The sequence below is a fragment of the Allobosea sp. genome (assembly GCF_048595345.1).
Lineage (GTDB): Bacteria > Pseudomonadota > Alphaproteobacteria > Rhizobiales > Beijerinckiaceae > Allobosea.
On sequence record NZ_JBMDWH010000068.1, the window covers coordinates 1 to 56,085 of the forward strand.

Sequence of the window (56,085 nt, forward strand, 5' to 3'; positions counted from 1 at the left end):
GCCCTTGATGGTGAAGGGCCGGCGCGTCGGCTCGCCCTGCGGGAAGACCGTGTCGCGGTGGCCGAGCAGCAGCACCGGGCGCTGGTCGTTCGCGGTCGGGTTCGGCAGCCTCGCCTTGACCGCATCGCCGAAGCGGCTGTCCGGCAGGATTTCGACGCTGAGCCCGTTCGCCTCGTGAAATTTGGCGATGACGGCCCCGGCACGGTCGACGCCCGCCTTGTCGTAGGAGCCTGAATCGGTATCGACCAGTTCGCGCAGCAGCGCGACCATGCCCTCCTTCCGGCTCGCGAGCCAGTCGATGACCTTTTGTTCGGCGGCGGTGAGTGGCACGGGCAGGCTCCTTCGGACGGTATCCGGGCAAGCCTAGACCGGTTCCATGAGGGACTGAACCGCCATCGATGCGCCCCGTCATTGCGAGCGAAGCGAAGCAATCCAGGGGACCGGGTGAGCGCTCGCCCGGTCCCCTGGATTGCTTCGTCGCTGCGCTCCTCGCAATGCCGGCAAGGCGAACTGGAAACGAAAAAAGGCCGCGGCTTTCGCCGCGGCCCTGATGTCATCGCGAGTGGAGCAGCCTTACTCCGCGGCTTCCTGCGGCGTCGCCGGGGTCACCGAGATCGCCGGGCGGGCCTTGCCGTCCGCCTTGGCGAGCGCGCGGCGCACGCCGTTGCCGTAATCCGGGTGGACCTTGTCGAAATGCGCCAGCTGGCGCTCCTCGATCTCGTGGGGAATGCCGCCCATCGCCGCGGCGATGTTGGAGAAGAGGCGCTCCTTCTGGCCGGCGTCGAACAGATTGAACAGCGCGCGCGGCTGGCTGTAGTCGTCATTGCCGATGCGGTGGTTGTAGCGGTCCGCATCGCCCGAGATCCGCAGCGGCGGCTCCTTGGCGGCAGGCGCCTCGACGGGCCCGCCGAAGGAGTTCGGCTCGTAATAGGCGTTCGGGTTGCCGGTCTTGATGCCGCCATAGACGTTCATCTGGCCGTCGCGGTGATAGTGATGCACCGGGCATTTCGGCTGGTTGACCGGGATCGTCTCGTAATGCGTGCCGAGGCGATGACGATGGGCGTCGGCATAGGAGAAGATGCGCGCCTGCAGCATCTTGTCGGGCGAGAAGCCGATGCCGGGAACGATGTTCGACGGCGAGAAGGCCGCGTTCTCGACCTCGGTGAAGTAGTTCTCCGGGTTGCGGTTCAGCTCCATCACGCCGATGTCGATCGGCGGATAATCGGCATGCGGCCAGACCTTGGTGCGATCGAAGGGGTTGTAGGGCGTCTTCTCGGCGTCCAGCTCCGGCATGATCTGGACCTGAACCTTCCATTTCGGGAATTCGCCGCGCTCCAGCGCGTTGTAGAGATCCTCCTGCGTCGACTCGCGGGTCTTGCCGATGACCTTCTCGGCCTCCTCGTTTGTCCAGTGCTTGTGGCCCTGCAGGGTCTTGAAGTGGAACTTCACCCAATAGCGCTCGCCATTGTCGTTCCAGAACGAGAAGGTGTGCGAGCCATAGCCGTTGATGTGACGCACATCGGTCGGCAGGCCGCGATCGGACATCAGGATGGTGACCTGGTGGAGACTCTCAGGCGACAGCGACCAGAAGTCCCACATCGCCGTCGGCGAGCGCAGATTGGTCTTGGGGTGCCGCTTCTGGGTGTGGATGAAGTCGGGGAACTTCACCGGGTCGCGCACGAAGAAGACCGGGGTGTTGTTGCCGACGAGGTCCCAATTGCCTTCCGGCGTGTAGAACTTGATCGCGAAGCCGCGCACGTCGCGCTCGGCATCGGCCGCGCCCATTTCGCCGGCCACGGTCGAGAAGCGCAGCAGCAGCGGCGTCTGCGTGCCCGGCTGGAGCACCTTGGCCTTGGTGTATTTCGAGATGTCGCCGGTGATGGTCAGCGTGCCATAGGCGCCCCAGCCCTTGGCGTGGACGGCACGCTCCGGGATGCGCTCGCGGTTCTGATGGGCGAGCTTCTCGATGAGCTGGTAGTCCTGCAGCAGCACCGGGCCGCGCGCGCCGGCGGTGATGGAATTCTGGTTGTCCGGGATCGGCGCGCCGGCCGAGGTCGTCATCGTGGCGCCGGTGTGCGGGGTCTTGAGATCGTCTTTGGACATCGAAGCCTCTCCCTGTCTCGAAAGCATTCCGGAGGGCGCAAGGCGACGCCCTTCGTTTGGAATTGGTCGAACTAACAGCCCTTTGTGACGACAATGTCCAATACCGTTTACGGCCGTCCACGATAAGTTTATCAAATCGCCGATGATCAGCCTGAAACAGCTGCGCTATTTCTCCGCCCTGGCCCGCCAGTGCCATTTCGGCAGGGCCGCGGAAGAATGCCATGTCAGCCAGCCGGCGCTCTCGCTGCAGATCCAGGAGCTGGAGGCCGAGCTCGGCTGCCAGCTGGTGGAACGGCGGCGCGGCGCGGTGGCGCTGACGGAGATGGGCGCCGAAATCGCCGAGCGGGCGCAGCGCATCCTGCTGGAGGCGAACGATCTCGTAGACCATGCGCGCCGCCAGCGCGGCCTTCTCGAGGGCCCGCTGGGGCTGGGCGTCATTCCCTCGATCGCACCCTATCTGCTGCCGGCGGCGCTGCCGCTGATGCAGCAGCGCCATCCCGGGCTCCAGCTGCGCCTGCGCGAAACCCAGACGGCGACGCTGCTTGAGGAGTTGGCGGAAGGGCGGCTCGATGTGGCGCTCCTGTCCCTGCCGATCGAGCGGGCCGGCATCGCGACGCTGCCGCTGTTCGACGATCCGTTCCTGCTCGCCGCGCCGCGCAGGCCGCAGCCGCATCTGGAACCCTTCGATCCCGGCCGCGGCCTTGCCGGCGAAGGCCTGCTGCTGCTGGAGGAGGGCCACTGCCTGCGCGACCAGGCGCTCAGCGTCTGCGGAACGGTGCCCGGCGGCTCGCGCAGGCAATATGGCGCCTCCAGCCTGTCGACGATCATGCAGATGGTGGCCAACGGCTTCGGCAGCACCCTGCTGCCGGCGATGGCGCTGGCGGTGGAGTTGCGGCCCGACATGCCGGTGAGGCTTTTCCGCTTCGCCCCGCCCGCCCCCAGCCGGTCGATCGGCCTCGCCTGGCGGCGCAGTTCGGGACGCAAGGCCGATTTCGAGGCGCTGGGTGCGATCCTGAAGGACATCGGCGAGCCCGGCGACGCCCGCATGGCTGCGACGGAGCCACAGATCGTCTCGCTGCCGGGATGAGCCGTTTCAGGCCAGGCCAGCGAGCCAGACCAGCACATAGGCCAGGGTGCCGACCGCCATCGGCACCAGCGGGTTCACCTTGGAGCGATAGGTGACGAGCGCCGTCGCCGCCGTGATGGCGTAGCCGAACAGGCCCGCATCGGCGGCGAAGGTGGCGACGGCGCCGCTCGCCAGCATCAGCCCGAGCGCGATCGGCACCAGCGCCAGCGTCACGACCTTGACGACGCCATGATCGCTCCAGCGCCGCAGCCCCCGGCCGCAGGCCAGTGCCAACAGCGAGGAGGGGATCAGCATCGCGAAGGTCGCGACCAGCAGCCCGGGAATGCCCGCCACCTGCCAACCGACGATGCTGGCCAGCATGACGTTGGGGCCGGGCGCCGTCTGGGCGATGGCGAAGAGCCGCGCGAAGGTCGGCGCATCCATCCAGGCGAGGAGATCGACGACCTGCCGATGGATCTCCGGCACGACGGCATTGGCGCCGCCGATCGCCAGCAGCGAGATCGTGCCGAAGGTGACGACGAGCTGGGTGAAGACGCCGCGCTCCATCAGCGGCGCCTCGCAGAGAGCGTGGCGACCACCAGCGCGAGCGGCACGAGCACCAGCAGGGCGGGCAGCATCGGCAGGCGCAGCACGCCGATGGCGAGGAAGGACGCGCCCGCCACGCCCCAGGCCCAGAGCGCCAGCCCCGCCTTGCTCATCAGCCGCAGTGCCGTGCCGAGGATAAGGCCCGCCGCGCTGGCGGCGGCGCCGGTCAGCGCGATCTGCGCCAGCGGATGGCTCGAGAAGGCGTCGTACACGTTGGCCAGCGCGACGAGGCAGATCAGCGGCATCGCCATCAGCGCAAAGACACAGGTCAGCGCGCCGGCAGCGCCACGGAAGCGGTCGCCCAGCACCACGGCCGCGTTGACGGTATTGGCGCCCGGCAGCGCCTGGCAGATCCCCATCAGCTCGGCATAGGCACGGTCGTCGAGCCAGCCGCGCTCGGCGACGATGATGTGGCGAGCGACAGGCCCGACGCCGCCGAAGCCCATCAACCCGATCTTGAGGAAGCCGGTGAAGAGGTCGGGCAGGGACGGTGCCGGCCTGGCCTCGCCGCCATCATGCGCCGCCATGCCGGTCAGCGCCGTGATTCCATCGCCATCCTGACGGCGAAGCCCGCGAGAACGGTTCCCATCAGCCAGCGCTGAACCAGCGCCCAGAACGGCCTCGTGCGCAGGAAGACCGCGATGCTGCCGGCGGCGAGCGCGATCAGCGCGTTGACGCTGACGCTGATCGCGATCTGCACGGCGCCGAGCACGAGTGACTGGGAGAGGACATCGCCAGCCGCCGGATCGATGAATTGCGGCAGCAGCGCGAGATAGAGCATGGCGATCTTGGGATTCAGCAGATTGGTGAGGAAGCCCATCAGGAAGAGCTTACGCGGCCCGTCGACCGGCAGGTCCTTGACCTGGAAGGGCGAGCGGCCGCCGGGCTTCACGGCTTGCCATGCGAGCCAGAGAAGGTAGGCCGCGCCACCCAGCCGAAGCGCGTCATAGGCATAGGGCACGGCGAAGAGCAGCGCCGTGATGCCGAACGCGGCACAGAGCATGTAGAAGACGAAACCGAGCGCCACACCGGCCAACGAAATCATGCCCGCGCCCGCCCCCTGGGCGATGGAGCGCGAGATCAGGTAGATCATGTTCGGCCCGGGCGTCAGACCCATACCGAGCGCGATCAGCGCGAAGGGGAGGAGATGCGCGAGATCAGGCATGATCGGAAGTCCCGTGAACGCTGAGATGGTTCGAGCATGGCTTTCGGCCCGGCGCAACGACGCAGGCCGCATGCCTAGCCCCTTGCGCGGTCATGCGGCGCCCGCGGAACTCCAGCACCTTGCTCTCCGTTACCCTGCCGTCTCGGGGGGAGATGATGTCGCTGTTCAGCCGCGTTCTCTACATCGCGATCTCGATCGCGCTGCTCTGCGCGTCGATCGCCTTGATCGGCGTCGCGATCTATCGAGCCGCAAACGGCTTCTGGACGGGTGACGGCGCGCTGGAGACCATGCTCGACGGCATCGGGCTGATCATCATCGCGGTCGCCGTCGCCGATGTCGGCAAGTTCCTCTACGAGGAAGAGGTCGTCTCCGACCGGGAATTGCGCCGCCCGTCCGAGGCGCGCGGCTCGCTGACGAAGTTCATGACCATCATGATCGTCGCGCTGTCGCTGGAATCGCTGGTGCTGATCGCCAAGACCTCGCGCGAGACGATGGGCAACATCGTCTATCCGGCGCTGCTGATGTCCATCGCCGTGCTGGCGCTGGTGGGGCTGGGCCTGTTCCAACGCCTGAGCCAGTCGACGACGGCCAGCATCTCGCCGGAGCTCGGGGATGAAGATCCGGCTGAAGACGACGAGGCGGCGCAGAGCGCCGCGCGCGAGAGCCGCTGAGCGGCGCGACGCTCAGAACTCCTCCCAGCCCGTGCTGCCATTGGCGACCTTGCGGGGCGCGGGAGGCGGGGGCTGCGGCACCAGCCGGGCGGGGCGCGGTGCCGCATTGCGAACCGGTTCGGCCAATCGGGGCGCGGGCGGCGCCAGGCTGCGGACCGGAGCAGCCACAACCGGGCCGCGCCGCAGCCTGAAGGCGGCGACGAGCTGATTCAGTCGCTCGATCTGGGAGCTGAGCGCTGCGGCGGAAGCCGCGCTCTGCTCGGAGAGTGCCGCGTTCTGCTGCGTCATCTCGTCCATATGCGAAACCGCCTGAGCCATTTCGTCGATGCCGCTCGCCTGCTCGCCGGAGGCGGCGGCGATCTCGGCGACGGTCGTCGAAACCCTGCGCGAGGCGGAAACGATCTGCTCCAGTGCCTGTCCGGCCTGCTCGACCAGCTCGACGCCCTCTCGGACTTCCGCGCTGGAGGAGGAGATCAGGGCGGTGATGTCCTTGGCCGCCTCTGACGAGCGCTGGGCGAGGGTGCGCACCTCGGAAGCGACGACGGCGAAGCCCTTGCCGGCCTCGCCGGCCCGGGCTGCCTCGACGGCCGCGTTGAGCGCCAGCAGATTGGTCTGGAAGGCGATGCCGTCGATCACGGCATTGATCTCGGAGATCTTGCGGGCGCCTTGGTCGATGCGCTGCATGGCGTCCACGGCGCGGCGCACGATGTCCCCGCCCTCGTCCGCGGTCTTCAGCGCCTCCTGCGCGAGAGCCGCCGCCTGGCGCGAACCGGTTGCGCTGGATTTCACCGAAGCCGCGAGTTCCTCCGTCGTTGCCGCAGTTTCCTCCAGGCTCGACGCCTGCTGCTCGGTGCGGTCCGACAAATCGATCGCACCCGAGCGGATCTCCTGCGCCGAACCCGCGACCTCGCTGGAGGTGGTCTGAATGGTCTGCAGGGTCTGCGAGAGTCGGTCGATCGTGCCGTTGATCGCCTGCTTCAGATCGGCGAAGCGGCCGCGATAATCGGAGACGACCAGACGGGTCAGGTCCCCCTCGGCGAGGGCGGAGAGCACCTCCCCGGTTTCGCCCAGGCCGCGATCGACCGTGTCCACCAGCGTGCTGACGCTGACGGCGAGCTTGTTGAGTTCCTCGTCCGGGAACTGCGCCGAGACACGCTTGGAGAAATCGCCGGCAACGGCCGCCTCGATCACCTCGCCGAAGGCGAGCTTCAAAAGCTCGTGCGAACGGGCGCGCTCGTGCCGGGCCAGAGTCCGGCGGCTGAAATAATTCGAGAACTTGGCGTAGAGCACAGGGAAGTTGTCGACCAGCGGGTCGCGGAAACTGTCGTCGACATCGCTGAAGAAGACGATCGCCGAGAGCGTCTGGTTGATGTTGATGCCGAACAGCTCGCCGAAAGTCGAGAAGCCGGCGGCCGGGACAGGCCAGAGATCGGTCGCGCGGGCCAGTTGATCGCCATTGGAGAGGCGCCTGAGAATGCAGTCGCTCAGGAAGACGCCCGAAGGGCGCGGCTTGTCGGCGAGATAGGCGTCGATGTTCTGGCGGGTCTGCTGCAGGAAATCGGTTTCCTCGAGGACATAGAGCCGGTCACCCGGCGCGACATCGCAATAGAAGGCGACCTCATCCGCCGGAAGATCGAAGCCGGCGACCGAGCGCACGAAGATCTCGCCCTCGATCTCGATACCGAAGGCGCGCTTGCCGAGCGAGGCCTGGACCTGATCGGCGCCGCAGCCGAAGGCGCTTGCCATCGCCTCGATGAAGGAGGTCACGCGCCCGGTCTGGTGGTCGAAAACAGACTGCACCGTGCGCTGGCTGAGATCGGCGCGGACGACCGTAAAGGAGCGCTCGGTGCGGCGGAAGTTATGGCTGCGGAACAGGCCGTAGCGCTGCCGCGGCGCCATCTTCACGAAGGCGATGACCGCATGGTTCTCCAGCACGCGCTGGCCGTCGAAGATCTGGGTACGGCGGAAGTCGAGCTTGCCGCCGGCAGAGCCGCCCATGAACATGCAAGGGAACTTGCCGGTGCGGTAGACCGCCTCCAGAAAGTAGTTCTCCGATTTGGAGAGGCCATCGAGAAAGGTCAGCGCGAAGGTATCACGCGCATCGATCCGCATGGACGGCGCCACGCGGGAGAGTTCACCCGCCAGCTTCTCGATCCGCGTGTCGAGATCGACGGGCGTTCCGCCCCCACCGCGCAGATCCTCGCTGTGCAGCTTCACGCTGACGATCTGCGCCTCGCCGATCAGCGCCGGCGAGAACACCTGGATCACCACCGTGCGCCAATCGGAAGGCGTGCCGAGATACAGGCCACCATCGGGCTGCGAGCAGAGCTCGCCGGCGGTGCTGACCGCGATCAGGCGGGTCTCGCCGGCGAGGCTCGCCAGTTGCCGCGACACGGCATCGAAATCGGCATTGGGGGAGATGAAGGCGAGCGCCAGCGGAGATGGCTTGCCGCCAAAGCGGAACAGCCCGGCCTCGACCCCCTCCAGGCGATCGCTCGTCATCCTGTTGCGGATTGCATCCCGGGCATTCCCGGCGCCCACACGGCTCAAGGCCTTCGTGAAAACGTTCATGCAGCATCCCAGCCCCGTGCCGATCCGCGACCAGAATGCAAGAGACCGGCTAATAAATCATTATAGCCCGCCGGTTTTGTTTACTGTCTTTGATGGAAACCTCTCACTTCGCTTCGAAAAATAGACGACTTTAGTATCATGAAAGATATCGCCTTTGATCTGGGTCAATTGACCTGGAGCAATACCCTGCACGGCACCCGCGCGGCCCAGCCTCAGATGATATTCGCCTCCGCAAGGGGGCGCCCGGCGACGATGCGCTCGTGGCCGAGATCGGCGAGGTCGAGCGAGCGATAGCGGCCATGCGCGATGAGCTCGGCCAGCCCGCGGCCCACCGCCGGCGATTGCTGCAGCCCATGGCCCGAGAAGCCGTTGGCGAGATAGAGGTTCGGGACGCCGACCGCCGGGCCGACGATGGCGTTGTGGTCGAGCCCGCACATGTCGTAGGGGCCGGCCCAGGCGCGGCCGGGCCTGATCTGCTCGAAAGCGGGGATGCGATGCGCCAGCGGCATCCACACCGCCTCCTCGAAGAAGGGCCAGTCGACATCCTCGACGGTCGGATCCGTCTCGACCCATTCGACATCCTGCTCCGGGGTCAGCGGCGAGCAGGAGCCGATGAAGAGCTGGCCTTCGGCGCTGCGCTGCCCCTCCGGCCGGCACCAGGCGCCGCTGACGTCGATCAGCAGGGGGCAGTTATCGACCTCGCCCTTGCAGGTGAAGGTGAAGATGTAGCGCTTCATCGATTTGACCGGGATGGCGATGCCGGCGGTCGCGGCCAGCCTCGCGCCATGCGTGCCGCTGGCGTTGACCGCCGCGCCGCAGGCGATGCGGCTGCCATCGGCCAGCTCGACCGCGGCGATACGGCCGCCTTCCTCGATATAACGGGCAACCTCGCCCTGCCGGTATTCGACGCCGAGGCTACGCGCCTTCTTGCGAAAGGCTTGCAACAGGGCCCAGCCGTCGAACCAACCCTCCCCGCTGACACCATAAGTACCGCAGGCGAGGTCCTCGGTGTTGAGCCAGGAGAATTTGCTGCGCAGCATGGCCGCATCATAAAGCGCGATATCGGCGCCTTCCCGCTGCTGAACGCTTTGATTGGCCTCGAGGATTTTCGCACCCGCCGCATCGGCGACATAGAGATAGCCGCCTTCGTGCAGGTCGATCGCCGGCTCCTCGCCATCCACGCCCAGATGCTCGCCGATGCTGCGCAGGAAGGCGATGCCGTGCAGCGAAATGCGGATGTTCACCGCGCTGGAAAACTGCTGACGGATCGATGCCGCCGAGAGCGCCGAGGCGGAGTAGCGGTAGGTCGGATCCTTCTCGACGACCACGACCCTGCCCGTGAAGTCCGGGTCGGCCGCGAGATGATAGGCCACGGACGAGCCGATGACCCCTCCCCCGCAAATGACGACGTCGGCAGTTTCGCGGGCGGACGGCATGGCGGCCTCGGCGGGATCGAGCGGCGGTTGGTGACTTGCGCGCATGAATGACGCGCCGGAGCCGGGTTGTCGAGAGGACTCAGCCGCCGGCCCCGCATTCGGCCAGCAGCCAGTCGCGAAAGGCGATGACCGTCGGCAGGCCCGCCTTCTCGGCCGGGTAGACGAGGTAATACCCCTCCTCGCCGGTCACCGGCCGATCGACCGGGATGACCAGCGCCCCCGAACGCAACTCCTCCTCGACGAGAAAGCGCGGCACGATGGCGAGGCCGAGCCCGGCCACCGCCGCCTGCGCCACCATGGCGAACTGCTCGAAACGCGGCCCCATCATCGCTCGCTGCGGGGGCAGGCCCTGCCGCTCCAGCCAGTTCGCCCAGGCGCGGGGCCGGGTCGATTGCTGCAGCAGCGGCAGTTTCAGCATATCGACCGGTTCGTCGATGCCGAAGCGTTCGACCAGGGCCGGCGAGGCCACCGGCACGATCTCCTCCCCCATCAGCCGGTGCAGCCTGGCGCCCGGCCAGACCGGTTCGCCGAAATGGATGGCGGCGTCGAGAGGCTCGCGCCCGAAGTCGAACGGCACCAGCTTGCTGGCGAAGTTGATGGTGATGCCGGGATGCGCCTCGGTGAAGCGCGGCAGGCGCGGGATCAGCCAGCGCGTGCCGAAGGTCGGCAGGCTGGCGAGGTTGAGCACGCCTGCGGCGCCGCGAAAGGCCATGGCGGAGACCGTCGCCAGTGCCAGGCGGGAGAGGCCGTCGCGGATGTCGGCGGCATAGGCGGCGCCGGCCGCGGTGAGGCTGACGCGCTTCTTGGCGCGCTCGAACAAAGCGACGCCGAGGCCTTTCTCCAGCTGCGCCACCTGCCGGCTGACCGCGCCCTGGGTGAGGTTCAGCTCCTCCGCCGCGCGGGTGAAGCTGCCATGCCGCGCCGCCGCCTCGAACGCTGCGAGGGCCGACAGGGACGGGACCGAGTGGCGGCCCGGAATCAGCGCATCGTTCATGAGAAAAGCTCACCAAGTGGTGAGAACATATCGGTTGCCCTGCGCAGGGGGAAGAGGGCATTGTCGCTGCGAAAGCCGGACCGTTCACTGAGCGGCCCGCCACGAGCCCTCATCCTGAGGAGCCGCGACAGCGGCGTCTCGAATGATGGCCCCGGAGGTTACGGAACCCACGGGTCCATCCATCCAGAAGCCAGCTCGCGCTTGCTCCTCAGGATGAGGGCTGCGGATTGCTGCCGATCAGGATGACAATGATGACCACCTCCCTCCCCAAGGACACGCTCGCTCTGTTGGAGCGGCTCGGCGTCACGGAGTCCGCTTATGCGCAGGCCGGCCTGTCGGCCCGCTCTCCGGTGACTGGCGAGACGGTCGCCACGCTGCGCGAGACGACGCCTGCCGAGGCCGAGGCTGCCATCGGCCGGGCGCAGGCCGCTTACCTTGCCTGGCGCAAGGTGCCGGCGCCGCGCCGTGGCGAGTTCGTGCGCCTCCTCGGCGAGGAGCTGCGCGCCGCCAAGGAAGATCTCGGCCTGCTCGTGACGCTCGAAGCCGGCAAGATCGTTTCCGAGGGCCTCGGCGAGGTGCAGGAGATGATCGACATCTGCGATTTCGCGGTCGGTCTTTCGCGCCAGCTCTACGGGCTCACCATCGCGACCGAGCGCCCGAACCACCGGATGATGGAGACATGGCACCCGCTCGGCGTCTGCGGCGTGATCTCGGCCTTCAACTTCCCGGTCGCGGTCTGGTCGTGGAACGCGGCGCTGGCCTTCGTCTGCGGCGACAGCGTCGTCTGGAAGCCCTCCGAGAAGACGCCGCTCACCGCGCTCGCGGTGCAGGCCATCACGCTGAAGGCGATGAAGCGCTTCGGGCCCGAAGCGCCGGTCGGCCTCTCCGAAGTGCTGATCGGCGGGCGCGAGGTCGGCGATATCCTGGTGCAGGATCATCGCGTGCCGGTGGTCTCGGCCACAGGCTCGACCCGCATGGGCAAGGAGGTCGGCCAGAAGCTCGCCGCCCGCTTCGCCCGCGCCATCCTCGAACTCGGCGGCAACAATGCCGCGATCGTCGCGCCCTCGGCCGATCTCGACATCGCGCTGCGCGGGATCGCCTTCGCCGCGATGGGCACCGCCGGCCAGCGCTGCACCACGCTGCGGCGCCTGATCGTGCATGAGAGCGTCTACGACCAGCTCGTGCCAAAGCTGATCAAGGCCTATGCGAGCGTCAAGATCGGCGATCCGCGCGAGGCTGGCGTGCTGATCGGCCCGCTGGTCGACGAGGGCGCCTATCAGGGCATGCAGAAGGCGCTGGGCGAGGCCCGCGCCGAGGGCGGCACCGTTCATGGCGGCGAAAAGGTCGATGTCGGTGCCGGCGGTTTCTATGTGCGCCCGGCGTTGGTCGAGATGCCCCGGCAGTGCGGCCCGGTAGAGCGCGAGACCTTCGCGCCGATCCTCTATGTGATGAAGTACAACTCTTTCGACGAGGCGATCGCGATGCAAAACGCGGTCGGCGCGGGCCTCTCCTCCTCGATCTTCACGCTCAACATGCGCGAGGCCGAGCTGTTCGTCTCCGACGAGGGTTCCGATTGCGGCATCGCCAACGTCAATATCGGCCCCTCAGGCGCCGAGATCGGCGGGGCCTTCGGCGGCGAGAAGGAGACCGGCGGCGGCCGCGAGGCCGGCTCCGACGCCTGGAAGGCCTATATGCGCCGCGCCACCAACACGCTCAATTTCGGCACCACGCTGCCGCTGGCGCAGGGCGTCAGCTTCGATGTGGATGCGTGAAGGATTGCAGTGACAGACCCCGTCATTGCGAGCGGCAGCGAAGCAGTCCAGGAGCGGCAGCGCTCGACGTCCCCCTGGATGGCTTCGTCGCTTCGCTCCTCGCAATGACGGTCGGCAAGAACAAGACGGGAGAGAACCAAGATGGCCGCCGAACACAAGCTCGCCGAGCTCAAATGGGACGACGCCTTCCTGCTCGACGAGCAGCTGAGCGAGGATGAGCGGCTGATCCGCGACACGGCGCGCGACTATGCGCAGGAAAAGCTGAGCCCCCGCATCCACGACGCCTATCTGGACGAGAAGACCGACCGCTCGATCTTCAACGAAATGGGCGAGCTCGGCCTGCTCGGCGTCACCGTGCCGGAAGAATATGGCTGCGCCGGCGCCAATTACGTCTCCTACGGGCTGGTCGCCCGCGAGGTGGAGCGCATCGACTCGGGCTATCGCTCGATGATGAGCGTCCAGTCCTCGCTGGTGATGTATCCCATCTACGCCTATGGCAGCGAGGAGCAGCGCAAGAAGTATCTGCCGAAGCTCGCTTCGGGCGAGTTCGTCGGCTGCTTCGGCCTGACCGAGCCGGATGCCGGCTCCGACCCCGGCGGCATGAAGACCCGCGCCGAAAAGGTCGCGGATGGCTACAAGCTGTCCGGCTCCAAGATGTGGATCTCGAACTCGCCGATCGCCGATGTCTTCGTCGTCTGGGCGAAGTCGGCCGCGCATGACAACCAGATCCGCGGCTTCATCCTCGAAAAGGGCATGAAGGGCCTCTCCGCGCCGAAGATCGGCGGCAAGCTCAGCCTGCGCGCCTCGATCACCGGCGAGATCGTGATGGACGGCGTTATCGTGCCGGAGGAGAACCTCCTGCCGAACGTCTCGGGTCTGAAGGGCCCGTTCGGCTGCCTCAACCGCGCGCGCTACGGCATTTCCTGGGGCGTGATGGGCGCCGCCGAGGACTGCTTCCACCGGGCCCGGCAATACGGGCTCGACCGCAAGCAGTTCAACAAGCCGCTCGCCCAGACGCAGCTCTACCAGAAGAAGCTCGCCGACATGCTGACCGAGATCACGCTCGGCCTGCAGGGCTCCCTGCGCGTCGGCCGGCTGATGGACGAGGGCAGGATGGCCCCGGAGATGATCAGCCTCGTCAAGCGCAACAATTGCGGCAAGGCGCTCGACATCGCCCGCCAGGCCCGCGACATGCATGGCGGCAACGGCATCCAGATCGAGTATCAGGTGATGCGCCATGCGGCGAACCTCGAAACGGTGAACACCTATGAGGGCACGCATGACGTCCACGCGCTGATCCTCGGCCGGGCGATCACCGGCCTGCAGGCGTTTTTCTAATGTGCTAGCCTCTGTCAATTGGAGGACGATATGCCAGGTTCGAAAAATTCGCCGAGGTCCGGAAACTGGGTCAGCCGGTCGTCGGAGTCGGGCCGTTTTATGGACATCAAGCCTTCTGCCGGGCGCAGCGCTTCCGTCCTGCGAGAAATCATGGGGCCGGATGGTAAAGTGCGCAGGCGGATCGATCCTGACATCGTCGAGCAGGCGATTCGAGACTCCGGCCGTAAAAAATGACGAGGGAATATTCGAAAGCCTTCGAGCGCCTCGTCAAAATTGACGATCCGGCCGACGACGATCTTGTCGGACTGCTGGCCTATGCAACCTACAAGCGGGATAAGAGGGACTATGCTCTTTCAGGTGAGAATACGGACGACGACTTAAAGGCTCACTATAAACTTCTGACGCCCGGCCTTATCGAGCAATATCGCGCGAATGCTTTCCGGCGGCTTGAGGTTTACGGTGAGCAGGTCGTCCTTTCCGCCGAGCCAGAGATTCAGGAACGAACTCGCACCGAGACGATCATTGGATCTAAAAATGAAGTTATCGAAGAAATAAAAAATAGTACGAAATGGTGGATTTCGATTGCCCTTAATGTTGTGGCCTGGCTCATCTCATTGGCCATTACGTTCTTAGTCGCTGTCGGTTTCGGCAAAGTTTCTCTCAATATTATTCCTGGCGGCTAACCGTGACTCCCCCCCTCGCCGGCCTGCGCGTCCTCGAGCTCGCGCGCATCCTCGCCGGGCCCTGGATCGGGCAGTTGCTCGCCGATCTCGGTGCCGATGTCGTCAAGGTCGAAGCGCCGGAGGGCGACGACACCCGCAAATGGGGCCCGCCCTTCGTGGAAGGCGCGGATGGCGAGAACCTCTCGGCCGCCTATTTCCACTCCGCCAATCGCGGCAAGCGCTCGATCACGGCCGATTTCCGCACGCCGGAAGGGCAAGCGCTGGTGCGCCGCCTCGCCGCCCATGCCGATATCGTGGTGGAGAACTTCAAGGTCGGGGGGCTCGTCAAATACGGGCTCGATGCCGCCTCGCTGCGCCGCGACTTCCCGCGGCTGATCTATTGCTCCGTCACCGGCTTCGGCCAGACCGGGCCTTATGCGCCGCGCGCCGGCTATGATTTTCTCGTGCAGGGCATGGGCGGCGTGATGTCTCTGACCGGCGAACCCGACGGCGGGCCGATCAAGGCGGCCTATGCCACGGCCGACATCTTCACCGGCATGTATGCGACGGTCGGCATTCTGGCGGCGCTGCGCCGCCGCGACGCCACCGGCGAAGGCGCGACGCTGGACATGGCGTTGCTCGATGCCCAGATCGCCGTGCTCGGCAACCAGGCGATGAACTATCTCGTTTCCGGCGCGCTGCCCCCGCGACTCGGCAATGCCCATCCCAACATCGTGCCCTATGACGTGTTTCCGGTCGCGGATGGCCATATCATCATCGCCACTGGCAATGACGGGCAGTGGCGCAAGCTCTGCGAGGCGCTGGGCGAGCCGGCGCTGGCCGAGCACCCCGACTATGTCGACAACCGCTCGCGGGTGAAGAACCGCGTCGCGCTGACGGTGCATCTCCACCGGCTCTGCCAGCGTCACGCCAAGGCGGACCTGCTCGCGGTGCTGGAAACGCTGCATGTGCCGGCCGGGCCGATCAACGACGTCGCCGAGGTCTTCGCCGACAAGCAGGTCGTCGCGCGCGGCGTGCGGGTCGATCTGCCGAACACGGCAGCCAAAGGCGGCACCATTCCGAGCGTCGCCTCGCCGATCGTGATGGACGGCGTGCGGCAGGTCGCACCCCGGCCGAGCCCGGGGCTGGGCGAGCATGCCGACGAGATTCTGAACGATCCGGCCTGGGGCGGGGGCGACTGAATGGGCGCGTCACCAGAGACGGCGGGCGCCGAGCGTCTCGAAAGCGGTGTCGGGCGAAACGATCGTGAGCTCTTCCACGATCGCCTGGCCGGCGAGCATGCGGTCGAAGGGATCGCGGTGCTCGGCGCGAACAGAGCCGCCGCGCAGCGCATGTTCATGACGCAGCGGCAGAATCTCGAAGCGCTCGATCGCGCAATGCTCAGCGAATCCAGCCACGAGACCTTCGACTTGCGGCAGCTTTCCGATACGCAGCTTCGTTGCCAGCTCCATCGCCGTTACGGAGCTGACAAAGACGCGATCCTCTTCGATAGCCCGAAGAGCGACGGCCGGCAGTCGGCGGGCATCGTAAATCCACCAAATCAGCGTTGCGGTGTCGAGAAGAAGTCCCAATCGTCTCGCCCTTCCCAAAGCCGCAACTCATCCTCAGGCAGCGGGTCGAATATTTCGTTCCCAACCTGGATCAGCCCCTGCAAGCGCCCCGGCCGGCGCGCCGGCTTGGCCTCGGCCTCCGCTTCGATCCGCACGAGCCGGGCGATCGGCTTGTCGCGCCGCGAGATCACAACCTCGCCGCCCTTCTCGACCTCTTCGAGCAGGCGCGAGAGATGGGTCTTGGCTTCGTGCACGGTGACGCGGGTCACGGCCGCCTCCTTTTGCAAGCGCATCTTGCAAGATGACCAACTTAGTCAAGTCACAGGAACCCCGCAATGACGACACCTCGCACCGGCGGGCAGATCCTCGTCGACCAGCTCATTCTCCAAGGCGCGACCGACGCCTTCTGCGTGCCGGGCGAGAGCTATCTGGCCGTGCTCGACGCACTGCACGACGCCAGCCTGAAGGTCACCATCTGCCGGGCCGAGGGCGGCGCCTGCATGATGGCGGAGGCCGCCGGCAAGCTCACCGGCAAGCCCGGCATCTGCTTCGTCACGCGCGGTCCCGGCGCCACCAACGCCTCGCCCGGCATCCATATCGCGGATCAGGATTCGACGCCGCTCATTCTCTTCGTCGGGCAGATCGAGCGCGGCATGCGCGAGCGCGAGGCCTTTCAGGAACTGGATTACCGTGCCGTCTTCGGCAGCATGACGAAATGGGCGACCGAGATCGACGACGCCGCGCGCATCCCGGAGATCATCAGCCGCGCCTTCCATGTCGCGACCTCCGGCCGTCCAGGCCCGGTGGTGATCGCGCTGCCGGAAGACGTGCTGACCGACCTTGCCGCGGTGGAGGACGCCGAACCCTACCAGCAGACCGAGACGCATCCCTCGCTGCTCCAGACCATCGACCTGCAGAAGCGGCTCTGGGCGGCGAAGAAGCCGATCGCGATCCTCGGCGGCTCGCGGTGGAACCCGCAGGCGATCGAGCGATTCCAGCGCTTCGCCGAGCGCTTCGAGCTGCCCGTCGCCGTGTCCTTCCGCCGGCAGATGCTGTTTCCGGCCGACCATCCGAATTTCGCGGGCGATCTCGGCATCGGGCCGAATCCCAAGCTGCTGGCGCGCATTCAGGAGAGCGATCTGGTCCTGCTCGTCGGCGGGCGGCTGTCGGAGATGCCGAGCCAGTCCTACACGCTGTTCGGCATCCCCAATCCCGGGCGGCCGCTGGTGCATGTCCATCCCGACCCGGAAGAACTCGGCCGGGTCTACCGGCCTTCGCTCGCCATCAACGCCTCGCCGACCGCCTTCTGCGCCGCGCTCGAGACCGTGCATCCGCCGCAGGAGATCGCCTGGACAGGTGCCGCCGCGCAGGCGCATGAGGCCTATCTCGCCTGGAGCGAGCAGCCCGCGCCGGTCGCCGGGACGTTCCATCCCGGCGAGATGGTGCGCTGGCTGCGCAACCGCCTGCCGGACGATGCGATCCTCTGCAACGGCGCCGGCAATTACGCGACCTGGGTCCATCGCTTCCACCGCTTCAATCAATTCGCGACGCAGCTCGCCCCGACCTGCGGCTCGATGGGCTATGGCGTGCCGGCCGCGATCGGCGCCAAGCGACTCTTTCCCGAGCGAACGGTCGTCGCCTTTGCCGGCGATGGCTGCTTCCTGATGAACGGGCAGGATTTCGCGACAGCCGTGCAATATGACCTGCCGGTGATCGTGATCGTCGTCGATAACGGCATGTACGGCACGATCCGCATGCATCAGGAGAAGCATTATCCTGGCCGCGTTTCGGCTACGACGCTGAAGAATCCGGATTTCGCCGCTTATGCGAAGGCCTTCGGCGGCCATGGCGAGCGGGTGGAGACGACGGAAGACTTCGCCCCCGCCTTCGAGCGGGCCGTCGCCTCGGGCAAGCCGGCGATCATCCATTGCCTGCTCGATCCCGAAGCGATCACCCCGGCCAAATCCCTGTCGACAATCCGGCAGGAGGCTCTGGCCGCGCAGGACAAGATTTGTTAGCGCTGCCGGCAGAAAAAATCTGCCCATCCGCAGCTCCTGTCGCGAACCTTTCACGACGATGGATCGTTGTGAGAGCGACCGCGCACAGGAGATCGAGACAATGCTTCGCAAGGCTTCGGCAGGCTTGGGTGCCGCCGTTGGGCTCATGCTGCTCGGCGCATCGCCGGTGCAGGCGGCGAACATCTTCGACGATTTCGCGCGTGCGTTCTTCGGCGCTCCTCAGCGCCCGGTGCCGGTGGCTCCGCTGGACAGTTCCGACCCGCTGAACGTCACGGTGAAACCGAAGCGCCAGAGCTTCCCGGAGGTGTCGAGCAAGCCCTCGCCGCCCGTGGTGCAGCTCGATCCGTCCCGCGACCCGAACTGGTATCTGAAGGACCCGACCTTGCGCCGGGGGGACATCGTCGTCACGGCCCGGGGGGTGATGGTGTATCAGGGCCGCGACGCAGACTTCATGACCAAGGCCGATTTCTCGGCGCTGGGCGGCAAGGCCGGCGACAAGGGCTGGCGGGGGCAGTTGCAGGCCGCTGCCGCTGGCGGGCGTACCTTCTTCCAGGACAATGCCCCAGCCAATGCTGCGCCCGCCGGCACGGAAACCGCCTCGGCGAGGCCGAGCCGCACACTGCCGATCGAGACAGCGACCCGCTGAGGCGGGCCGCGGCACCACGGGCTTCGGGCGTCAGCCGAGCTTTGCGGCGACGAGCTTGCGCAGGCTGCGCAGATCCTTGACGAAGCCGCGAATGCCCTCGGCGAGCTTCTCGGTCGCCATAGCATCCTCGTTCATCGCGAAGCGGAAGGCCCTTTCGTCGAGGTCGAGCCTGGCAGGCGCCTCGCCCGGCGAGTCCGGCTTGAGCTTACGCGGCAGATCGCCCGTCGCCCCCGCGAGTTCGTCGAGGAGTCCCGGCCCGATGGTCAGGCGGTCGCAGCCGGCCAGCGCCTCGATCTCGCCGGTGTTGCGGAAGGACGCGCCCATGACGACGGTGTCGATCCCATAGGTCTTGTAATAGGCGTAGATGCTGCGGACCGAGACAACGCCGGGATCGGTCTCGGCGGTGTAGGGTCCGCCGCCGGCCTTGACGTGCCAGTCGAGGATGCGCCCGACGAAGGGCGAGATCAGAAAGGCCTTGGCATCGGCGGCGGCCACGGCCTGAGCGAGGCTGAAGAGCAGGGTGAGGTTGCAGTCGATGCCTTCGGCCTGCAGCACCTTGGCGGCCTGAAGCCCCTCCCAGGTCGAGGCGATCTTGACGAGGATGCGCTCGCGCTCGACGCCGCGCTCCTGATAGGCCGCGATGATGCCGCGCGCCTTCTCGATCGTCGCCTCGCCATCGAAGGAGAGATCGGCATCGACCTCGGTGGAGACGCGGCCGGGAACGATCTTGGTCAGTTCCGTACCAAAGCTGACGGCGAGCCGGTCGCAGACCGCCTGAACCGCCTTCTCGCCGCCGCCCTGCTTGCGGCCCCATTCGATCGCCTCGTCGACGAGATGGGCATAGGCCGGCGTCTCGACGGCCTTGAAGATCAGCGTCGGATTGGTGGTGCAATCGACGGGCTTGAGACGGCGCACCGCTTCGATGTCGCCGGTATCGGCGACCACGGTGGTCATCTCGCGGAGCTGATCGAGTTTGGAAGCCATTTTATCCCTGTCCCGTCCCTTGCCCGAGCAGCGCGCCTCCGAAAGGAGGCGATTCCCGCACTCGGCGTCATTGTGAGCGCATCGGCTGGGTCCGCAAAGTGCGTGCACTTCAGACCAGCGATGCCGTCGCGCGGCTGGCGGGCTCGTCACGCCGGCCCGCGCCTCTCCCAATGTGGCGTTTCCGGACGGGATTTGCGAGCCCGGCCGCTCCGAACCGCCGCATGTGCCCCGGGCATGGCCGCAGCCGGTGACATGATTGCGACAGCTCTTCATCGAACTGTCGTATAGAGAGACTACCGGCACCCATCCCGGCGGATCATCGGTGGAGAGGCTTATCATGCGTGGCACTGTTTTCGGCGTCGCGGCGACGCTCGCTCTGGCGCTGGCGCTGGCGGGAGCCGCGCAGGCACAGCCCGTCGAAGGCAAGCTCGTGCTCTATACGAGCCAGCCCAACACCGACGCGCAGCAGACGGTCGATGCCTTCAAGGCCAAGTATCCGAAGGTGGACATCTCCTTCGTGCGCGATGGCACGCCTCGTATCCTCGCCAAGCTCCGGGCGGAGTTCGAGGCGGGCGCGGCCCAGGCCGACCTGCTGCTGATCGCCGATTCGGTCACCATGGAAGGGCTGAAGAAGGAAGGCCGGCTCGAAGCTTACGACAAGGCGGACGTCTCGGCTTATCCCGCCGGCATCCATGACCCGGGCAAGGCCTGGTTCGCGACCAAGCTGATCACCACCGGCATCGTCTACAACACCAAGGCGCCGCTGAAGCCCACGAGCTGGCTCGACCTGACCAAGGCCGAGGCCAAGAACCTCGTGGCGATGCCGAGCCCGCTGAATTCCGGCGCGGCGCTGATCCACACGATGACGCTGACCGGCAATCTCAAGGATGGCTGGGGCTATTACGAGAAGCTGAAGGAAAACGCCGCGCTTGCGGCCGGCGCCAATGGCGACATCCTGCGCCAGGTGGCCACCGGCGAGAAGCTCTACGGCATGATCGTCGATTTCATGCCGATCCGCGAGAAGGCCAAGGGCGCGCCGGTGGAGTTCGTCTTCCCGAGCGAGGGCGTCTCGGCGGTGAGCGAGCCGGTCGCGATCCTGAAGGGCACGAAGAACGCCGCTGCGGCGCAGGCCTTCATCGACTTCCTGCTGTCCAGGGACGGGCAGGAGGTCGCGTCCAAACAGGGCTATATCCCCGCGCTGGCGAGCACCACCCTGCCCGCCGGCTACCCGCCGCGGGGCGAGATCAAGCTGATGCCCTTCGACGCCGCCAAGGCGCTGGAGGATTCCAACGCCGCCCGCAAGCGCTTCAGCGGCATCTTCGAGTGAGAGCCGTCGGCCCAGCGGGAGCGTGCTTGCCGTGACGCTGGCCTATGGCCGCGCCGGGAAGCGGCGCGCCGGGCAACGGGATGACACGGCGGGCCTGCCCCCGTGGCTCTCGCTTCGGCGCGTGCCGGCGGCGCCTTTTCTGCCGGCCCTGACGATCCTCGCGGCGCTGCTGTTCGGGGCGCTTCCGGTGCTGAGGCTGGTTCTGGCGGCGCTGATGCCGGGCGGGCGCTTCGCGCCCGATCTCGCGCTGGAGGCGCTCTCCAGCCGGGCTGCCGTCAACGCCACGCTGCACACGCTGGACACCGCCCTGTGCTCGGCGCTCGGCGCGCTGGTGATCGGCACGGTGATCGCACTGGCGATCGGCGTCACCGACATGCGCGGCAAGCGGCCCCTGGCCTTCGGCTTCGTGTTCTCGATGATGATCGCGCCGCAGGTGGCGGCGCTGGCATTCCTGAGCCTGCTCGCTCCGCAATCCTCGCTGCTGGGGGCGCTCGGCCTCGCGCCTGCGCCGGGCACGGCCAATCCGCTGCTCGGCCGGGGCGGCATCGTCCTCGTCATGGCGCTGCATCATGCGCCGCTCGTGGCGATGACGCTGTGGAGCGGGCTGCGCAGCATTCCGCAGTCGCTGATCGAGGCGGCTCAGCTTGAAGGCGCGGGGCCGGCTACGATCACCGCCCGGATCGTGCTGCCCGTGCTGCGGCCGCAACTGATCGCCGCCGCGCTGCTCGCCTTCGTCGCGGGCATCGGCAATTTCGGCATTCCGGCACTGCTGGGGATGCCGGTGAACTACCTCACCCTGCCGACGCTGATCTATCGGCGCCTCTCCAGCTTCGGGCCCGAGAGCCTGCCGGAGGTTGCGGCTCTGGCCGTGCTGGTCGGGCTGGTCGCCGCGCTCGGCATCGCGGCCGGGCTCGCCCTGAGCCGGCGCCAAGGCGGGCGAGTCGAGATCGACCGGCCGCTGGAGCCTTACTGGCGGCTGGGGCCGGCGCGCCCGGCCGTTTCTGTGGCGCTCGGGCTGCTGCTGCTGCTGAAGCTCGGCCTGCCGCTGCTGGCGCTGCTTTGCGACGCGCTGACGCCGGCGCTCGGCGTGCCCCTGAGCTGGCAGAGTCTCACCTTCGACAAATTCGCCGAGGTGCTGCTGCGCCAGGGCGTGACGATCCGGGCGCTCCGAAACTCCTTCCTGTTCGCGGCGGCGGCCGGCGTCCTGCTCGCGCTCGGCGCCATCGCCTTCGCCTATGCGCTGGAGCGGCGGCTGGGGCGGCTGCGCCGTGCGGTGGAACTGGTCACCGAGCTGCCCTATGCGCTGCCGGGCGTGGTGCTCGCGATCGCCTGCATCCTGCTGTTCCTGAAGCCGCTGCCGCTGATCGGCGTCAGCCTCTATGGCACGCCCTTCATCATTCTCTTCGCCTATCTCGCCCGCTTCCTGCCCCTGGCGCTGAAGGCGCCTGTCGCGGCCATGGCGCAGATCGAGGCGCATCACGAGGAGGCGGCGCGGCTGGATGGCGCCGGCGGCTGGCAGATGCTGCGCTACATCGTCGCCCCGATCCTGGCGCCGGCGGCGGCGGTCTCGGCCCTCATGGTCTTCCTCGTCGCCTTCAACGAGCTCACCGTCTCGGCGCTGCTCTGGTCTTCCGGAACCGAGACGCTGGGCGTCGTGCTGTTCAGCCTGAAGGAGGCCGGCCTCGCCGGCGAGGCGGCCGCGATCGCGATCAGCGCCAGCGCGGTGATCCTCCTCGCCATGCTGCTGCTGGACCGTCTCGGCCGCCGCCTGCCCGGACATGTGCTGCCCTGGCGGGTCTGAGGCGGCGAGGTCGCCGCTTTTTCTTTTCATTCCAGTGCCGTAGCGTCACGAATCATTAAGTGGCGCTGCGCCATCATGCGCGCATGGATAGCGCCCCCCTCCTCGCCGCGGATATCCGCTCGCCTGCCGCCCCCGCAGGCATCCTCGTGATCGAGGATTCCCGGACATTCGCCACCGCACTACGCCAGTTCCTCGAGGCCGATACCGGCCTTCCGGTCACGACCTGCTCCTGCCTCAAGGATCTCGACGCGCTGATCGCGGCCAACCCGGCCGGCTTCGCGGTCGCCGTGGTTGATCTCAACCTGCCGGACGCTCCGCGCGGCGAGGCGCTGGACTGGACGGTGAGCCACGCCATTCCCTCCATCGTCTTCACCGCCACCTTCGACCTCGCGACCCGCGAGCGCATCATGGAGCGGGAGGTCGTCGACTACGTCCTGAAGGACAACGAGCTGGCGCTGCCCAATCTGGTCGCCACCGTGAAGCGCGCGCTCGACAATCGCAGCCGGCGCATCCTCGTGGTCGACGACATGCGTACCACTCGCAAGGTGCTGGCCCGCATGCTCTCGATCCAGCAATATGTCGTGGTCGAGGCGGGCTCCGGCGTCGAGGCGCTGCAGCTTCTCGCCACCCAGCCCGATATCGAGCTGGTCGTCAGCGACTACCACATGCCGGACATGGACGGCTACGAACTCGCCCGCCGCATCCGCCGCGATCACCCGGAAGTGCGGATCATCGGCGTTTCCTCTTCGACAGACCGGCAGACCTCGGCGGGCTTCCTGAAGGCCGGCGCGCATGATTTCCTCGCGCGGCCCTTCGTGCTGGAAGAGCTGCAGTGCCGCATCGCCTCGAATGTCGAGACGCTCGGGCGCGTGCGCCAGCTGAAGGATCTCGCCGCGCGCGATTACCTCACCGGCCTCTACAACCGCCGCCATTTCTTCGAGCATGGCCGCCAATTGCTGGAGGACGCCCGCAAGGGCCGGCGCCCCTGCTCCATCGCGCTGCTGGACGTCGATCATTTCAAGCGGCTGAACGACAATTACGGCCATGAAGGCGGCGACAAAGCCCTTTCCGGCGTGGCGCAGATCCTGGAGCGCGTCCTCGGCACGAGCGGCAATCTGCTGGCGCGCATGGGCGGCGAGGAATTCGCGATCCTGCTGCCGGGATCGGACAGCACCCGAACCTTCGACATCGCCGAGGCGGTGCGCCTGGCGATCGAGAGCGAGCCGGTGCGGGTCGGAGCAGAAATCCTGCCGATGACGGTGTCGATCGGCGTCGCTCCGATCGATCGCGACGAGACGCTGGAATCGGCGCTCAATCTCGCCGACCGCGCCCTGTACGGCGCCAAGCAGAACGGCCGCAACCAGGTCTGCGCCGACATCGACTGAAGCTGCGGCGGGCCGTTCGCCGCCGGCTGCCCTATTCGGCCGCCGCGCGCAGCTCCGGCCGTCCTTCGCCCATCAGCAGCCCGCGCGCCGACCGCGCCTCGCGCACGATGAAGTCGACGATGGCGCGCACCCGCGCCACATCCTTCAGATCGGCGTGGACGAGCAGCCAGAAGGCGCGCGTGATCTGCACGCGCTCGGGCAGCACCGGCACGAGGCGCGGGTCGCCCTCGGCCATGAAATGGTGGATCACGCCGATACCGGCGCCGGCCACCACCGCATTCATCTGCGCGATGACGCTCGAACTCTGCAGATGCGCGCGCAGGCCCTTGGCCACCTCGTCCAGGTAATCCAGCTCGGGCGAGAAGATCAGGTCGTCGATATAGCCGATGATGCGGTGGGCGAAGAGGTCCTCCGGCTCCTTCACCGGCGGCATCGCGGCGAGATAGGCCGGCGAGGCATAGAGCCCCAGCCGGTAATCGGCGAGCTTGCGCGCGACGACCTTGCCCTCCTTGGGCGGAGCCAGCGTGATCGCGACATCGGCCTCGCGCTTGGACAGCGACAAAAGCCGCGGCATGGCGATCAGCTGGATTTCGAGCCCGGGATAGGCGGACCCGAACTGGGCGAGGCGCGGTGCCAGGAAGGCGGTGCCGAAGCCGTCCGGCGCGCCGATGCGCACCGTGCCCGCCAGCGCCATGTCGGCGCCGCCGATATCGCTCTGGATCGCGAGGGCCTCGGTCTCCATGCTCTCGGCCTTGGCCAACAGGCGCTCGCCATGGGCGGTCAGCGTGTAGCCTTGCGGTCGGCGCTCGAAGAGCTTGGCCTTCAGCGCCTCCTCCAGCGAGGTGATGCGGCGCGACACCGTGGCATGGTCCGCGCCGAGGCGGCGGGCCGCCGCCGTCAAGCGCCCCGAACGCGCCACGGCGAGGAAGAAGCGCAGATCATCCCAATCGAACCGCTCCAACAGCCCCTCCCATATTCGCGTTTTCGCACCATCGGCGTTTACTCAACGCTATAGCCGTGCGGAAACGAGAATGGTAGTGAGGTCGCAACGATCCAACTTCACCATTGGTAGGGAGCGCGCGATGCGTCAGGTCGGGCATTTCATCGGCGGCCAGCATGTGGCCGGCACCTCCGGGCGGACCGCCGACATCTACCAGCCGATGGATGGCAGCGTCATCGGCAAGGTCGCGCTGGCAAGCCCGGCCGAGCTCGACGCCGCCGTGCGCAACGCCGCCGAGGCGCAGCCCAAATGGGCGGCCGTCAATCCGCAGCGGCGCGCCCGCGTGCTGATGAAGTTCCTGGACCTGATCGCCCGCGACAACGACGCGCTGGCCGAGTTGCTCGCCCGCGAGCACGGCAAGACGATCGCCGACGCCAAGGGCGACATCCAGCGCGGCGTCGAGGTGGTCGAGTTCTCGCTCGGCGTGCCGAACCTGATGAAGGGCGAGTTCACGGACGGCGCCGGCCCGGGCATCGACATCTACTCGCTGCGCCAGCCGCTCGGCGTCTGCGCCGGCATCACCCCGTTCAACTTCCCCGCGATGATCCCGCTGTGGAAACTCGGCCCCGCCATCGCCTGCGGCAACGCCTTCATCCTCAAGCCCTCCGAGCGCGATCCGGGCGTGCCGATGCGCCTCGCCGAGCTGTTCATTGAGGCCGGCGGCCCTGCGGGCATCTTCAACGTCGTCAACGGCGACAAGGAGGCGGTCGACGCCATCCTCGACCATCCCGAGATCAAGGCGGTCGGCTTCGTCGGCTCGACGCCGATCGCCGAGTACATCTACGCCCGGGGCTGCGCGGCGGGTAAGCGCGTGCAGTGCTTCGGCGGCGCCAAGAACCACATGGTCATCATGCCGGACGCCGACATGGACCAGGCGGTCGATGCGCTGATCGGCGCCGGCTACGGCTCGGCCGGCGAGCGCTGCATGGCGATCTCGGTGGCGGTGCCGGTCGGCAAGGCGACCGCCGACGAGCTGGTGAAGCGGCTGATCCCGCGCGTGGAGAGCCTGAAGATCGGTCCCTCGACCGATTCCTCCGCCGATTACGGCCCGGTCGTGACCAAGCAGGCCGAGGAGAAGATCCGCTCCTATATCGACCTCGGCTTGGCAGAAGGCGCGACGCTCGCGGTCGACGGGCGAGATTTCAAGATGCAGGGCTATGAGAACGGCTTCTATGTCGGCGGCTGCCTGTTCGACAACGTCACCAAGGATATGCGCATCTACAAGGAGGAGATCTTCGGGCCGGTGCTCTCGGTCGTCCGTGCCGAGAGCTATGAGGAGGCTCTGAAGCTCACCAACGACCACGAATACGGCAACGGCACCGCGATCTTCACCCGGGACGGCGATGCGGCGCGCGATTTCGCCTCCAAGGTGCAGGTCGGCATGGTCGGCATCAATGTCCCGATCCCGGTGCCGCTGGCCTATTACACCTTCGGCGGCTGGAAGCGCTCCTCCTTCGGCGATCTCAACCAGCACGGCCCCGATTCGATCCGCTTCTACACCAAAACCAAAACAGTGACGGCGCGCTGGCCGAGCGGCATCAAGGACGGCGCCAGCTTCGTCATTCCGACGATGGGTTGAGCCTGACATATGTCCTTGCTATCATTCTTGATAGCAAGGAGGTGCTGCGATGGGAAATCTGCTGATCCGGGATGTCGAGGATTCGATCGTGCAGCGGCTGAAGACCAAGGCCGAGATCAACGGCACGTCGCTGCAATACGAGGCGAGTCGCGCCCTGGAGCGAGGTGCTCCGCTGACCGGCGCCGAGCGGAAGGCCATTTTAGATCGCTTCGAGCGCGAGCATGGCTTTGCCAAGGTCACGACGACCGGGGCGGACATGGTCCGGGCTATTCGCGATGGTGATCAAGACGAGGACAGTGCGTGATCCTCGACACCAGCGTCCTTTACGATGTGGTGGTCGATGGAGCGCGCAGCGAGACCGCGCGGACGTTCATTCGGGAAGCACAGAGTCTCTGGTGCCCGGAACTGGTCCGCATCGAGATGGCCAGCGCGTTGACGCGCGCAGTTCGACGCAGAGAACTCGGCAACGAGGCTGCCCAGGCCGCCTACCGTGTCGCGGTCGACCTAGTACCGGATGTCGAGAACAACGCACCCTTGCTGCCTCGCGCGTTCGAGATGTCGCTGGATCTGGGGCATCCCTTCGCCGATTGCGTTTTCCTGGCACTGGCAGAGACCCGTTCCGTCCGCTTGGCGACGTCCGACGCGCGGTTTGCCCGCAAGCTCACCGGCACCAGCTATGCCCGTCTGATCCATCTGATCGAGGCTTGACGCGATGACCGCCTTCGCCCTCACCGAGGACCAACTCGCCATCCAGGAGATGGCCGCCGCCTTCGCCGCCGAGACCTTGGCCCCCAACGCCTCGCGCTGGGATGAGGAGAAGCATTTTCCGGTCGAGGAGATGCGCGCCGCAGCGGCCCTCGGCATGGGCGGCATCTATATCGCCGAGGATGTCGGCGGCTCGGGCCTCAGCCGGCTTGATGCCGCGCTGATCTTCGAGGCGCTGTCGACCGGCTGTCCCACCGTTGCGGCCTATATCTCGATCCACAATATGTGCGCCTGGATGATCGACCGCTACGGCTCGGACGAGCAGCGGCAGCGCTTCCTGCCCAGGCTTTGCACGATGGAGCATCTGGCGAGCTATTGCCTGACCGAGCCCGGCGCCGGATCGGACGCTGCCGCGCTGAAGACCAAGGCGGTGCTGGACGGCGAGCATTATGTTCTCGACGGGCAAAAGCAGTTCATCTCGGGCGCAGGCGTGTCCGACATCTATGTGGTGATGGTCCGCACAGGCGAGGCGGGGCCTGCCGGCATCTCCACCCTCGTCGTCGAAAAGGGCACGCCCGGCCTCTCCTTCGGCGCGGAAGAGAAGAAGATGGGCTGGAACGCCCAGCCGACGCGGGCCGTGATTTTCGAGAATTGCCGTGTGCCGGTCGCGAACAGGCTGGGCCCCGAAGGCATCGGTTTCAAGATCGCGATGGCGGGATTGGATGGCGGTCGGCTCAACATCGGCGCTTGCTCGCTCGGCGGGGCGCAAAACGCGCTCGACAAGGCGCTGGCCTATGCCAGGGAGCGGAAGGCCTTCGGTGCCGCGATCGCCGATTTCCAGGCGCTGCAGTTCAAGCTGGCCGATATGGCGACAGAGCTTGAAGCGGCGCGCAGCCTGCTCTGGCGGGCGGCGGCGGCACTGGACGCCAAAACGCCCGATGCGACGCGGCTCTGCGCCATGGCCAAGCGCGTCGCGACCGACACCGGCTTCGCGGTCGCCAACGACGCCCTGCAGATCCATGGTGGCTATGGCTATCTCGCCGATTACGGCATCGAGAAGATCGTCCGCGATCTGCGCGTCCACCAGATATTGGAAGGCACCAACGAGGTGATGCGGATGATCGTCGCGCGCGGGCTGGTCGGCCGGGCGAAGGGGAATTGAGGGGGCGCGGGGAACCCTCTCCCGGAGGGAGAGGGCAGGGTGAGGGGTAGGCGGATGGACGTTGGGGCTGTCGCCTGACCGTTGCGGCGATGACGCCAGCGCGAACTGGGCGGATGGCCGACACCTCACCCCTGCCCCTCTCCTTACAGGAGAGGGGTCCCCGCGCCACCTCGGCAAAAACGCGATCGCGTTGGAACGGGAGGACAACATCATGACCCGCATCGCCTTCATCGGTCTCGGCAATATGGGCGGCCCGATGGCCGGGAACCTGGTCAAGGCCGGCCATGAGGTCACGGCCTTCGACCTCGTCGAAGCGTCGCGGCAGGCGGCGGCGGAGCTCGGCGTCGGGATCTCCGGGTCGGCGCGCGAGGCGGTCGCCGAGGCGGAGGTCGTCGTCACCATGCTGCCGGCCGGCCGGCATGTGCTCGCGGTCTGGGCCGATATCCTGCCGGCGGTGAAGCCCGGCACGCTGCTGATCGACTGCTCGACGATCGACGTCGAAAGCGCCCGCAAGGCGCATGCGCTGGCGGCCGAGAAAGGCTGCCCCGCCCTCGATGCGCCGGTCTCCGGCGGCACCGGGGGAGCCAAGGGCGCGACGCTGACCTTCATGGTCGGCGGCAGCGAGGAGGCTTTCGACCGGGGCGAGCCGATCCTGGCCAGGATGGGCCGCAAGATCGTGCATTGCGGCGCGGCAGGGAACGGGCAAGCGGCGAAGATCTGCAACAACATGATCCTCGGCATCTCGATGATCGGCGTCTCGGAAGCCTTCGTGCTCGCCGAGAAGCTCGGCCTCTCGCATCAGGCGCTGTTCGACGTCTCCTCGACCTCGTCCGGCCAATGCTGGTCGCTGACCACCTATTGCCCCGTGCCGGGACCGGTGCCGACCTCGCCGGCCAACAACGACTACAAGCCGGGCTTCGCCTCGGCGCTGATGCTGAAGGATCTGAAGCTCGCGCAGGAGGCCGCGCAGGCGGCCGGCGCCTCGACCCCGCTCGGGGCGGCTGCCGCGCAGCTCTTCGCCCTGCATAATGCATGGGGCGAGGGCGGCTCGGATTTCTCGGGCATCATCCATCTGCTGCGTGGCAAGGAGAAGGGCTGATCGGCATCGGCGGCTCCGGCGTTCTGCGCCCGCACGAGCCACCCGCAGCCCTCATCTGAGGAGCGGTCCCGTCAGGGACCGCGTCTCGAAGGATGCTCCAGGATGCGGTTCCGCAGCGAGCTGGAGCAGCCTTCGAGACGCCGCGTGCCGCGGCTCCTCAGGATGAGGGCTCGAAGCCACAAAGGTGATCGCTCGGCTCCGTGCTTGCGTGCCCCCGGCGAGCAGCGCTAGACCCTGTCCATGACCGACGCCACGCTCCGCCGCGAACGCTCCGCCCTGACCGGTTTTGCGGATAACCGGCTCGATCGGCGCGAGGACCTGCGCAACAATCCCGATGCGGTGACGGCGCTGCGCCACCGCTCCGACACGCGCATCGCCGCGGTCGCGGGCGAGACGCCCGTGCTGAACCGCCTCTCCGATGAAAGGTGCTCCATCTGGTTCAGCCATGGCGAGGCGGAGATGCTGGGGCACGCCCTGGAGGAGATCTTCCTCGGCATGGCAGAGGACGGATCGCCGCGCTTCGGACGGCTTCTCGACCGCGCGTCCGTCGAGACGCTCGGCGCACGGCCAGAACTGCTGCTGACCGATCTGCGCTCCGTCGCGATGAAGCGTCTCGTGCCGGAGGATGAAGTGGGTCCGCTCGGCGAGGCCAAGGCGGTGCTGGACTGGCATGCCCGGCACCGCTTCTGCGCGCAATGCGGCGGGCCGACCGTCGCGGGGACCTCCGGCTGGCGGCGCGAATGCACCAGCTGCGGCGCGCTGCATTTCCCCCGCACCGACCCGGTGGTGATCATGCTGGTGACGTATGGCGACACCTGCCTGCTCGCGCGGCAGTCGCGCTTCGCAGCCGGCATGTATTCCTGCATCGCCGGCTTCGTCGAACCGGGGGAGACGCTGGAAAACGCCGTGCGACGGGAAAGCTGGGAAGAAGCGGGCCTTCGCATCGGCACGGTGCGTTATCTCGCCTCTCAACCCTGGCCCTTCCCCTCCTCCATCATGATCGGCTGCATCGCCGAGGCGTTGGGCGACGAGATCACGCTAGACATGACCGAGCTGGAAGACGGGCGCTGGTTTACCCGGGACGAGGTGCTGGCGATGCTCGAAGGGCGCCATGCCGACGGGCTGTCCTGTCCGCAACCCATCGCCATCGCCCACACGCTGGTGCGTGCCTGGATCGAGGGCGAGACGCCCTGATTGTGCTGCGCCGCCGTCCTGTGGGTGCGACCGGGTATCGAAGCTCTCGTCCTGAGGAGGCCCGAAGGGCCGCCTCGAAGGGCGTTCCAGACGGCTCCGGATCTCCCTGGAGCATCCTTCGAGACGCCAGGTCTCACGACATGGCTCCTCAGGATGAGGGCTTCGTCGATGATGAGCCGAATTCCGAGATCAGGAGCCTTGCATGAACGACCCGGTCCACGCTTTCGTCCCCGGCCCGCGCGCCCATGTCTCCGGCCCGCCCGGCGGGCCCCTCTCGGGGCTGACCTTCGCGGTGAAGGATCTGTTCGACGTCGCGGGTGTTCCGACCGGCGGCGGCAACCATGACTGGGCCAAGGCCAACCCGGTGCCGCAGCGCCATGCAAGGGTGGTGCAGCAACTGCTGGATGCCGGCGCCGACATGATCGGCAAGACGATCACTGACGAGGTTTCGCTCGGCATCCTCGGCGAGAGCGCCTTCGACGGCACGCCGGTCAACAGCGCCGCGCCCGATCGGGTGCCGGGCGGCTCCTCCTCCGGTTCGGCGGCGGCCGTCGCGGCGGGTCTCTGCGACACCGCGCTCGGCACCGATACCGGCGGCTCGGTGCGCGTTCCGTCGAGCTTCTGCGGGCTTTACGGCATCCGCCCCACCCATGGCCGGCTCGACCTCACCGGGCTGATGCCGCAGGCGCCGAGTTCGGATACGGCGGGCTGGTTCGCCCGCGATGCGAGGACCTTCGCAAAGGTCGGCGGTGTGCTGCTGGGTGAGGAGCCGGGGCCGCTGCCGACGCGGCTTTTGCTGGCGGCGGACGCCTTCGGCTTTGCCGATCAAGAAGTCGCGGAGGCGCTGAAGCCGATGGTCGCGCGGCTCGCAAAGGTGCTCGGCACGACGCCGCAGGACGAGATCATGGCGCCGCAAGGGCTCTCGGTCTGGGCGCGGGCGCAGCGCTGCCTGCAGCCGGTCGAGGCCTGGGAGACCTTCCGCCCCTGGATCGAGCGGCACAATCCGCGCATGGCCTTCGGTGTCGCGGCCGGGCTGATCGCCGGCTCGCAGATCTCCGCCGCAGATCAGGGCTGGGCGGCGCTGATGCGGGAGGAGGCCCGCGCCCGGATGCGCCATCTGCTGCCGCCGGGCACCATTCTCTGCCTGCCGACGACGCCCTTCCCGGCCCCGCTGCGCGGCCAGTCGATCCCGGCGCTGCGGCCGGTGCGCGACCGCATCACCTGCCTGTGCGCGCAGGGCGGTCTCGCCGGCCATCCGCAGGTGAGCCTGCCCGGCGCGACCGTGGAGGGCGCGCCCATCGGGCTCTCGATCATCGGCGGGCGTGGCACGGATGCCGCCCTGCTCGCCGTCGCACTCGCCATGGAGGATGCCGCGTGACCGATCTGACGCCGAACCTGCCCGAGGTCGTGGCCGAAATCTCAGCGCTGTTCGAGGAGTACGAGCAGGCGCTGATCGATAAGAATGTCGCCGTGCTGGACCGGACCTTCTGGAACAGCCCGCACACCATCCGCTACGCCTTCAGCGAGCATGGCTACGGTTTCGACGAGATCCACGCCCATCGTGTGGCCCGCCCGCCGGGGCCGGGCTCGAAAGAGAAGCGGATCAGGCTGGAAATCCTGACGCTGGGCCGGGACTTTGCGACGGTGAACCTGGAGTTCAAGCTGCGCGGGCGCGATGCCATCGGCCGCCAGAGCCAGACATGGGTGCGCTTCCCCGATTGCGGCTGGAAGGTCGTCTCGGCGCATGTCTCGACATTGGAGCCGCGGGGCTGAGAGGCCGACCCGGTTCGTGTGGAAACACGTGGTCGTCCCGGACTTGATCCGGGACCCATTCCGGAACCGTTCCTGAATGGTTCCCGGGTCTGCGCTTCGCTTCGCCCGGGACGACCGCGCTTGATTTGATCAGGTGGACCGCCAAATGGCCGAACGCCTGACCTACTCAGCCGGCTCCTCGATGGTCGAGCGGAACTCGCTCGCCGGATAGACGCCCATGATCTTCATCTCCTTGGAGAAGAAGGCGAGCTCGTCGAGCGCGCGGCGCAGGGCCGGGTCGTCGGGATGGCCCTCGACATCGGCGTAGAACATCGTCGCCGAGAACAGCCCGTCGACCATGTAGCTTTCGAGCTTGGTCATGTTGACGCCGTTGGTGGCGAAGCCGCCCATCGCCTTGTAGAGCGCGGCGGGGATGTTGCGGACACGGAACATGAGCGTCGTCACCGTGCGGGCGCCGCCCTGGCGGGCATATTCGGGATATTTCGAGAGCACGACGAAGCGGGTGGTGTTGTGCTTCTCGTCCTCGATATCCTCCATCAGGATGTTGAGGCCGTAGACCTCCGCCGCGATGCGCGGGGCGATGGCTGCGCGCGTGACGTCGCCGGCCTCCGAGACCTGCCGGGCCGAGCCCGCCGTATCGGCCGCGACCTCGGCCTTCAGACCCAGCTTGCGGATGATCTTGCGGCACTGGCCGAGGGCATGGATGTGGCTCTGCACGGTCTTCACCGTCGCCAGCGTCGCGCCCTCGACGCCCATCAGGTGGAAGCGGATCGGCAGGAAATGCTCGCCGATGATGTGCAGCCCCGAGCGCGGCAGCAGATGGTGGATGTCGGCGACGCGGCCGGCGATCGAATTGTCGATCGGGATCATGCCGTAGCGGGCCGTGCCGTCGCTGACGGCGGCGAGCGCGTCCTCGAAGGTGGCGCAGGGCAGAAGCTCGCACTCCGGAAAGACCTGGCGGGCCGCCTGCGAGGAGAAGGCGCCGGGCTCGCCCTGATAGGAGACGACGAAGGACATGGCAGGCTTTCCGGAAGGCTGATTCAGGATTTCAGGATGGCGCGGGCGCGGTCGAGATCGGGCGGGGTGTCGACGCCGCGGGGCACATGATCGACGATCATCACGTCGATGCGCATGCCGTCCTCCAGCGCGCGCAGCTGCTCCAGCTTCTCGCGCAGTTCCAGCGGCGATTGCGGCAGGCCGACGAAACGCTCCAGCGCCGCGCGCCGATAGGCGTAGAGGCCGATATGATGATAGAGCGGGCCCTCGCCATAAGGCGCCGTGGCACGGGTGAAATAGAGCGCGCGCAGCCGGCGCGGCCCGACCTCGCTGCCGATCAGCTTGACGACGCTCGGCGCGGTCTTTTCGTCCTCGTCGAAGATCTCCCCCGCCAGCGTGGCGATATCGACCTGCGGGTCCGCCAGCGGCTTGACGGAATCGGCGATGGCGGACGGGGCGAGCGTGGGGAAATCGCCCTGGACGTTGACGATGATCTCGTAGCGCCGCTCGGGGTCGAGAATGTCGGCGGCTTCCTTGATCCGGTCCGAGCCGGTCTGGTGCGCGGCGCTGGTCATCACCGCCTTGCCGCCGGCCTTTTCGATGGCGGCCATGATCTCCGGCGAGTCGGTCGCGACCGCGACGTCGCCGGCGCCGGAGGCGATCGCGCGGCGCCAGACATGCACGATCATCGGCTCGCCATGGATGTCCGCCATCGGCTTGCCCGGCAGGCGGGTCGCGGCCATGCGGGCGGGGATCAGGATCAGCGGCTGGGGCATGGCTGTCGGCAGGTCCGGCGCGAGCTCCGGGCCGGGCGGCTCGGGGCGTCCAAAAGTCACAAAGGATGCGCGCTTATACGAGTTGCAATCGGGCGCGCAAAGCGGTTAAGCAACAGCCGAGGCTGGAGCCTTTCCAAGCTCCGGCGCTGCGCAATCTCGTCTCCGCGATCGTCACCGCGGCTGGCTCCAGGGTTCGGATGCGATGAATATCGAGGCCAACAAAGTCGCCGGTGCGCTGCTCTCCACCCTGCTGGTGGTGATGGGGCTCCAGATGGTGTCCGGCATCGTGTTCTCCTCCCACAAGCCCGCCGTCCCCGGCTCCGACCTGCCGAGCGCCGAACCGGCCGCCGCCGGCGGCGCTCCTGCCGCCGCCGAAGACCCCCCGATCGTCGAGCGCCTGGCCAAGGCCGACGTCGCCAAGGGCGAGAAGGCGACCGGCGCCTGCAAGGCCTGCCACAGCTTCGAGAAGGGCGGCGCCAACAAGGTCGGTCCGCATCTCTACGGCGTCTATGGCCGCAACGAAGGCACGGTCGAGGGCTTCGCCTATTCCGCCGCGCTCAAGGGCCGCACTGACAAGAAGTGGGAGGCGGACGGCCTCGACCACTTCCTGAAGAACCCGAAGGCCTATGTGCCGGGCACCGCGATGGCCTTCGCCGGCATCAGCAACGCCCAGACCCGCGCCGACGTCGTGGCCTACCTCAACACCCTCGCCGATTCGCCGCAGCCGCTGCCGAAGCCCTGAGCGGGATCGGCGAGCGCGCCTCGACCAGCGTATCGCCGCAGAACGATGAAAGCCGGGCCTCGTGCCCGGCTTTTCGATTCGGCGCCTTGCTCCTGCCTCCGCGCTGGCGACAATGATGGCGTCCCGCCGGCCATTGCCGATCGCGCAGTCGCGGGCGACATAGAACGGGTTGCGATTCGACGAGCGAAGGAGACGCGGAACGATGGCGATGCGCATCACACGCCGCAGGCTGCTGGAGGCCGCGGGGGTCACGGCGGCTGCGACCACCCTGCCGGGCGTTTCCGGGGTCGCGTTGGCGCAGGATGCGGAGCTGCACGGCCTGTCGGTCTTCGGCGACCTCGCGCTGCCGGCGGATTTTCCGCATTTCGCCTATGTGAACCCGCAGGCGCCCAAGGGCGGCACGCTGACGATCCAGATCAAGCAGGCGGCGGGCAACCAGAGCTTCGACACCTTCAACACGCTCAACACCTATGTCCTGCAGGGCGATGGCGCGGCGGGCATGGATGCCTGCTTCGACACGCTGATGGCGGGCTCAGGCGACGAGCCGGGCGCCGCCTATGGTCTTCTGGCGAAGAGCGTTTCGGTCTCGCCCGACAGGCTGGTCTATCGCTTTCGGCTGCGGCCGGAGGCGCGCTTCCACGACGGTTCGCGGGTGACGGCGCAGGATGTCGCCTTTTCACTCGGCATCCTCAAGGAAAAGGGCCATCCGAGCTATCGGCTGCTGCTCGGCGAGATGATTTCGGCCAAGGCCGAAAGCGACGACCTCGCCGTCATCAGCTTGAGCCCCAAGCGCGGCCGAGACCTGCATATGGTCGTTGCCGGAATGCCGGTCTTCTCGGAACGATACTGGGCGAGCCGGGATTTCACCGCCGCGACGCTGGAGCCGCCTTTGGGATCGGGCCCCTACAAGGTCGGGCGCCTCGAGCAGGGCCGCTATATCGAGTTCGAGCGCGTGGCCGATTACTGGGCCAGGAACCTGCCGGTGAATATCGGCACGAATAATTTCGACCGCGTGCGCTGGGAGTATTTCCGCGACCGGCAGGTGGCGTTCGAGGCCTTCAAGAGCGGTATCATCACCTTCCAGGAGGAGTTCACCTCCCGGATCTGGGCGACGGGCTACGACTTCCCGGCGATGAAGGAGGGCAAGGTCAAGAAGGAGGCGTTGCGCAAGACCGATCCTGTCGCGTCGCAGGGCTGGATCTACAACACCCGCCGCGAGAAATTCGCCGATCCGCGTATCCGCGAAGCGCTGGGGCTCGCCTTCGACTTCGAATGGACCCGCAAGACCATCATGTTCGGCTCCTATGAGCGCATGACCTCCTATTTCGAGAATTCGGATTCCAAGGCCGTCGGGAAGCCCTCCCCCGCAGAGCTTGCCTTGCTGGAGCCCTTCCGCGGCAAGGTGCCGGAGGAGGTCTTCGGCGAGCCCTTCCTGCCCCCGGTCTCGGACGGCTCGGGCAGCGACCGGGCGCTGCTGCGCAAGGCGGACGAGATGCTGCGCGCCGCCGGCTGCAAGCGCGACGGCAACGTCCTGAAGCTGCCGAACGGCCAGCCCTTCGAGATCGAGTTCCTCGATTCCAACCCGGCGCTGCAGCCGCATACCCAGCCCTTCCAGGCCAATCTCCGAAAGCTCGGCATCAATGCCGCCTCCCGCACGGTCGATCCGGCGCAATATCAGCGCCGCTTGCAGGAGTTCGATTTCGACATCATCAGCCAGGCACTTTCAGGCAGCGCGATCCCGAGCGATTCGCTGCGCATCGTCTATGGCTCTCAGGCGGCCAAGACGCCCGGCTCACGCAACATCGCCGGCATTGCCGATCCCGCCATCGACGCCATGATCGAAAAGATCGGCCAGGCGAAGAGCTATGCCGAGGTGGTCGTGGCCACCAAATGCCTCGACAGGCTGCTGCGCGCGGGCCGCTACTGGATTCCGATGTGGTGGAACGACGAAACCTGGATCGCGCATTGGGACCTCTTCGACCGGCCGCAGACCAAGCCGAAATACGGCACCGGCGCGCCCGGCACCTGGTGGTTCGACGCCGAGAAGGCCAAGCGGATCGGGAAGGCGTGATGACGATGCAGCCGAAGGGGCGCCTGCGGGATTCACTGTCGCCGATCCTGCGGCTGGAAGGCGCCCTGCTGGGGGCGGTCTGCATCTGGCTCTTCGCCGGGACCGGATTCTCCTGGTGGCTCTTCGGCGTCCTGCTGCTGAGCCCGGACGTCACCATGCTGGGCTATGCGGCGGGGCCGCGCTTCGGGGCGATCGTCTACAATGCCGGCCATAGCTGGATCGGACCGGTCCTGCTCGCTGCTGTCGGCCATGTCGCGGGCAGCCCGCTCGTCCTGGCGCTCGCCTTCATCTGGGGAGCGCATGTCGGAATCGATCGGGCGCTCGGCTATGGCCTGAAATATGCGACCGGCTTCGGCCATACCCATCTCGGCCTGATCGGCCCGGCTGCAAAGGCGTGACCAGCGGATGCTGAGCTACATTCTCCGCCGCATCGCGCTGATGGTGCCGACGCTGTTCGGGATCCTGCTCGTCTCCTTCACCCTCGTGCAGTTCGCGCCCGGCGGGCCGGTGGAGCGCGTGATCTCGCAGCTCCAGAACCCCAATGGCGGTGCGGCCGACCGCGTCGGCGGCGGACAGGGCGGCGATGCCGGCATGCAGGGCGATGGCGGCGCCTATCGCGGGGCGCAGGGGCTGGACCCCGCCTTCATCAAGGAGCTGGAGAAGCAGTTCGGCTTCGACAAGCCGGCCCATGAGCGCTTCTGGAAGATGCTCGGCGACTATGCGCGCTTCGATTTCGGCCGCAGCTATTTCCGCGGGGCGCCGGTGCTGGAACTGATCAAGGAGAAGCTGCCGGTTTCGGTCTCGCTCGGCCTGTGGATGACGCTGCTGTCCTATCTGATCTCGATCCCGCTCGGCATCCGCAAGGCGGTGCGGGAGGGCTCGCGCTTCGATACCTGGACGAGCGCGGTGGTGATCATCGGCTATGCGATCCCGAGCTTTCTCTTCGCGATCCTGCTGATCGTGCTCTTCGCCGGCGGCTCGTTCTGGCAGATCTTCCCGCTGCGCGGGCTGACCTCGGACAACTGGGCGCAGCTCTCGCTGCTGGGCAAGATCAAGGATTATCTCTGGCACATCACCCTGCCGGTGACGGCGATGGCGCTGGGCGCCTTCGCGACCTCGACGCTGCTGACCAAGAACTCCTTCCTCGACGAGATCCGCAAGCAATATGTCCTGACCGCCCGGATGAAGGGCCTGTCGGAGCGCGGCGTGCTATACGGCCATGTCTTCCGCAATGCGATGCTGATCGTGATCGCGGGGTTCCCCGGCGCCTTCGTGAGCGCGCTCTTCGCCGGCTCGCTGCTGATCGAGACCATCTTCTCGCTCGACGGGCTGGGGCTGCTCTCCTTCGAGGCGATCGTGAACCGCGACTATCCGGTCGTCTTCGCCAATCTCTACATCTTCTCGCTGATCGGCCTCGTCGTGCATCTGATCACGGACCTGACCTATAGCTGGGTCGACCCCCGCATCGACTTCGAGACGCGGGAGGCCTGAGCATGAGCGACACCTTGCTCGCCCCGCCGCCGCCCGGCCTCGTCAGCGCCGCGCCCTTGCCCGCGCCGCCGCGCAAGGGCTGGCTGAAGCTCACCCCGATCAACCGGCGCAGGCTCGACAACTTCAAGGCCAACCGGCGCGGCTGGTGGTCTCTCTGGCTGTTCCTGGCGCTGTTCGTGCTCTCGCTCTTCGCCGAGCTGATCGCCAATGATCGCCCGCTCGTGGTGCAATACAAGGGCGAGTGGCTGTTTCCGGTGGCGGTGACCTATCCGGAAGAGAAGTTCGGCGGCTTCCTGGCCACCACCGATTACCGCGACCCGGTGATCGCCAAGGAGATCGCGGCGAACGGCTTCGCCATCTGGCCGCCGATCCGCTACCGCTACAACACCAACAATCTCGACCTGCCCGTGCCGGCGCCCGCCCCGCCGACCTGGATGCTCAAGGACGAGCAGTGCAAGGCGATCGCCGAGCGCAATGGCGGCTCGACCTGCCGCGACCTCGAATGGAACTGGCTCGGCACCGACGATCAGGGCCGGGACGTGGTCGCGAGGCTGATCTACGGGTTCCGCATCTCGGTGCTGTTCGGGCTGATCCTGTGCGGGTTCTCCTCGGTCATCGGCATCGCCGCCGGTGCGGTGCAAGGCTATTTCGGCGGCTGGACGGACCTGATTTTCCAGCGACTGATCGAGATCTGGACCTCGATCCCGGCGCTCTACCTGCTGATCATCGTGGCGGCCATCATCACGCCGAGCTTCTTCGTGCTGCTCGGCATCCTGCTGCTGTTTTCCTGGGTCTCGCTGGTCGGCGTGGTGCGCGCCGAGTTTCTGCGGGCGCGCAATTTCGAATATGTCCGCGCCGCCCGGGCGCTCGGCCTGTCGAACCGCGCCATCATGTGGCGCCATCTGCTCCCCAACGCGATGGTGGCGACGCTGACCTTCCTGCCCTTCATTCTCAACGGCTCCATCACGACGCTGACCTCGCTCGACTTCCTCGGCTTCGGGCTGCCGCCCGGCTCGCCTTCGCTCGGCGAGCTGCTGGCGCAGGGCAAGGCCAATCTCCAGGCGCCCTGGCTGGGGCTGTCCGGCTTCGCGGTGATCGCCCTGATGCTCTCGCTGCTGATCTTCATCGGCGAGGCGGTGCGGGACGCGTTCGACCCGCGGAAGACGTTCGCATGAGGGATGTGCTAGGATCGTCTGCGAGGAGAAGGCGATGAACAAGATCGTGCGCGAGCACTATCCGGTCGAGAAACTACCGGATGATTTGCGGACAGAGCTTGGACTGGTGCAAACCGTGACGGTGACAATCGTTGCCGAAGATGCGGTTCGCGAACTGCGGGATCATAAGGCTGCAATCGCAGAACTGCGCGAACTCCGTAGCCGACTCAAGCCAAGCCCTTCCGATTCGGTTGAACGCGTCAGGGCACTGCGGGACGAGTGGGACGACTGATCGCGTCGATGCTGATCTATCTCGACGCCTGTGCGATCATCGAAGCGCGAGAGAAATTCACCCCGGCGGGGCAGTCAATCGCGAACCTTATGATTGATGCATTCAACGGAGATACTCTGCTCCGTACATGCGAACTTTCGCTTCTAGAGGTTCTCGTGCGCCCGCTCCACGATATCGAGAGCCCTGATGCACAGATCAGATCGGAAAGCGGCGCTCTTCGCGATTGGTATACGCGCAACCTCGTTTCCGACGGGCTCTTTCTCAAAACCTCGGCGATTGACGCGGAAACTCTAAGGACGGCAGCTTGGCTCAGGGCGACTGCGTCGCGCGATCACTCTGGCTCGCTCAAGGCACCTGACGCGATCCACTTCGCAAGCGCCGTGCTCGCAGGCTGCAGTCATTTCGTTACAGGAGATGAGCGTCTGAGCAACGCCATTGCCCGGCATGTCGAGGGTTCGAGGATCGAAATTGTTGCGCTTGACGACGCTGCAATCGACGAACTCGCAAAACGGATAACATCTTGACCCCCTCCCCCCTCCTCTCCGTCGAAGACCTCTCCGTCGCCTTTCGCCAGGGCGGACAGGAGATGCTCGCGGTCGATCGCGTCTCCTTCTCGATCGACAAGGGCGAGACCGTCGCGATCGTCGGCGAGTCCGGCTCGGGCAAGTCGGTCTCGGCGCTCTCGATCCTGAAGCTGCTGAACTACCCGGCGGCGAGCCATCCCTCCGGCAAGGTGCTGTTCAAGGGGCAGGACCTGATCGCGGCCGACGAGGACGCGATGCGCAAGGTGCGCGGCAACGACATCACCATGGTGTTCCAGGAGCCGATGACCTCGCTGAACCCGCTCCATCCCATCCAGAAGCAGATCGGCGAGATCCTCGAGCTGCATAAGGGGCTGCGCGGCGAAGCGGCGCGGGCGCGCACGCTGGAATTGCTCGGGCTGGTCGGCATCCGCGACGCGGAAAGCCGGCTCGGGGCCTATCCGCATCAGCTTTCCGGCGGGCAGCGCCAGCGGGTGATGATCGCCATGGCGCTCGCCAACGAGCCGGACCTGCTCATCGCGGACGAGCCGACAACGGCGCTCGACGTCACCGTGCAGGCGCAGATCCTCAAGCTGCTCAAGGAGCTTCAGGGCCGGCTCGGCATGGCGATGCTGTTCATCACCCATGACCTCGGCATCGTGCGGCGTATCGCCGACCGTGTCGTGGTGATGCTGAAGGGCAAGGTGGTCGAGGAAGGACCGGTCGCCACGATCTTCGCGAATCCGCAGCACCCCTACACGCAGCGGCTGCTGGCGGCCGAACCGAAGGGCCGCCCCGAGCCGGTGCCGGCCGATGCCGCCACGCTGCTGGAAGCCGGGCCGATGAAGATCTGGTTCCCGATCAAGACCGGCTTCCTGCGCCGCGTTACCGGCCATGTTAAGGCGGTGGACGGCATCTCGGTGAAGGTGCGCGAAGGCGAGACGCTGGGCGTCGTCGGCGAATCCGGCTCGGGCAAGACGACGCTGGGGCTCGCGATCCTGCGGCTGATTTCGTCCGAGGGGCCGATCGTCTTCCTCGGCGACCGCATCGACGGGCTGTCGAGCAAGCAGGTGCGGCCGAAGCGCAAGGATCTGCAGGTCGTGTTCCAGGACCCCTATGGCTCGCTCTCGCCGCGCATGTCGGTGGCGGAGATCGTGGCCGAGGGGCTCGGCGTGCAACAGCAGGGCCTCTCATACGAGGCAAAGCGCGAGATCGTCGCCGGGGCGCTCGCCGATGTCGGGCTCGATCCTTCGGCGATGGATCGCTATCCGCACGAATTCTCCGGCGGGCAGCGCCAGCGCATCGCGATCGCGCGCGCCATGGCGCTCGACCCGAAATTCGTGGTGCTGGACGAGCCGACCTCGGCGCTGGACATGTCCGTGCAGGCGCAGATCGTCGAATTGCTGCGTGGCCTCCAGGCCAGGCGAAAACTCGGCTATCTCTTCATCAGCCACGATCTGAAGGTGGTGAGGGCGCTGTCCCACCGCGTCGTCGTGATGCAGAACGGCAAGGTCGTCGAGGAAGGGCCGGCGGAGGCGATCTTCGAGCGCCCGCAGGTGCCCTACACCCAGGCGCTGCTGGCGGCGGCGCTGAACATCGAGCCGGTCGCGGCCGCCGCCGTCAGGGAGTGAGCATGGCCCGCGCTCTTCTCATCGTTCTGGATTCGGTCGGCTGCGGCGGCGCCGCCGACGCACCCGCCTATGGCGACGAAGGCGCGGACACGCTCGGCCATATCGCTGAGGCGTGCGCCGCCGGTTCAGGCGACCGCGACGGGCTGCGCAGCGGACCGCTCGCTCTGCCGAACCTGGCGCGGCTCGGCCTCGCCCATGCCTGCGAAGCCTCGACCGGACGGCCTCCGGCAGGTCTCGCCAAGCCCGCCGAGCCGCAAGGCCTTTGGGGCTATGGCGTGGAAACCAGCCGCGGCAAGGACACGCCCTCCGGCCATTGGGAGATCGCTGGCTGCCCCGTCACCTTCGATTGGGGGTATTTCACCGCGCTGGATCCGTCCTTTCCGCCCGAACTCGTCGCTGCGATCGTGAAGGAAGGCGTCCTGCCCGGCATTCTCGGAAACAAGCACGCCTCCGGCGTCACGGTGATCGAGGAGCTCGGCGCCGAGCATCTCCGGACAGGCAAGCCGATCTGCTACACCTCGGTCGATTCCGTGCTGCAGATCGCGGCACATGAGGAGCATTTCGGGCTCGAGCGCCTCTATGACCTGTGCCGCACGGTGCGCAGGCTGGTCGATCCGCTGCGGATCGGACGGGTGATCGCGCGGCCCTTCGCCGGCTCGCCCGGGCAGGGCTTCCAGCGCACCGGCAACCGCAAGGACTTCGCCATTCCCCCGCCCGGCGAGACGATCCTCGACCGGCTGGCGGCGCAGGGCCGCAGCGTCATCACCGTCGGCAAGATCGGCGACATCTTCGCCCATCGCGCCACCGGCAAGGAGATCAAGCCCTTCGGCAATGCGGCGATGGTGGAGGCGGCGCTGGAGGCCTGGGACAGGCTGCCGGATGGCGGGTTCTGCTTCGTCAACCTCGTCGATTTCGACAGCGAATATGGCCACCGGCGCGACGTGCCGGGCTATGCCGCGGCGCTCGAAGCCTTCGACCGCATGCTGCCGCGCATCGAGGGCGTGTTGCGGCCGGGCGATCTCGCCGTCATCACCGCGGACCATGGCAACGACCCGACCTGGCGCGGCACGGACCATACGCGCGAGCATGTGCCGATCCTCGCCTTCGGGCCGGGCGTGACGGGGCGGGCGCTGGGGCGGCGCGAGAGCTTCTCCGACATCGGGGCGAGTCTGGGTGTTCATCTGGGCATCGGTCCCGTGGGACCGGGCCGTCCCTGGTAGATCAGACCGCGGCGACGCGGCTGCAGAAGCCGGCGACATCGGAGCGGATCGCCTGGGCCTGGCGCGCCACGGCAGAGGCGGTTTCCTCAAGCTTCTCGGCCGCAGCATGGGCCTGCGCGGTCACGGCCGTGAAGCCGGCCGCGACATCGGCGCTGCGCTGGGCGCCCTCGAACGACAATCCGACCTGATAGGCGATTTCCGAGGTGGCCTTGCCCTGCTCGTTCACCGAGGCGGCGATCGCGTCGGAGAGCTGCTCGACCTCGGCGATCGCCTGCACGATTTCCAGGATCGCGCTCAAAGAGCTCTGCGTCGCCCCCTGCATCGCCCCGATCTGCGCGGAAACGTCGTCGGTCGCCTTCGCCGTCTGCGAGGCCAGCAGCTTCACCTCGTTGGCGACCACGGCGAAGCCGCGTCCCATTTCGCCGGCACGGGCCGCCTCGATCGTCGCGTTGAGCGCCAGCATGCTCGTCTGCGAGGCGATGCCGCGGATGATGTCCACCACGGCTCCGACATTGCCGCTGTGGTGGGCGAGCGTGGCTATCTGCTGCTGGGCATGGCGCGCCCGATGCGCGGCCGATTTCGACTTGTCGGCGGAATCGGTGGCGTTGCGACCGATCTCCGAAATCGAGGCGACGAGCTGCGTCGAGGCGGCTCCAAGCTGCTCGATGCTGTCCATCGTGCCCGCAGCCGACTGCGACACATGAGAGGTCTGGAGCCGCGCCTGTTCGGAGGTTTCGGTCAGCGAGGCGGCCTTGTTGCCCATGGCGTCCGCGGCTTCGTCGAGCCGCACCGTCGCCTGCTCGATCCGGTCGCGGAAGGAGGCGACCAGCTCGGTCAGCTGGACGCTGCGTTCGGCGAGACTGGCGGCGAGCTCGCGCTCCTTCTCATGGACTAGCCTCTCGCGCTCGGCCGCAGCGGCGGCGCGGGCGAAATTCTCGTCGCCCCGAACGATTCGGCGCTGCAGCAGAACGGCGAAAGTCGCGAGGAAGGACGTCTCGATCACGACGATCACGGCGTGGAGGAGAACGCGAACCAGGCTTCCGCCCTGATAGAACACAGCCGCGGGCAGCATGTACTGCAAGGCGAGGTGATGGCAGGCCGTCAGCGCGGCGCCGAGCACGATCGGGCGCCAGTCGCAGAAGCCGGCGAGCAGCGCCAGCACAGCGAAATAGTACATGTGCATGTCGGACTGCCAGGGATGGCCGGCAAAGCTGAAGACGAGTATCGAGACCTGGCCGATCAGCACGGTGGCGACCGAGAGTTGGGTCACCCGCGCCGCGCCGGCGACGCGATAGAGCAAGGGCAGCACGAGCGCCGTGGCGGCCAGCAGGCTCAGTGACGCGATGCCCGCCTCGCCATGGGCCCAAAGGCTCAGCGCGATCAGCGGCACATGCATCAGGGCGAGCCCGATGAGCGCCTTGGCGACGCGCTTTCGCAGAATGTCCAGCGACAGGTTCGTCACCGCCCCTTCGCCTCCTCTGCCGCGTCGAGACAGCCGGCGAGGCCCTTCAGCGCCAGCGACAGCACGCTGCCGGCGGGAAGAGGCCGGGCCTGCGGCTCCGCCGCGACGATGACGATGGTGTCGAGCCGGCCCAGGCGCAGCACACGGTAGCCGGCATCGAAACTGCGCAAGAGCGCCTGATCGGAGCCGACCCAGGGCGCGAAGACGATGGCGCTCGGCTCGGTGGCGCTCTGCGAAGGCAGGCTCGCCACCGCGGACAGGCCGGTCAGGATCATAAGGGCTGCAACGAGCGCGATGCCCGCAGCGGCCTTCACCGCCCGCTCGCCGGTCGCGGCGCTGCGGTCAGAAGGGAGAGGCATTGGATTTCATCCGAAGTCACGATTCTCGATGAAACAACCGTTTCCGGATGAATTCTTTGTTAATCCGACAGAATATCTCTAGGGAAATTCTCGCGCCATTAAACACAAATTCAATGTAGAAAACCCGCCTGCAACCTTTGGTTTCCGATCGTCACTATTCCGTCAGATTTGGATCAATTCTCCAAATCAGATTCGTGAATTCTCCTGCGGCATCGTCCTCCACCAAGCCATACCAAGTGGAAAAAGACGGCTCAGGAGCGCAGGCGCTCCTTGATGCGGCGGATCAGCCCGTCGCGGACATCGCGATAGGCATCGAGCTTCTGCTCGCGAGAGCCCTGGACGATGGTGGGGTCCATGGTCGGCCAGTATTCGACCTCGGCGGCGACGGTGCGGGTGAGGTCGAGCGCCTTGTGGTGCGCCTCCGGCGAGAGCGAGACGATGAGATCGAAATTGAGGCCCTCCCACTCCTCCAGTTCCTCGACGGATTTCGGCTTGTGGCGGCCAAGATCGATGCCGATTTCGTCGAGCACCGCCTGGGCGAAGCCGTCGAACTCGCCCTTCCGCGCGCCGGCCGACTGCACATAGACGGATTTGCCGAAAAAGTGCTTCGTCAGCGCCTCGGCCATGGGCGAGCGCACCGCGTTCATCGCGCACATGAAGAGCACGCTCTGGACGCGGCGGAGCGGCCGGTCCTCGCCGGGCGGGGGCAGGATCGGGCCGGGCTGCTCCTGCGCGCTCAAGCGCCTCAGCCTTTCCAGTGCAGTGCGTAGATGAGGGTGAACAGCCGGCGGGCGGTGTCGAAATCGATCTCGACCTTGTTCGCAAGCCGCTCCAGCAGGATGTTCGCAGCCTCGTCATGCAAGCCCCGCCGGCCCATGTCGATCGCCTCGATCTGCTCGGGCGTCTGGGTGCGGATGGCGGCGTAATAGCTCTCGCAGACCAGCTCGTAATCCTTGACGATGCGGCGCAGCGGGCTGAGCGACAGATGATGGGTGATGACCGCCCCGCCATCGGCCGTCCGGATCTCGAAGACGAGACGGCGCTCGACCAGCGCGAGATGGACGAGATAGGGCCCGCCCTCATGCTCCGGCAGCAGAAAGCGGTTCTTCTCGATCAGATCGTAGATCGCGATGGCGCGCTCGTGCTCCTGGTCCGGCGTGCCGCGACCCAGCGAGGATTCGTCCAGCGTGACGCCGACGAGGCAGTGCTTGTTCGAGATCGCTTCGCCCGGCATCCGGCCTCCCGTCATGGCGCCGCTTTCGCGCGGCCTTGGACTCTCTTGCGCCCCGACCGGACGCGCGCTGGTCTAGAGATTGAGCCTGATCGTTACGGAACGGCCATGGGCCTGCAAGCCCTCCGCCTGCGCCAATCGCGTCGCGGCGGGCGCCAGCGCGCGCAGCCCCTCGGGCGAGCAGCGCAGCAGCGAGGTGCGCTTCATGAAATCGCCGACGCCGAGGCCGGAGGAAAACCGGGCCGAGCGCGCCGTCGGCAGGACATGGTTGGGACCGCCGACATAATCGCCGATCGCCTCGGGCGTATGCCCTCCGAGGAAGATCGCGCCCGCATTGCGGATCATCCCCGCCAGCCGGTCCGGGTCGGCGGTGATGATTTCGAGATGCTCGGGCGCCAGCCGATCGACCAGCGGCACCGCTGCTTCCAGATCGCCCACCAGCAGGATCGCGCCGAAATCGCGCCAGCTGGCTCCGGCGATCCCGGCCCGCGGCAAGGTGGCGAGCTGGCTTTCCACCGCCTTCTCGACCTCGGCGGCGAGAGCGGCGTCGTCCGTCATCAGGATCGACTGGGCGGAGGCGTCGTGCTCGGCCTGGGCCAGGAGATCGGCCGCGATCCAGTCGGGATTGGCGCTGCCATCAGCGATGACCAGCACCTCGGAGGGGCCGGCGATCATGTCGATGCCGACCTGGCCGAAGACGCGGCGCTTGGCGGCGGCGACATAGGCGTTGCCGGGACCGACGATCTTGGCGACGGGGGCGATGGTCGCGGTGCCGTGGGCCAGGGCGGCGACGGCCTGGGCACCGCCGATGCGATAGACCTCGTCGACGCCGGCGAGCCTCGCCGCCGCCAGCACCAGCGGATTGGTCTCGCCTTTCGGCGTCGGCGCGACCATGACGATGCGGGGCACGCCCGCGACCCTCGCCGGGATCGCGTTCATCAGAACCGAGGAGGGATAGCTCGCCGTGCCGCCCGGCACATAGAGGCCGACCGCCTCGATCGCGCTCCAGCGCCAGCCGCTGCCGACGCCCGCCTCGTCCTCGACCCAGGAATCGGCGGGCTTCTGGCGGGCGTGATAGGTCTCGATGCGCGCGCGCGCCGTCTCCAGCGCTTCCAGCAGCTCAGCCGGGCAGGCGGCGATGGCCGCGTCAATCTCGGCCTCGCTGACCCGGAGCGTCTCGGGGGTGAGGTCGAGAGCGTCGAAACGGCTGGTATAGCCGATCAGCGCCGCGTCGCCCTTCGCCCGAACCTCGGCGATGATGTCCGCTACGACGCGGTCGACCTCCTCCGAGACCTCCCGCTTGGCGGAGAGGAGAGCGGCGAAATCCGCCGCGAAACCGGCATCCCTGTCGTCGAGCCTGATCGGCATGCGTTGTCCTTCGACCCTGAAGTTGGTCTTGCACAACCCTCATCGCGAGGAGCGCCGCAGGCGCGTCTCGAAGGATGATCCAGAAGCTTCCGAGGAAGTCCGGAGTATCCTTCGAGACGCAAGCCATCAGGGCTTGCTCCTCAGGATGAGGGCCGAGGTTGGCCCGCTCTTTAGATCAAGGGCGCCGGCGGTTGAAGCCGCGGGCGCGGAAAAGAACGGGCTCAGCCCTCGGGATGATCGGGTGTGGCGACCGCTTCCCAGACCGGGCCGAGATCCTTCATCTGCGACTCGATGCATTCGACGGTCAGGCGAATGGCGGCGCCTTCCGAGAAATGCAGCGTCACGTCTCCGGCCGGTTCCTGCCGGACATCGAAGGTGATGGCGAGCAGGTTCAGCACCCGCCCGGCATCGTCCTTGTCGAGCTGGCTGGAGCGCACGGCCAGCACCCGGTCGAAGTGCAGCGCGGTCAGCCGGCGCCGGCGATGGCCCTGCACGGCGCCTTCCCAGTCGAAGCGACGCGCGGCAAGGGCGAAACGCCGCTCCCTGGGCAGGTAGACGATATCCGCCGTCTTCAGGACGGCGTCCTGGAGATGCGCGGAGACGATGGCGAGATCGTCGGCATCGAGCGCGACGAGCTTCAGGGGTTCGGCGACGGCGTCGGACATGGGATTGTTTGTGGCGAGCCCGGCCCGGAAAATCAATCGCGGAGGTGGAGCCGAACCCGGCCTGTCCCTCAGCCGCTGATGCGCTCGACGATCGCGCCGCAACGGGTGAGCTTGGCCTCCAGCGCCTCGAAACCGCGGTCGAGATGGTAGACGCGGTTGATCGTGGTGTCGCCCTGCGCCGCGAGCCCGCCGATCACCAGCGAGACGGAGGCCCGCAGATCGGTCGCCATCACCGGCGCGCCGGTGAGCTTGGGCACGCCCTCCACAATGGCGACGTCGCCATCGAGACGAATGCGGGCGCCGAGGCGGGCGAGCTCCTGCACATGCATGAAGCGGTTCTCGAAGATGGTCTCGCGAATGCGGGAGGTGCCCTGCGCCACCGTCATCAGCGCCATGAACTGGGCCTGGAGATCGGTCGGGAAGCCGGGGAAGGGTTCGGTCTCGACATCGACCGGAGCGATACCGCCGCCATTGCGGCGCACGCGCACGCCATCGGCCGTGGCGCTGACCTCGGTGCCGGACCGGACGAGCACGTCGAAGGCGGCCTGCAGCAGGTCGAGCCGGGCGCCCTGCAACTCCACATCGCCCCCGGTCATGGCCACCGCCATGGCATAGGTGCCGGTCTCGATCCGGTCGGGCAGGACCGCATGATGCGCCCCGCCCAGCCGCGCGACGCCCTCCACGACGATGCGGGAGGTGCCGGCGCCCTCGATCTTCGCGCCCATCTTGGTCAGGCAGGCGGCGAGATCGGTGACCTCAGGCTCGCGGGCCGCGTTCTCGATCACGGTGGTACCCTTGGCCAGCACCGCCGCCATGAGCGCGGTATGCGTGCCGCCGACCGTGACCTTCGGGAAGACGATCTCCGCGCCCTTCAGCCCCTGAGGCGCTCTTGCGAGCGCATAGCCGTTCTCGATGGCGATCTCGGCACCCAGGCGCTCCAGCGCCATCAGCAGCAGATCGACAGGCCGGGTGCCGATGGCGCAGCCGCCGGGAAGGGACACCTTGGCCTCCCCCATGCGGGCGAGGATCGGCGCGATCACCCAGAAGCTCGCGCGCATGGTCGAGACCAGCTCGTAGGGCGCGCAGGTGTCGACGATCTGGCGGGCGGTCAGCGAGATGGTCTGCCCCGTCTCGGCCGACTGGCCGATGCGCCGGCCGGCGACGGTGCGATCGACGCCGTGGTTGGAGAGGATGCGCGAGAGCGCCGTCACGTCCGACAGGCGCGGCACATTGGTCAGCGTCAGCGTCTCGTCGGTCAGCAGGCTCGCGATCATCAGCGGCAGCGCGGCATTCTTCGCGCCGGAGATCGGTATGACGCCTTCGAGGCGCTGGCCCCCGGTGATGCGGATCTTGTCCATGGTGATGTCCTCGGCCGGCGGCTGCGGCCGCGGCATGGCATTGTCGGGTTAATCAGCTCCGCCGATCGTCGGCCTGAGCGGGCGGGGAAGGTCGATCGCAGGCCGCTTCCTCCGTGCGACGGGCGCGGGCCTGCGCCTTGCGGCGCTTCAGGTTCTCGCGCAGCGCGGCGGCGAGGCGCGCCTGCTTTTCGTCTTCGGCGGTGGAACGAGTCACGGCATCAACTCGGACGGTGCGGGGGCTTCACGAGAACTTGGAACCGACAGGCGCAGACCCTTCAGGCGCAGACCCTCTTGGGCCAAATCCCTTGCCCCGGCAAGCAGTTGGATCATCGTGACCGCACGCTGAGGAAAGAACGCGACGATCGCCGGCAAAGGCGGCGGATTCGCGGCGCCATCGTTAGCCGCGCATCGGCCCGCCGGCAAGAAGATCGCGCGACGTGCCGATCCGGCACATGCGAGATACCGGGCGGCGTGTCCTTCCGGGGCAGCGGCGGCTCGCGCCGGTCGCCGCCGCCAAGGCCGCACCCCTCGCCGGAGCCGTCCGCAGCGGGCGCCGCGCCGCCCGATCTGGCCGATGCCGGGCGGGACTGCCCAGACGGCACGGATTGTGCCTGAGAGGCGCCGCGTCGAAGGCTTCTGCGGCCTGACCTTTGGTCAGCGAAATTACTTAATGACATTAACCATTTCCCGCAGATTTCGTTTACACTTCGTTAAGCTCGTTTAAGTTGGCGCGGTGAGGTTGCGGGGAGTTGCGGCATGTTCCAGTCAGTGACGGCGAAGGCACCCATTCGGCATCCGGCTTTGGCCGAGAGCTGCGAAGTCATCGATGCGATCCGCTACAATGCGGGCTTTCTGCCCGAAGTCGAACTCGCCTATGAGGAGGCGATCAAGACGCTCTGGATCACGATCAAGCCGGAGCTGAAGCCGGTCTTTACGCTGCAGCTGCTTGACAGCCTGGTGAAGATCCAGGGCGCGGTCTTCGCACTCTGGGGCGCCCCGGACCAGTATCACCGGGCTCCGGTGCGCTTCCTCGCCTTCCGTGGCACGGGTCCGTTCTTCACCCTGGGCGGCGATCTCGACTTCTATCTGGACTGCCTGGCGCGGAACGACCGGGCGGCGCTCACCGAATACGCGCGGCTCTCGGCGGAGGGCGCGGTGTGGAATGCGAGTGGTCTCAACGGCCTCGTGATCACGCTCTCGACGATCCATGCCAAGGCGATCGGCGGCGGCATCGACGCGCCACGCTCCTGCAACGTCATGATCGCGGAGGAGCAGGCCTCGTTCGTCTATCCGGAGATCAAGTTCAACCACTTCCCGATCACGGCGGTGGCGATCCTGTCGCGCCGGATGGGCCAGCGCGCCGCCGAACAGATGCTGCTCTCCGGCGAGGAGATGAGCGCGCGGGAATTCCACCTTGCCGGCGGGCTGGAAGCGGTGGTCCCCGAGGGCACGGGCGAGGCGTGGATCCGCAAATACTGCGCGGAGTCGCTGCCGATCCACGCGGCCCGGACCGCGCTGTTCTCGGCCTTCAACCGCCGCTCGGGCGATCTGCGCGAGGAATTGGCGCATCTTGGCCAGATCTGGGCCGATTGCATGCTGCGGCTCAGCCCCAGCGCGATCTCCAAGCTCCAGCGCATCGCCCAGACGCAGGACCGCATGTTGGCGCGGGTCTATCAGCGGCACGTCGCCCACGCCTGAACCCGCCCGGCGGCGCGGCTCACGAAGCGTTTACCTCTCCCGTTTAGAACCAATTCCACTGCGCGCCGACCGGACATGCCGCAAGCGCTCCAGCTTGCTGCGGAAAGCGGAATTGAATGGCAGACGCTCTCAAGCGTTTGAACGGGGCTGCCCAGGGAAAGGTCGGAGAGGTCGACCTGACCGGTTATACGCTGCTGGTCAATTCCCTGTTCTCCTCGCCTGCCTCGATCGTTCCCGGCGGCATCGCCGGCATTCTCACCCCGCTCCTGTGCTGGGTTTCGACGCGCGACAGCGTCTTCCTCACGCTGACGCTGCTCGTCACGCTGATCGTGGCGCTGCGCTTGATGACGGTGGCGGCCTATCGCCGGCGCAACCATGCCGACGACAGCTATACGCAGACCCGCCGCTGGGACCGGAATTATTTCCTCGGCGCAACGGCCTTCAGCGCGGCGCTCGGCTACAGCTGCTATGTCGCGCTGGTCGACACCAACGACGCGGCCGCGCACATCACCTCGGTGTCCTCGACCATCGCGCTCGCCTCGGGCTATGTCTCGCGCAATGCCGGACGGCCGAAATTCGTCGCGGTGCAGCTGCTGATGTTCTGCGTGCCGATGGCTTTGGGGCTCATCGGCGCGAGCAACCCCTATTACCGCTATATCGGCTATTTCGCTTTTCTCTATGTCGCGGCGAACATCGCGATCACCAATTCGCTTCACCGCAACCTGCTGGCACTCAGCGACGCCACCAAGCAGTCCAAGGCGCTGGCCTCGGCGCTGCACTCACAGAACCTGACGCTCGACGCCGCGCTCAACACCATGATCGACGGGCTGGCGATGTTCGACCGTTCGCTGAAACTCGCCGTCAGCAACAAGCCGCACGCCGCGCTCTACGGCCTGCCCGACACACTCGCCCTGCCGGGCACGCCTCTGACCGCGATCGCGCGGTTTCTGGTCGAGCGGGAGGTGATCGATTCCGAGCAGCTGAAGGATCTCGGCGCCGCGCTGGCGGATGTGCAGGCTCAGCAGCAGCCGGCCAGCCGCGAGGTCGCCACCCGCACCGGGCTGATCCTGGTCGTGACCTTCGCGCCCGCGGCCGAAGGCGGCATTCTGATGCTGACCGAGGATGCGACCGAGCGCAAACGCACGGCGGCGCTCATCGAGCAGATGGCGCGCTTCGACGAGCTGACCGGCCTGCCGAACCGCTTCGAATACAATACCCATATCGCCGAGGCCTTCGCCCGGCTCGAGCGCACGGGCGAGATCTTCGCCCTGCTCTACGTCGATCTCGACGGGTTCAAGCAGGTCAACGACACGCTCGGCCACGATATCGGCGATCTGGTGCTGATGGAGACCGCCAGCCGCCTGCGCGGCGTCACGCGCGGCAACGACCGGCTCGCCCGCTTCGGCGGCGATGAATTCCTGCTGATCCTGCCCTCCGCCAACCACACCGTCGTCAGGGCGATCGCCCAGCGGATGATCGACGTGATGGCGCGCCCCTTCGATGCAGACGGCAAGACGGTCTACGTCACCGCCAGCATCGGCATCGCCATGGCGCCGCATGACGGATCGAATGCCGCCGACCTGCTGCGCCATGCCGACACCGCGCTCTACAAGGCCAAGGCCGCCGGGCGGAACGTGCTGATCTTCTTCAACCCGGCCATGGCGGAGGAGATCAGCGAGCGGCACGATATCGAGACCGATCTGCGCCAGGCCATCGCCGAGCGGCAGCTCTCGCTGCATTACCAGCCGATCATCGACCTGAAGACGCAGAAGATCGTCTCGCGGGAGGCGCTGATGCGCTGGCACCATCCCGTGCGCGGCACGGTGCCGGCCGGCATCTTCATCCCGATCGCCGAGCAATCGGGGCTGATCGGCGAGATGGGCGACTGGGCGATCCTGCAGGCCTGCAGGGACGCCGCCGGCTGGGACAGCGATATCGGGGTGTCGGTCAACGTCTCGACGCTGCAGTTCCGGGATCCGCGCCATCTGGTCGAGACGGTCAAGAGCGCCCTGCTGAGTTCTGGCCTCGCCTCCTCGCGCCTGACGCTGGAGATCACCGAATCCGTCCTCGTGGACGACAGCAAGCAGGCGCTCTCGGTGCTGGAGGGGCTGCGGGCACTCGGGGTCAGCTTCGCGCTGGACGATTTCGGCACCGGCTATTCGTCGCTGGCCTATCTGTCGAGCTATCCGATCGCGCAGGTGAAGATCGACCAGAGCTTCGCGCGGGACGTGCATCTCAGCGAGGTTTCCAAAGCGATCATCGAAGCCGTCTGCCAGCTCGCGCGCCGACTGCAGATGACGGTGGTGGTGGAAGGCATCGAGACGGACCAGCAGCGTATCGCGGTGCAGCTGCTCGGGGCCCAGCGCGCTCAGGGTTATCTCTTCGGCCGGCCCCAGCCGCTCGTCCCCGCCCCGAACGACAGCGACCGCGACGTCGCCTGAAGAGAGGCGGGAAATCGCTTCCCCGCCTTGATTCCGCCGGGCCGACGACGCATCAGCGAAGCGAGACAGGCGGAGCGCATCATCCATTGAGCGACGGCGAGGCCAGGGCGGCGAGACAGGCCGCTTCGACACCCGATCTCTGCGTCATCGGCGCGGGGGCCCGCGGCATCGCGATCGCCAGCGCCGCCGCCGCCTTCGGCGTGCCGGTGGTGCTGGTCGAGCGCGGCGAGCCCGGAGGCAGCGAGGCCGCGCTCGTCCTGAAGGCGCTGGTCGAAGCCGGCGCAAGGGCGCAGGCGATCCGCGATGCCGAACGCCTCGGCGCCGGGACCGATCCCGCCCCGTGGCGCGGCGAACGCCTGCACGATCACGTTCAGCGGGTCCTTTCGGTGCCGCGCGCCAACCACAGCGCCGAGCGGCTGGCCGCGCTCGGCATCACGCTGCTGCGCGGTGAGGCTCGCTTCGTCAGCCGCAGCACGGTCGCGGTGGGCGACCGGCGGATCAAGGCGCGGCGCTTCGTCATCGCCACCGGCTCGGCACCCGCTCTGCCGATCGCCGTCGCCGGGCTGGATCCCGCCACCGTGCTGACCGAACACGGCCTGGCCGGTATGGTGCGGCTGCCGGAGCGGCTGGCCGTGCTGGGCGGCGGGCCGCGCGCGGTGGCGCTGGGCCAGGCGCTGCAGCGGCTGGGCAGCAGCGTCGCGATCGTCGCACCGAGCGGGCTGCTGCCGCAGCATGATGCCGAGGCGGTGATGCTGCTGCGCCGCCGCCTGCTGCGCGAGGGGCTCGAGCTGCATGAGGACGCCGACATCGCGGGGGCGGAGGGCGACGCGAAGGGCGTGCGCCTGACAGTCGCGGCGGCCGGCGGCGAGAGGCTGATCGAGGCGAAGAGCGTCCTGGTGCCGGGCGACGCGCGGCAGGCACAGATCGGCGGGCTCGAACTCGACCTCGCCGGCATCGGCAGCGACGATGCGGGGATCGTCGTCGATGCCGGGCTGCGCACGGCCAATCGCCGGGTCTATGCGGTCGGCAGCTGTGCCGGCGGCGCGGCGGCCGTCACCGACGCCCTGGCGGGCGATGAGCATGTCGGCCTCGTGGTCAAGGCCGTGCTGCTGCGGCAGGCCGGGCGAATCGAGCCCGCGCGCATTGCCCGAACCGTCTGGAGCCGGCCCGGCATCGCGACGATCGGCGCCCCGCTGGCGGCGGCGGACCAAGCGCCGGGGCGCCTGCGTGCCCTGCGCTGGCCCTTCGCGGAGACGCCCGCCGCCCTCGCAGCGGGCGAGAGCGAGGGTTTCGTCAAGATCGTCACCGATGCGAAAGGCCGCGTCCTGAACGTGACCATCGCCGGCGATGGCGCCGGCGAGTCGATCGCGCCCTGGTGCGTCGCGCTGAAGGCGGGACTCACCGTGCGGCAGCTGGCGGAGGTCGCGTTTCCAGGACTGTCACTGTCCGAGGCGTCGCGCCGGGCCGCCCTCGCCTTCCTTCTGCCGAGCACCCGCAGCCCTGCGATCCGGCGCTGGATCGGGCTGCTGCGGCGGCTCGGCTGAGGGCGCCGGATGCAGAACCGGCCGCTCTCGATCAGCATGCCGCGCAGCCTGACGCGGCTCGGCCTCTCGGCCAAGCTGCTGCTCGTCACGGTGTTCTTCGTCATGCTGGCGGAAGCGCTGATCTATTTCCCCTCCATCGCCAATTTCCGGCGTAACTGGCTGAACGACCGCATCGCGGCGGCGCAGGTGGCCGCGCTGGTGCTGGAGGGCGCACCGGAAGACGGGCTTCCGGAGGGCAGCGAAAACCGGCTGCTGATGGGTGTCGGCGCACGCGCCATCGCGGCGCGGATCGGCGGGGCGCGGCGGCTGCTCAGCCTCGATTCGATGCCGCCGCCGGAGGTCTCGCGCTCGGTGGATCTGCGCAGCCTCGGCTGGATGGGCGCCGTCGAGGAGGCCGTCGCTGTCCTCGTCTCGCCGGCGACGATGCCGATCCGGGT

The 56,085-nt window shown here is 67.3% G+C and carries 54 protein-coding genes and 1 pseudogene (1 of these 55 only partly in view); 33 read left to right on the plus strand and 22 right to left on the minus strand.

Annotated features, from left to right (window positions below):
* Both ACOJTB_RS07880 and katA read right to left on the minus strand, forming a co-directional pair.
* Positions 1-330, minus strand: a pseudogene (locus ACOJTB_RS07880) (M20 family peptidase); the annotation flags it as partial.
* Positions 331-573: 243 nt separating this feature from the next.
* On the minus strand, positions 574-2,103 hold the full coding sequence (gene katA / locus ACOJTB_RS07885; protein WP_420101975.1) for a catalase KatA: 1,530 nt from the start codon (positions 2,101-2,103) through the stop codon (positions 574-576).
* A 142-nt stretch (positions 2,104-2,245) separates the two neighbouring features.
* Here katA and ACOJTB_RS07890 point away from each other — a divergent pair, with 142 nt between their 5' ends.
* Positions 2,246-3,190, plus strand: coding sequence for a hydrogen peroxide-inducible genes activator (locus tag ACOJTB_RS07890; RefSeq protein ID WP_420101976.1), 945 nt, complete (start codon positions 2,246-2,248; stop codon positions 3,188-3,190).
* A 6-nt stretch (positions 3,191-3,196) separates the two neighbouring features.
* Here the strand turns inward: ACOJTB_RS07890 and ACOJTB_RS07895 are convergent, their stop codons facing one another.
* From ACOJTB_RS07895 to ACOJTB_RS07905, 3 genes are read right to left on the minus strand one after another with little or no spacing between them, the layout of a single operon-like run.
* A complete protein-coding gene (locus ACOJTB_RS07895; protein WP_420101977.1) occupies positions 3,197-3,736 on the minus strand; it encodes a chromate transporter in 540 nt (179 codons plus the stop codon).
* Positions 3,736-4,302 carry a chromate transporter gene (locus ACOJTB_RS07900; RefSeq protein WP_420101978.1) on the minus strand — a complete coding sequence of 189 codons (567 nt, stop codon included), beginning with the start codon at positions 4,300-4,302 and terminating at the stop codon, positions 3,736-3,738. The genes ACOJTB_RS07895 and ACOJTB_RS07900 overlap by 1 nt, the downstream gene beginning before the upstream one ends.
* A gap of 5 nt (positions 4,303-4,307) precedes the next feature.
* A complete protein-coding gene (locus ACOJTB_RS07905) occupies positions 4,308-4,940 on the minus strand; it encodes a LysE family translocator (protein WP_420101979.1) in 633 nt (210 codons plus the stop codon).
* A 155-nt stretch (positions 4,941-5,095) separates the two neighbouring features.
* Here ACOJTB_RS07905 and ACOJTB_RS07910 point away from each other — a divergent pair, with 155 nt between their 5' ends.
* Positions 5,096-5,611, plus strand: coding sequence for a hypothetical protein (locus ACOJTB_RS07910; protein WP_420101980.1), 516 nt, complete (start codon positions 5,096-5,098; stop codon positions 5,609-5,611).
* Positions 5,612-5,623: 12 nt separating this feature from the next.
* Here the strand turns inward: ACOJTB_RS07910 and ACOJTB_RS07915 are convergent, their stop codons facing one another.
* The 3 genes from ACOJTB_RS07915 to ACOJTB_RS07925 all read right to left on the minus strand — a co-directional run bounded on the left by ACOJTB_RS07915 (position 5,624) and on the right by ACOJTB_RS07925 (position 10,612).
* Complete coding sequence (locus ACOJTB_RS07915; RefSeq protein WP_420101981.1) at positions 5,624-8,113, minus strand: methyl-accepting chemotaxis protein; 2,490 nt, start codon at positions 8,111-8,113, stop codon at positions 5,624-5,626.
* Positions 8,114-8,394: 281 nt separating this feature from the next.
* Positions 8,395-9,618, minus strand: a complete 1,224-nt coding sequence (locus ACOJTB_RS07920) for an NAD(P)/FAD-dependent oxidoreductase (RefSeq protein ID WP_420101982.1) — start codon at positions 9,616-9,618, stop codon at positions 8,395-8,397.
* Positions 9,619-9,697: 79 nt separating this feature from the next.
* Positions 9,698-10,612, minus strand: a complete 915-nt coding sequence (locus ACOJTB_RS07925) for a LysR family transcriptional regulator (RefSeq protein ID WP_420101983.1) — start codon at positions 10,610-10,612, stop codon at positions 9,698-9,700.
* 242 nt (positions 10,613-10,854) lie between these two features.
* Between ACOJTB_RS07925 and amaB the strand changes: the two genes are divergently transcribed.
* The 5 genes from amaB to ACOJTB_RS07950 all read left to right on the plus strand — a co-directional run bounded on the left by amaB (position 10,855) and on the right by ACOJTB_RS07950 (position 15,586).
* Complete coding sequence (amaB, locus tag ACOJTB_RS07930; RefSeq protein ID WP_420101984.1) at positions 10,855-12,384, plus strand: L-piperidine-6-carboxylate dehydrogenase; 1,530 nt, start codon at positions 10,855-10,857, stop codon at positions 12,382-12,384.
* A 141-nt stretch (positions 12,385-12,525) separates the two neighbouring features.
* On the plus strand, positions 12,526-13,722 hold the full coding sequence (locus ACOJTB_RS07935; RefSeq protein ID WP_420101985.1) for an acyl-CoA dehydrogenase: 1,197 nt from the start codon (positions 12,526-12,528) through the stop codon (positions 13,720-13,722).
* A 99-nt stretch (positions 13,723-13,821) separates the two neighbouring features.
* The gene (locus ACOJTB_RS07940; RefSeq protein WP_420101986.1) at positions 13,822-13,956 is read left to right on the plus strand and encodes a hypothetical protein; all 135 of its coding nucleotides are present in this window, start codon (positions 13,822-13,824) and stop codon (positions 13,954-13,956) included.
* Complete coding sequence (locus ACOJTB_RS07945; RefSeq protein WP_420101987.1) at positions 13,953-14,405, plus strand: hypothetical protein; 453 nt, start codon at positions 13,953-13,955, stop codon at positions 14,403-14,405. Before ACOJTB_RS07940 ends, ACOJTB_RS07945 begins: the two co-directional genes overlap by 4 nt.
* Positions 14,406-14,407: 2 nt before the next feature.
* Positions 14,408-15,586, plus strand: coding sequence for a CaiB/BaiF CoA transferase family protein (locus ACOJTB_RS07950; RefSeq protein WP_420101988.1), 1,179 nt, complete (start codon positions 14,408-14,410; stop codon positions 15,584-15,586).
* 9 nt (positions 15,587-15,595) lie between these two features.
* On the opposite strand, the gene ACOJTB_RS07955 is transcribed toward ACOJTB_RS07950, so the two are convergent.
* Both ACOJTB_RS07955 and ACOJTB_RS07960 read right to left on the minus strand, forming a co-directional pair.
* Positions 15,596-15,976, minus strand: a complete 381-nt coding sequence (locus tag ACOJTB_RS07955) for a type II toxin-antitoxin system VapC family toxin (RefSeq protein WP_420101989.1) — start codon at positions 15,974-15,976, stop codon at positions 15,596-15,598.
* Positions 15,946-16,224 (minus strand): type II toxin-antitoxin system Phd/YefM family antitoxin, encoded by a 279-nt coding sequence (locus ACOJTB_RS07960; protein ID WP_420101990.1) that lies wholly within the window; start codon positions 16,222-16,224, stop codon positions 15,946-15,948. The genes ACOJTB_RS07955 and ACOJTB_RS07960 overlap by 31 nt, the downstream gene beginning before the upstream one ends.
* 66 nt (positions 16,225-16,290) lie before the next feature.
* Here ACOJTB_RS07960 and ACOJTB_RS07965 point away from each other — a divergent pair, with 66 nt between their 5' ends.
* Both ACOJTB_RS07965 and ACOJTB_RS07970 read left to right on the plus strand, forming a co-directional pair.
* A complete protein-coding gene (locus tag ACOJTB_RS07965; RefSeq protein WP_420101991.1) occupies positions 16,291-17,973 on the plus strand; it encodes a thiamine pyrophosphate-binding protein in 1,683 nt (560 codons plus the stop codon).
* A gap of 100 nt (positions 17,974-18,073) precedes the next feature.
* Positions 18,074-18,619 (plus strand): hypothetical protein, encoded by a 546-nt coding sequence (locus ACOJTB_RS07970; protein WP_420101992.1) that lies wholly within the window; start codon positions 18,074-18,076, stop codon positions 18,617-18,619.
* A gap of 30 nt (positions 18,620-18,649) precedes the next feature.
* Here the strand turns inward: ACOJTB_RS07970 and tal are convergent, their stop codons facing one another.
* Complete coding sequence (tal, locus tag ACOJTB_RS07975) at positions 18,650-19,603, minus strand: transaldolase (protein ID WP_420101993.1); 954 nt, start codon at positions 19,601-19,603, stop codon at positions 18,650-18,652.
* A 337-nt stretch (positions 19,604-19,940) separates the two neighbouring features.
* Here tal and ACOJTB_RS07980 point away from each other — a divergent pair, with 337 nt between their 5' ends.
* The 3 genes from ACOJTB_RS07980 to ACOJTB_RS07990 all read left to right on the plus strand — a co-directional run bounded on the left by ACOJTB_RS07980 (position 19,941) and on the right by ACOJTB_RS07990 (position 24,116).
* Positions 19,941-20,930: an ABC transporter substrate-binding protein gene (locus ACOJTB_RS07980; RefSeq protein ID WP_420101994.1), complete on the plus strand. Its 990-nt coding sequence runs from the start codon at positions 19,941-19,943 to the stop codon at positions 20,928-20,930.
* A gap of 31 nt (positions 20,931-20,961) precedes the next feature.
* Positions 20,962-22,731, plus strand: a complete 1,770-nt coding sequence (locus ACOJTB_RS07985) for an ABC transporter permease (protein ID WP_420101995.1) — start codon at positions 20,962-20,964, stop codon at positions 22,729-22,731.
* Between the two features lie 83 nt (positions 22,732-22,814).
* Positions 22,815-24,116 (plus strand): GGDEF domain-containing response regulator, encoded by a 1,302-nt coding sequence (locus ACOJTB_RS07990; protein WP_420101996.1) that lies wholly within the window; start codon positions 22,815-22,817, stop codon positions 24,114-24,116.
* Between the two features lie 31 nt (positions 24,117-24,147).
* Here ACOJTB_RS07990 and ACOJTB_RS07995 read toward each other — a convergent pair whose 3' ends face one another.
* Positions 24,148-25,077, minus strand: a complete 930-nt coding sequence (locus tag ACOJTB_RS07995) for a LysR family transcriptional regulator (protein ID WP_420101997.1) — start codon at positions 25,075-25,077, stop codon at positions 24,148-24,150.
* Positions 25,078-25,198: 121 nt separating this feature from the next.
* On the opposite strand from ACOJTB_RS07995, the gene ACOJTB_RS08000 reads away from it, so the two are divergent.
* The 8 genes from ACOJTB_RS08000 (at position 25,199) to hpxZ (ending at position 32,628) form a co-directional block, all read left to right on the plus strand.
* Positions 25,199-26,695 (plus strand): CoA-acylating methylmalonate-semialdehyde dehydrogenase, encoded by a 1,497-nt coding sequence (locus ACOJTB_RS08000; protein WP_420101998.1) that lies wholly within the window; start codon positions 25,199-25,201, stop codon positions 26,693-26,695.
* Positions 26,696-26,744: 49 nt separating this feature from the next.
* The gene (locus ACOJTB_RS08005) at positions 26,745-26,999 is read left to right on the plus strand and encodes a FitA-like ribbon-helix-helix domain-containing protein (RefSeq protein ID WP_420101999.1); all 255 of its coding nucleotides are present in this window, start codon (positions 26,745-26,747) and stop codon (positions 26,997-26,999) included.
* Positions 26,996-27,403, plus strand: coding sequence for a type II toxin-antitoxin system VapC family toxin (locus ACOJTB_RS08010; RefSeq protein ID WP_420102000.1), 408 nt, complete (start codon positions 26,996-26,998; stop codon positions 27,401-27,403). The genes ACOJTB_RS08005 and ACOJTB_RS08010 overlap by 4 nt, the downstream gene beginning before the upstream one ends.
* A gap of 4 nt (positions 27,404-27,407) precedes the next feature.
* Positions 27,408-28,562 (plus strand): isobutyryl-CoA dehydrogenase, encoded by a 1,155-nt coding sequence (locus tag ACOJTB_RS08015; RefSeq protein ID WP_420102001.1) that lies wholly within the window; start codon positions 27,408-27,410, stop codon positions 28,560-28,562.
* A 211-nt stretch (positions 28,563-28,773) separates the two neighbouring features.
* Positions 28,774-29,661 carry a 3-hydroxyisobutyrate dehydrogenase gene (gene mmsB / locus ACOJTB_RS08020; RefSeq protein WP_420102002.1) on the plus strand — a complete coding sequence of 296 codons (888 nt, stop codon included), beginning with the start codon at positions 28,774-28,776 and terminating at the stop codon, positions 29,659-29,661.
* A gap of 240 nt (positions 29,662-29,901) precedes the next feature.
* Positions 29,902-30,855: an NAD(+) diphosphatase gene (gene nudC, locus ACOJTB_RS08025; RefSeq protein ID WP_420102003.1), complete on the plus strand. Its 954-nt coding sequence runs from the start codon at positions 29,902-29,904 to the stop codon at positions 30,853-30,855.
* Positions 30,856-31,057: 202 nt separating this feature from the next.
* Positions 31,058-32,233 (plus strand): amidase, encoded by a 1,176-nt coding sequence (locus ACOJTB_RS08030; RefSeq protein WP_420102004.1) that lies wholly within the window; start codon positions 31,058-31,060, stop codon positions 32,231-32,233.
* Positions 32,230-32,628 (plus strand): oxalurate catabolism protein HpxZ, encoded by a 399-nt coding sequence (gene hpxZ, locus ACOJTB_RS08035; protein WP_420102005.1) that lies wholly within the window; start codon positions 32,230-32,232, stop codon positions 32,626-32,628. Before ACOJTB_RS08030 ends, hpxZ begins: the two co-directional genes overlap by 4 nt.
* Before the next feature lie 162 nt (positions 32,629-32,790).
* Here the strand turns inward: hpxZ and ACOJTB_RS08040 are convergent, their stop codons facing one another.
* Both ACOJTB_RS08040 and ACOJTB_RS08045 read right to left on the minus strand, forming a co-directional pair.
* Positions 32,791-33,645 (minus strand): prephenate dehydratase, encoded by an 855-nt coding sequence (locus ACOJTB_RS08040; RefSeq protein WP_420102006.1) that lies wholly within the window; start codon positions 33,643-33,645, stop codon positions 32,791-32,793.
* A gap of 23 nt (positions 33,646-33,668) precedes the next feature.
* Positions 33,669-34,400 (minus strand): 3-deoxy-manno-octulosonate cytidylyltransferase, encoded by a 732-nt coding sequence (locus ACOJTB_RS08045; RefSeq protein WP_420102007.1) that lies wholly within the window; start codon positions 34,398-34,400, stop codon positions 33,669-33,671.
* A 202-nt stretch (positions 34,401-34,602) separates the two neighbouring features.
* Between ACOJTB_RS08045 and ACOJTB_RS08050 the strand changes: the two genes are divergently transcribed.
* The 9 genes from ACOJTB_RS08050 to ACOJTB_RS08090 all read left to right on the plus strand — a co-directional run bounded on the left by ACOJTB_RS08050 (position 34,603) and on the right by ACOJTB_RS08090 (position 43,522).
* Positions 34,603-35,142 (plus strand): c-type cytochrome, encoded by a 540-nt coding sequence (locus ACOJTB_RS08050; protein ID WP_420102008.1) that lies wholly within the window; start codon positions 34,603-34,605, stop codon positions 35,140-35,142.
* A 202-nt stretch (positions 35,143-35,344) separates the two neighbouring features.
* Positions 35,345-37,213, plus strand: a complete 1,869-nt coding sequence (locus ACOJTB_RS08055) for an extracellular solute-binding protein (RefSeq protein WP_420102009.1) — start codon at positions 35,345-35,347, stop codon at positions 37,211-37,213.
* Positions 37,213-37,611, plus strand: a complete 399-nt coding sequence (locus tag ACOJTB_RS08060; RefSeq protein ID WP_420102010.1) for a DUF4260 domain-containing protein — start codon at positions 37,213-37,215, stop codon at positions 37,609-37,611. The genes ACOJTB_RS08055 and ACOJTB_RS08060 overlap by 1 nt, the downstream gene beginning before the upstream one ends.
* A 7-nt stretch (positions 37,612-37,618) precedes the next feature.
* A complete protein-coding gene (locus ACOJTB_RS08065) occupies positions 37,619-38,704 on the plus strand; it encodes a microcin C ABC transporter permease YejB (RefSeq protein WP_420102011.1) in 1,086 nt (361 codons plus the stop codon).
* Positions 38,705-38,706: 2 nt separating this feature from the next.
* Entirely contained in the window at positions 38,707-39,879 is a 1,173-nt protein-coding gene (locus ACOJTB_RS08070) for an ABC transporter permease (protein WP_420102012.1), read from the plus strand.
* Positions 39,880-39,913: 34 nt separating this feature from the next.
* Positions 39,914-40,150, plus strand: coding sequence for a hypothetical protein (locus tag ACOJTB_RS08075; RefSeq protein ID WP_420102013.1), 237 nt, complete (start codon positions 39,914-39,916; stop codon positions 40,148-40,150).
* Positions 40,151-40,158: 8 nt separating this feature from the next.
* Positions 40,159-40,674, plus strand: a complete 516-nt coding sequence (locus tag ACOJTB_RS08080) for a type II toxin-antitoxin system VapC family toxin (RefSeq protein WP_420102014.1) — start codon at positions 40,159-40,161, stop codon at positions 40,672-40,674.
* Complete coding sequence (locus ACOJTB_RS08085; protein WP_420102015.1) at positions 40,671-42,302, plus strand: ABC transporter ATP-binding protein; 1,632 nt, start codon at positions 40,671-40,673, stop codon at positions 42,300-42,302. Before ACOJTB_RS08080 ends, ACOJTB_RS08085 begins: the two co-directional genes overlap by 4 nt.
* Positions 42,303-42,304: 2 nt before the next feature.
* Positions 42,305-43,522, plus strand: a complete 1,218-nt coding sequence (locus tag ACOJTB_RS08090; protein WP_420102016.1) for a phosphopentomutase — start codon at positions 42,305-42,307, stop codon at positions 43,520-43,522.
* Between the two features lies 1 nt (position 43,523).
* Here the strand turns inward: ACOJTB_RS08090 and ACOJTB_RS08095 are convergent, their stop codons facing one another.
* The 8 genes from ACOJTB_RS08095 to ACOJTB_RS08130 all read right to left on the minus strand — a co-directional run bounded on the left by ACOJTB_RS08095 (position 43,524) and on the right by ACOJTB_RS08130 (position 50,179).
* Entirely contained in the window at positions 43,524-44,984 is a 1,461-nt protein-coding gene (locus ACOJTB_RS08095; RefSeq protein ID WP_420102017.1) for a methyl-accepting chemotaxis protein, read from the minus strand.
* On the minus strand, positions 44,981-45,343 hold the full coding sequence (locus tag ACOJTB_RS08100; protein WP_420102018.1) for a hypothetical protein: 363 nt from the start codon (positions 45,341-45,343) through the stop codon (positions 44,981-44,983). The genes ACOJTB_RS08095 and ACOJTB_RS08100 overlap by 4 nt, the downstream gene beginning before the upstream one ends.
* A 251-nt stretch (positions 45,344-45,594) precedes the next feature.
* Entirely contained in the window at positions 45,595-45,999 is a 405-nt protein-coding gene (locus ACOJTB_RS08105; RefSeq protein WP_420102031.1) for an arsenate-mycothiol transferase ArsC, read from the minus strand.
* 89 nt (positions 46,000-46,088) lie between these two features.
* Complete coding sequence (locus ACOJTB_RS08110) at positions 46,089-46,592, minus strand: UPF0262 family protein (protein ID WP_420102019.1); 504 nt, start codon at positions 46,590-46,592, stop codon at positions 46,089-46,091.
* Positions 46,593-46,649: 57 nt separating this feature from the next.
* Positions 46,650-47,942, minus strand: a complete 1,293-nt coding sequence (gene hisD / locus ACOJTB_RS08115; RefSeq protein ID WP_420102020.1) for a histidinol dehydrogenase — start codon at positions 47,940-47,942, stop codon at positions 46,650-46,652.
* A 221-nt stretch (positions 47,943-48,163) separates the two neighbouring features.
* Positions 48,164-48,607 (minus strand): DUF2948 family protein, encoded by a 444-nt coding sequence (locus ACOJTB_RS08120; RefSeq protein WP_420102021.1) that lies wholly within the window; start codon positions 48,605-48,607, stop codon positions 48,164-48,166.
* A gap of 68 nt (positions 48,608-48,675) precedes the next feature.
* Entirely contained in the window at positions 48,676-49,965 is a 1,290-nt protein-coding gene (murA, locus tag ACOJTB_RS08125; protein ID WP_420102032.1) for a UDP-N-acetylglucosamine 1-carboxyvinyltransferase, read from the minus strand.
* Between the two features lie 52 nt (positions 49,966-50,017).
* Entirely contained in the window at positions 50,018-50,179 is a 162-nt protein-coding gene (locus ACOJTB_RS08130; RefSeq protein ID WP_420102022.1) for a hypothetical protein, read from the minus strand.
* Between the two features lie 542 nt (positions 50,180-50,721).
* Between ACOJTB_RS08130 and ACOJTB_RS08135 the strand changes: the two genes are divergently transcribed.
* The 4 genes from ACOJTB_RS08135 to ACOJTB_RS08150 form a co-directional block, all read left to right on the plus strand.
* The gene (locus ACOJTB_RS08135) at positions 50,722-51,663 is read left to right on the plus strand and encodes an enoyl-CoA hydratase-related protein (RefSeq protein ID WP_420102023.1); all 942 of its coding nucleotides are present in this window, start codon (positions 50,722-50,724) and stop codon (positions 51,661-51,663) included.
* A 116-nt stretch (positions 51,664-51,779) separates the two neighbouring features.
* A complete protein-coding gene (locus tag ACOJTB_RS08140) occupies positions 51,780-54,104 on the plus strand; it encodes a putative bifunctional diguanylate cyclase/phosphodiesterase (protein WP_420102024.1) in 2,325 nt (774 codons plus the stop codon).
* A gap of 86 nt (positions 54,105-54,190) precedes the next feature.
* Positions 54,191-55,648 (plus strand): FAD-dependent oxidoreductase, encoded by a 1,458-nt coding sequence (locus tag ACOJTB_RS08145; RefSeq protein WP_420102025.1) that lies wholly within the window; start codon positions 54,191-54,193, stop codon positions 55,646-55,648.
* A gap of 9 nt (positions 55,649-55,657) precedes the next feature.
* Positions 55,658-56,085 carry the 5' end (the start) of a sensor histidine kinase gene (locus ACOJTB_RS08150; RefSeq protein ID WP_420102026.1) on the plus strand. Its footprint extends 1,006 nt past the window's final position, so only the first 428 of its 1,434 coding nucleotides appear in the window; its start codon is at positions 55,658-55,660; the stop codon falls past the right edge of the window.

Coding starts and splice junctions, on each gene's coding strand:
- ACOJTB_RS07980 (WP_420101994.1), top strand. CDS start 19,941: ATGCGTGGCACTGTTTTCGGCGTCGCGGCGACGCTCGCTCTGGCGCTG.
- ACOJTB_RS08070 (WP_420102012.1), top strand. CDS start 38,707: ATGAGCGACACCTTGCTCGCCCCGCCGCCGCCCGGCCTCGTCAGCGCC.
- ACOJTB_RS07920 (WP_420101982.1), bottom strand. CDS start 9,618: ATGCCGTCCGCCCGCGAAACTGCCGACGTCGTCATTTGCGGGGGAGGG.
- ACOJTB_RS08040 (WP_420102006.1), bottom strand. CDS start 33,645: ATGTCCTTCGTCGTCTCCTATCAGGGCGAGCCCGGCGCCTTCTCCTCG.
- ACOJTB_RS07965 (WP_420101991.1), top strand. CDS start 16,291: ATGACGACACCTCGCACCGGCGGGCAGATCCTCGTCGACCAGCTCATT.
- ACOJTB_RS08080 (WP_420102014.1), top strand. CDS start 40,159: ATGCTGATCTATCTCGACGCCTGTGCGATCATCGAAGCGCGAGAGAAA.
- katA (WP_420101975.1), bottom strand. CDS start 2,103: ATGTCCAAAGACGATCTCAAGACCCCGCACACCGGCGCCACGATGACG.
- mmsB (WP_420102002.1), top strand. CDS start 28,774: ATGACCCGCATCGCCTTCATCGGTCTCGGCAATATGGGCGGCCCGATG.
- ACOJTB_RS07895 (WP_420101977.1), bottom strand. CDS start 3,736: ATGGAGCGCGGCGTCTTCACCCAGCTCGTCGTCACCTTCGGCACGATC.
- ACOJTB_RS08135 (WP_420102023.1), top strand. CDS start 50,722: ATGTTCCAGTCAGTGACGGCGAAGGCACCCATTCGGCATCCGGCTTTG.
- ACOJTB_RS08065 (WP_420102011.1), top strand. CDS start 37,619: ATGCTGAGCTACATTCTCCGCCGCATCGCGCTGATGGTGCCGACGCTG.
- ACOJTB_RS07940 (WP_420101986.1), top strand. CDS start 13,822: ATGGACATCAAGCCTTCTGCCGGGCGCAGCGCTTCCGTCCTGCGAGAA.
- murA (WP_420102032.1), bottom strand. CDS start 49,965: ATGGACAAGATCCGCATCACCGGGGGCCAGCGCCTCGAAGGCGTCATA.
- ACOJTB_RS08060 (WP_420102010.1), top strand. CDS start 37,213: ATGACGATGCAGCCGAAGGGGCGCCTGCGGGATTCACTGTCGCCGATC.
- ACOJTB_RS08015 (WP_420102001.1), top strand. CDS start 27,408: ATGACCGCCTTCGCCCTCACCGAGGACCAACTCGCCATCCAGGAGATG.
- ACOJTB_RS08055 (WP_420102009.1), top strand. CDS start 35,345: ATGGCGATGCGCATCACACGCCGCAGGCTGCTGGAGGCCGCGGGGGTC.
- ACOJTB_RS07905 (WP_420101979.1), bottom strand. CDS start 4,940: ATGCCTGATCTCGCGCATCTCCTCCCCTTCGCGCTGATCGCGCTCGGT.
- ACOJTB_RS08045 (WP_420102007.1), bottom strand. CDS start 34,400: ATGCCCCAGCCGCTGATCCTGATCCCCGCCCGCATGGCCGCGACCCGC.
- ACOJTB_RS07925 (WP_420101983.1), bottom strand. CDS start 10,612: ATGAACGATGCGCTGATTCCGGGCCGCCACTCGGTCCCGTCCCTGTCG.
- ACOJTB_RS07990 (WP_420101996.1), top strand. CDS start 22,815: ATGGATAGCGCCCCCCTCCTCGCCGCGGATATCCGCTCGCCTGCCGCC.
- ACOJTB_RS08100 (WP_420102018.1), bottom strand. CDS start 45,343: ATGCCTCTCCCTTCTGACCGCAGCGCCGCGACCGGCGAGCGGGCGGTG.
- hisD (WP_420102020.1), bottom strand. CDS start 47,942: ATGCCGATCAGGCTCGACGACAGGGATGCCGGTTTCGCGGCGGATTTC.
- ACOJTB_RS08105 (WP_420102031.1), bottom strand. CDS start 45,999: ATGTGCGCGATGAACGCGGTGCGCTCGCCCATGGCCGAGGCGCTGACG.
- ACOJTB_RS08030 (WP_420102004.1), top strand. CDS start 31,058: ATGAACGACCCGGTCCACGCTTTCGTCCCCGGCCCGCGCGCCCATGTC.
- ACOJTB_RS07900 (WP_420101978.1), bottom strand. CDS start 4,302: ATGGCGGCGCATGATGGCGGCGAGGCCAGGCCGGCACCGTCCCTGCCC.
- ACOJTB_RS08050 (WP_420102008.1), top strand. CDS start 34,603: ATGAATATCGAGGCCAACAAAGTCGCCGGTGCGCTGCTCTCCACCCTG.
- ACOJTB_RS08140 (WP_420102024.1), top strand. CDS start 51,780: ATGGCAGACGCTCTCAAGCGTTTGAACGGGGCTGCCCAGGGAAAGGTC.
- ACOJTB_RS08110 (WP_420102019.1), bottom strand. CDS start 46,592: ATGACGGGAGGCCGGATGCCGGGCGAAGCGATCTCGAACAAGCACTGC.
- ACOJTB_RS07890 (WP_420101976.1), top strand. CDS start 2,246: ATGATCAGCCTGAAACAGCTGCGCTATTTCTCCGCCCTGGCCCGCCAG.
- nudC (WP_420102003.1), top strand. CDS start 29,902: ATGACCGACGCCACGCTCCGCCGCGAACGCTCCGCCCTGACCGGTTTT.
- ACOJTB_RS08090 (WP_420102016.1), top strand. CDS start 42,305: ATGGCCCGCGCTCTTCTCATCGTTCTGGATTCGGTCGGCTGCGGCGGC.
- ACOJTB_RS07935 (WP_420101985.1), top strand. CDS start 12,526: ATGGCCGCCGAACACAAGCTCGCCGAGCTCAAATGGGACGACGCCTTC.
- ACOJTB_RS08000 (WP_420101998.1), top strand. CDS start 25,199: ATGCGTCAGGTCGGGCATTTCATCGGCGGCCAGCATGTGGCCGGCACC.
- ACOJTB_RS07970 (WP_420101992.1), top strand. CDS start 18,074: ATGCTTCGCAAGGCTTCGGCAGGCTTGGGTGCCGCCGTTGGGCTCATG.
- ACOJTB_RS08005 (WP_420101999.1), top strand. CDS start 26,745: ATGGGAAATCTGCTGATCCGGGATGTCGAGGATTCGATCGTGCAGCGG.
- ACOJTB_RS08120 (WP_420102021.1), bottom strand. CDS start 48,607: ATGTCCGACGCCGTCGCCGAACCCCTGAAGCTCGTCGCGCTCGATGCC.
- ACOJTB_RS07910 (WP_420101980.1), top strand. CDS start 5,096: ATGTCGCTGTTCAGCCGCGTTCTCTACATCGCGATCTCGATCGCGCTG.
- tal (WP_420101993.1), bottom strand. CDS start 19,603: ATGGCTTCCAAACTCGATCAGCTCCGCGAGATGACCACCGTGGTCGCC.
- amaB (WP_420101984.1), top strand. CDS start 10,855: ATGACAATGATGACCACCTCCCTCCCCAAGGACACGCTCGCTCTGTTG.
- ACOJTB_RS07945 (WP_420101987.1), top strand. CDS start 13,953: ATGACGAGGGAATATTCGAAAGCCTTCGAGCGCCTCGTCAAAATTGAC.
- ACOJTB_RS08075 (WP_420102013.1), top strand. CDS start 39,914: ATGAACAAGATCGTGCGCGAGCACTATCCGGTCGAGAAACTACCGGAT.
- ACOJTB_RS07915 (WP_420101981.1), bottom strand. CDS start 8,113: ATGACGAGCGATCGCCTGGAGGGGGTCGAGGCCGGGCTGTTCCGCTTT.